The organism is Streptomyces sp. NPDC055099, from assembly GCF_053607685.1.
Genome location: NZ_JBSGUA010000026.1, coordinates 1 through 57,671 on the forward strand (window position 1 = coordinate 1; position 57,671 = coordinate 57,671).

The following is a 57,671-nucleotide window of genomic DNA, read 5'->3' on the forward strand; positions in this document are numbered from 1 at the left end:
CCCCTGCTCAGCAGGGGCCCCGGCCTTCGTGTGCGGTGTTGTTCAGTTCGCCGTCAGGCGGACTTGCGGCTGTCCCGCGGATGCACCGCGATGTTCATGGCTCCTGACCGGAGAACCGCGAGGCGCTCCTCCAGGACCTCCTCGAGTTCCTCTCGAGTACGGCGCTCCATGAGCATGTCCCAGTGCGTACGCGCAGGCTTCCCCTTCTTCTCTTCAGGTCCGTCGCCGTCTACGAGGAGTGCCTGGGCCCCGCAGACCTTGCACTCCCACTCCGGCGGGATCTCCGCCTCGACCGAGAACGGCATCTCGAAACGATGTCCGTTCTGGCATGCGTACTCCACGGCCTGGCGCGGAGCCAGGTCGATGCCGCGGTCGGTCTCGTAGCTTGTCACCACGAGGCGCGTGCCGCGAAGAGCTCGCTCACTCATGAATCGTGCCTCCCGGGCTTGTCGCCCACAGGACAGGTGTCGCTGTCGTCGTCATCCGGTCAACGTCCGGTCGGCGGTAAAGATTCCCGTTAAGGGTCATGCGTCGCCGTCGTATGCCGCCCCTTGTTGTACCCACCAGCGCCCGGTATGTCACATCTGACAGAGGATGTCACCCTGCGTTTCTGAATCTCCAGCGCGCAGTAACGGTCCGCCTGGTAAGCCAAACGCGTACACTACCGCCCTTTGGCTTCAGTTGCTAAATCCTGTCGGGTACGGGATTTCCCGCGTCGCGGATCGCGCGCCGTACGGGTACCCGCGCGAGCAGGACGAAACCGATCACGAAGAAGGCCACGAGCGAGACGATCGCGTCCCGGTAGCTCCCGGTGAGCTGATAGGTCAGGCCGAAGATCAGCGGCCCCAGCCAGGCCATCCCGCGATCGCTGATCTCGTACGCGGAGAAGTACTCGGCCTCCTTGCCCGCGGGCACGAGATGCGAGAACAGGGACCGCGAGAGCGCCTGCGAACCCCCGAGCACCAGACCGATCCCCGCCGCGAGCACGAAGAACCACACGGGCGCGCCCGCGGGCAGGAAGAACCCCGCCCCGATCGTCGCCGTCCACGCGACGAGTGAACCGAGGATGGTCCGTTTGGCGCCGTACTTCCGTGCGAGGCGTCCCATCGCGAGCGCCCCGGCGACGGCGAGCACCTGGACGAGGAGAACGGCCACGATCAGCGTGGACTGGCCGAGCCCGAGCTCTTCGGAGCCGTAGACGGACGCCTGGGAGATCACCGTCTGCACGCCGTCGTTGTAGACGAGGTAGGCGAGCAGGAAGGACAGGGTGTGCGGATGGCGGCGCATGTCGCGCACGGTCGACGCGAGCTGCCGCCACCCGCGTGCCGACGCCGTGGCGGGCGGCACCGCGCGGTCACGCAGCCGCCGCAGCGGTACGAGGGTGAAGGCGCCCCACCACACGCCCGCCGAGGCCAGACAGATGCGCACGGCGGTCGACTCCGAGACGCCGAAGGAGTCATGGGCCAGGAACAGGACCAGGTTCGCCACCAGGACGAGCGCGCCCGACGCGTAACCGAACGCCCAGCCGCGCGAGGAGACCGCGTCACGTTCCTCGGGCGGGGCGATCTGCGGCAGATAGGAGTTGTAGAGCACCATCGAGACGGCGAGCGAGGCGTTGGCGACGATCAGCAGGAAGCCGCCGAGCAGATAGCGGTCGCCGTCCAGGAAGAACATGCCCGCCGTCGCCGCGGCCCCCAGATAGGCGGCCACCGCGAGGAGCGGCTTCTTGCGGCCCGTACGGTCGGCGGCGGCGCCCGCCATCGGCATGACCACGACGGACAGGATCACCGACGCCGACACCGCGTACGCGAAGAAGGACCCGGCGCTGACCGGGATGCCCAGCGGGTGGACGTAGCCGTCGCCGTCAGCGGCCGACTTGGCGATCTCCGTCAGATACGGGCCGAGGAACACCGTCAGGACGCTGGTCGAGTAGACCGAGCAGGCCCAGTCGTAGAAGTACCAGCCGCGCTGCTCCCGCCGGCGGTCGGCGGCGCTCTCGTCGGCCGGTGGCGTTGCCCGCACGGTGTCGGTGCCCACCCGTGCCCCCTCGCTGGTCCCCGTGGTCCGCTGCCGCCCCGAAGGCGGTCAGGCCCAGGCTCCCCGGTCCTTCAGCACTTCGCGCAGCGTCTCGATGTGATCAGAGATGATGCCATCTACACCGAGATCGAGAAGAGCGGCCATGCGTCCGGCGTCGTTCACCGTCCAGACGTGCACCTGCAGCCCGCGCGCGTGGGCTGCGCGGACGAAGCGGTGGTCCACCACCCGTATCCCGCCGTGCGTCTCGGGCACCTGCGCGCAGACCGCGGAGCGGCGCACGCCGGCCGGGACGCCGAACGAGCTCATGCGCAGGGCAGCCACGCCCCTGGTGCCGTACGAGGTGGCCAGGCGCGGGCCCGCGAGCCGCTGGGCGCGGGCCACGCGGGCCTCGGAGAACGAGCCGACGCACACGCGGTCCCAGGCGTCGGTGCGGCGCAGCAGCTCAAGGAGAGGGAGCAGGGCGGGCTCGGCCTTCACGTCCACGTTCCAGCGGACGTCGGGGAAGGACTCCAGGAGCTCTTCGAAGAGGGGCACCGGCTCGCTGCCCGCCACGCGCGCGTGGCGCACGGCGCTCCAGGGGAGATCGGCGATCAGCCCGCCCGTGTCCGTCACCCGGTCGAGCGTCGCGTCGTGGAAGGCCACGAGGCGACCGTCCGCCGTGGCGTGCACATCCGTCTCGATGTAGCGGTACCCCAGGCCGACCGCGCGCCGGAACGCGGCGGCGGTGTTCTCCAGGCCGTCCGCCGCCCCGCCCCGGTGGGCGAAGGCGAGCGGGCCGGGATGGTCGAGATAGGGATGGCGTACGCGCGGGGTCACCGCTGCAGTATCGCCTGCTCCGGTGGCCCGCCGGCAGCCACCACGCCTCCCCCGGATGGAGCGGGGGCGGCGAAGAAGCGCAGGAAGAACTGGGCCAGCGGACCGATCGCCAGCGCGTAGAGCACCGTGCCGACGCCCACCGTGCCCCCGAAGGCGAAACCGGTGGCGACCACGGCCACCTCGACCAGCGTCCGCATCAGCCGGATCGAGCGGCCCGTGCGCTGATGCAGCCCCGTCATCAGGCCGTCCCGGGGGCCGGGCCCGAACTTCGCGGCGATGTAGAGCCCGGTCGCCACGCCGTTCAGGACGATCCCCGCCACGAGCAGCGGGATGCGGGCGCCGAGCGCGTGCGCGTCCGGCATCAGCGCGAGCGTGCCGTCCATCGCGAGGCCCACGACGAAGACGTTGGAGACCGTGCCGAGCCCGGGGCGCTGGCGCAGCGGGATCCACAGGAGCAGCACCGCCGCGCCGATGAAGATCGAGACGACACCGATGGACATCCCCGTCAGCTCGGCGAGGCCCTGATGCAGCACGTTCCACGGTTCGAGGCCGAGTCCGGCCACCACCAGGAGCCCGGAGCTCGCGCCGTAGAGCGCCAGGCCGACGTACAGCTGGATCAGCCGTCGTGCGAGATGTGGCTTGGTCGTGGACAAGAGGTGCCCCCCTGCTGGTGGTGGTGGCCTGACACATGACACTCTGTGGCTCGTAAAGGGATACCAACCATGGCCAATTCCGGGAAGGTGGACTGGGAATCATGGCTCAGTGGACTTCGGCGGTGGGCGCCACGCAGCTCGCCCGGCTGCTCACCTCTCAGCAGACGCGCCCCGCGGGCCCCGGCTCGCGCCGTCCGCCCGCCTACCGCGCCCTGGCCGACGGCGTGCGCATGCTCGTCCTCGAAGGACGTGTCCCGGTCGCCGCGCGGCTGCCCGCCGAGCGTGAACTCGCCGTGTCCCTCGCCGTCAGCCGGACCACGGTCGCCGCCGCGTACGAGGCGCTGCGCACCGAAGGCTTCCTGGAATCCCGCAGGGGAGCGGGCAGTTGGACCGCGGTCCCGGCCGGCAACCCCCTGCCCGCACGCGGCCTCGAACCCCTCCCGCCCGAGGCGCTCGGCTCCATGATCGACCTCGGCTGCGCCGCGCTGCCCGCCCCTGAGCCCTGGCTCACCCGCGCCGTGCAGGGCGCCCTGGAGGAACTCCCTCCGTACGCGCACACGCACGGCGACTTCCCCGCCGGCCTTCCCGCGCTGCGTCAGATGCTCGCCGAGCGCTACACCGCGCGCGGCATCCCGACCATGCCCGAACAGATCATGGTCACGACCGGCGCGATGGGCGCCATCGACGCCATCTGCCATCTGTTCGCGCCGCGTGGCGAACGCATCGCCGTCGAGTCCCCCTCGTACGCCAACATCCTTCAGCTGATGCGTGAGACGGGCGCCCGTCTCGTTCCCGTCGCCATGTCCGAGGGGCTGGAAGGCTGGGACATGGACCGCTGGCGCCAGGTGCTGCGGGACGCGGCGCCCCGGCTCGCCTACGTGGTCGCGGACTTCCACAACCCCACGGGCGCCCTCGCCTCCGAGGACCAGCGGCGCAAGCTGGTCGACGCCGCGCGCTCCGCGGGCACGGTCCTCGTCGTCGACGAGACCATGATCGAGCTGCAGCTCGACGACGACCTGACGATGCCGCGCCCCGTCTGCGGCTTCGACCCGGCGGGCTCGACCGTCATCACCGTCGGCTCGGCGAGCAAGGCCTTCTGGGCGGGCATGCGCATCGGCTGGGTGCGCGCCGCCCCCGACGTCATCCGCAGCCTCGTCTCGGCACGCGCGTACGCCGACCTGGGGACCCCGGTCCTGGAACAACTGGCGGTGAACTGGCTCCTGAGCACCGGCGGCTGGGAATCGGCCGTGCAGGTGCGCAGGGCCCAGGCCCGCGAGAACCGCGACGCCCTGGTGGCCGCCGTCCGCCGCGAACTGCCCGCATGGGAGTTCGCGGTACCGGCGGGCGGTCTCACCCTGTGGGCGCGCTCGGGCGGCCTCTCCGGCTCCCGTATCGCCGAGGTGGGCGAGCGGGTCGGGGTCAGGGTCCCGTCAGGGCCGCGCTTCGGGGTGGACGGAGCCTTCGAGGGGTATGTGCGGCTGCCGTTCACCGTGGGCGGCGCGGTGGCCGAGGAAGCGGCGGTACGGCTGGCCGCGGCCGCGCGTCTGGTGGAGACAGGGGCGGGCGGGGGCGTCGAGGCGTCGCGGGCCTTCGTGGCCTGACGCCTCGGGCCTTGGGCCCCGGAGAGGCGTCAGCCCTCGGCGGGTACGGGCTCCGGTTGCGCGCCCGGCTTCGCCGCCGCCGTGTCGGCATCGGCATCGGCGACGACTTCGGTACCCGTCTCGGCTGACGGCGTCCCGGCCGCGCCCGTCCCGGCGTCCGCGGGGGCGCTCCGCGCGGGCAGCAGCTCCACCACCGCCTGCCGGTGGGCCTCGCTCGTCGCGTCGTCGTACGGGTCGGGCGTCGCGGGCACCTGGAGCCGGTGCACCTGGCCCGTGCCGAGCCGGGCGTACCCGCGGCCGGGCGGGATGTCGCAGGTGGGCGTCGTGCGCGGCGGCACCCCGAGGATGTCCTCGACCTGGTCGGGCGTCGTGGGGCCGAGGACCACGCGCGCGCGGGTGTGCTGGCGCACCGGGTCGCTCAGGGAGTCGATGCTGTCGAACTGGTCGGCCACGACGACCGTGACATTGGCCGCCCTGCCGTGCCGCAGGGGCACCTGGAGCAGGGACTGCGGGTCCTTGCGCCCGTCGGCCGCCGCGAGGTGACCGAGCACGCTGGGGCGGTCCATGAGAATCCACAGCGGGCGCTTGGTGTCCTCCGGGGCGGGGTGGCCCGCCTGGCGGGCCCGGTTGGCGGAGATGAGGCGGCGCTCCGTCTCGTGCGCCGCCCACTCCAGGCTCGCCAGGGCGCCGGCGAGCCCGCACTCGATGGCCAGGACGCCGTCGCGCCCGGTCAGGCACGCGTAGTCGCCGATGCCGCTGCCTTCGACGATCAGGACGTCGCCGTGCTGCAGGGCCTGCAGCGCGACGGAGCGGAGCAGGGTCGTGGTGCCGCTGCCGGGCTCGCCGATCACCAGGAGGTGCGGCTCGGTGGAGCGGGGGCCGGTGCGCCAGACGACGGGGGGTACGTCGCGCTGGGTGTCGCCGTCCGTCACGGGGAGGGTGCGCTGGACCCCGGTGGGGTCGGTGAAGCCGAGGACGGTCTCGCCGGGGGCGGTGACGAACCGCTGGGCGGCGATGTCGGTCGGCAGCGGGGGCAGCACGTTCACCGTGAGCTGATTGCCCTCCTCGTCCCACTCGAAGTGGTACTCGCGGCCACGGCCCGCCTTGGCGTGCAGGAGCTGCTCGATGCGGGTGCGGGACTCGGTCTCGCCGTCCGTGAAGTACGCGGGGTAGCGCACCACCAGATGGGAGACACGTCCGTCGTCGTCGAACTCGTACGACGTGAGGGCCTTGTCCCACTCGCCGCCGTGCGCGAAGAGCGGTGCCGGGTCCTCGGGGACCGAGAAGTACGGCACGAGCGCTTCGTAGAGGGACTGCAGCCGCTGGGTCTGCGCCTCGTCGGGGCCGGTGGGGGCGGGCTCCGTGCGTTCCCGGCCGGTCCACGCGGCGGCCGCCATCAGGCAGATGGCGGCGAGCAGCGGACCGTACGGCATGAGGGTCACGACCAGGATCACGGAGGCCACGAGGAACAGCAGCGGTCCGCGCCGGTCCTTGGGGGTGTCGGCCCACTTGCGCCGCCCGGCCCCTGCCAGCCGGCGCAGTCCACGAGTGATCGTGATCAGCGGGTGGAGGACATCGGTGGCGCTGTCGGCGGCCGACCGTGCGAACTCCCGGCTGCGGGCGATCGAGGCGGTGCCGTTGCTCAGGATGCGGGGGAGGGGGCGCCGGGCCACGTCAGTCTCCAGATGGTGCGAACGAAGTGCTGCAGGGGGCAGGAGGCGTCAGAACTTGATCCCGCCGAGGAGGCTCGCCAGGCTCGCGCTGCCGGCCTTGATGCTCGGGGCGATGGCGGTGCCCGCCATGAAGAAGCCGAAGAGCGCGCAGACCACGGCGTGGGACGCCTTGAGTCCGTCCTTGCGGAAGAACAGGAAGACGATGATGCCGAGCAGCACGACGCCCGAGATGGAAAGGATCATGACGGTTCTCCTGGTTGGTGGGGACAGTCACCATGAGTTGTTCCAGGTTCACAGCATGTATCCATACGATAAAAGGTGCAAATGGGGGAATTTTCGCGGATTTCCCTCGAATGGCGGAGGTCTGTTGGGCCTCCTGAGCGCGCCTTCGGGAGGCGTCCGGGTGCCTTCGTGATCTTTGCCGCGGGCGCGCCCCGTCATGTGCCCGGACGGGCAGTACCCTGTCGATTCACTCGTACGGCTGCATCGGGCGCCCGTACGCACCCTGAAGTCACCCCGCAGTCGAAAGGCGGTCTGGTCCATGAGTGAAGCCCCCGACCCGGAAGTCGTGGAGCTCGCGACCAAGATCTTCGATCTGGCGCGCCAGGGCGACACCGCGGCCCTCGCCGCGTACGTGGACGCAGGCGTTCCGGCGAACCTCACCAACGACAGCGGCGACTCGCTCGTGATGCTCGCCGCCTACCACGGCCACGCGGACGCGGTCCGGGCGCTCCTGGAGCGGGGCGGTGACGCCAACCGTGCCAACGACCGGGGGCAGACGCCGCTCGCCGGCGCCGTCTTCAAGGGCGAGGACGCGGTGATCCGGGCGCTGCTCGACGGAGGGGCGGATCCGGCCGCGGGCACGCCGTCGGCGGTGGACACCGCCCGGATGTTCGCCAAGACGGAGCTGCTCGAGCTGTTCGGGGCGGCCTGAGCGGGGTACCTGACCAGCAACAACGGGGGCGCTGGAAATGTGGTCGCGGCGGTGTGAACCGCTGGGTCATCATGACGACGTGATTCACGGACGCGACGGCGGGGCAGGAGATGCCGCACCGCGTGGACCGTGAGCGGCCCGCCCCCGGACCTCCGTCCGGGATCCCTACGGGCCACCGACGAGAGGCAGAGGAAGATGGTCTACAGCAAGCAAAAGACGGCGGGCGGCCCGACGTGTTGGCGCACGGCCAGGTAATTCACGATTCCCGGTTGCGTCGACGCTTGATGTGAGGCTGTTTCCCATGTTCGATCCGGTCATAGCGCCCAGCGGTACGCTGCTCGGCCTGCTGCAGCGGGGCCGCGGCGACGGCACCTTGCACGCACTCACCGCACCCCGGTCCGAGGCGCTCGCCGCCCTGGAGACCTGCGTGCTCCACGACCCGCGCCACGACTGGCAGGTCGAGAACCGCTCCCTCTACTACGCCAGGCTCTACCTCGATCTCCGTGGCGGGATCGAGGAGATCGAGCGGCATCTGTTCGACCCCGAGGACGTCCTGAACACGGACGACTCACGCACCGGCCTGGCGCTCGCCGTCCTGGGGCACCTCGCCTCGTACGGCAGGCATGACGCCCTCGAACTGCTGCGCCGGTACGCGGCCTTCGGCACCAACTGGGCCTGGGCCCTGGACGAACTGGCGCTGCGTGACGACGACGCTGGCCTGCGCGCCCTCGCCGTGCCCGTGCTCGCCAGATTCCCCTCGGACGCGGAGGGCGAGGCCGAACTGGCCGCCGTCGTGCGCGACGCCTACGAACCCCGGCCCTGGCGGCTGTGGGAGGAGGACCCCCGTCAGGCCGTCGGCGCCCGCGTGCGCGCCGCACGGGAACAGGGCTCCTTCGACCGCTGGCAGCGACAGATGCGCCCCTCGGGGCCACGCCCCGGCTGGAGCGTCCAGGCCGTCTTCGACTGGGCGCAGGAAGGGCTCGAACGCGGCGCCGTCCTGCATGTGCCCGCCGCCCGCTGCCTGAGCGCGGTCGCCGGGCCCGAGGATCGCGCCGAGATCCTTGAAGCCGCCCGCAACGGCTCCGACGGGGCGCGCGGCACGGCTCTGCGCTACCTCGCCGACGCCCATGATCCCGCTGTGTTCGACCTCATCGAGTCCGCGGTGGAGAGCCCGTCCCGGGCCGTCGTGGACGCCGCGGCCGAGGCCTTCGAGCGGATGCGCAGCGTCGCCGCCGTCGAGCGGGCCCGCCGCGGGGCCCAGCGGCCCGACGCGCTCGGCGCCGCCGCGGGACGGGTCCTCGCCTGCAGGGGCGGCGCCCAGGACAGCAAGCTCGTGCTCGCCGCGCTCCGCGAGGCCGTCCGCGGCGAAGGCCCCGACGCGCCGACCCTCTGGACACTCGTCGACGGCGCGGGACGGCTCGGCATCGCCTGCGCGGCCCCCGTCCTTCGCCACGTCTACCGCGAGACCGCCTCCTCCCACCTGCGGGGCCGCGCGGCCCGCGCGCTCGCCGCCACCGACCCCTCCTTCGCCGCCGGATTCGCCGTCGAGTGCCTGTGGGACTGCGAGGAGTCCACCCGCGAGGTCGCCGCACGGCACGCCGAGACCGGCGACGCCCGCGTGGTCACCCAGCTCAGAAGGCTCGCCGCGGACCCCGCCGAGGAGGACGAGGTACAGACCGCGGTGCGCAGCAGGATCGACCCCGACGCGGCCGAGGTGTGACCGGCGCGCCCCGGGGCGGGGCGCGCGCGGAGGGCAACGCTCATGGGACGTTCCTCGCCAGGAAAGATCCACGTTGACGTGACCACGCCCCGCGGGACGACAACACGGGTATGCGTGTCGTCATCGTCACCGAATCCTTCCCTCCCGACGTCAACGGCGTGGCGCACTGCGCCCTGCAGACCGCCCGGCAGCTCGCCGCGCGCGGCCACGACCCCCTCGTCATCGCCCCGGCCCCCGCGGCCGGGGCGGACGCCGCAGCCGACGCGAGTGCGCCCTGCCCCGTCATCCGTGTCCCCTCCCTCCCCCTTCCCGGATATCCGCAGGTCAGGGTCGCGCTGCCCAGCCGACGCCTGTCGGCGGCGCTGAGCGCGCACCGGGCCCAACTCGTCCACCTGGCCAGCCCGTTCGTCCTCGGCGCGCGCGGCATGGCGTCCGCCGCGCGCCTGGGCATACCCACCGTCGCCGTCTACCAGACGGATCTGGGCGGCTACGCGCGTACGTACATGGGAATGGGCGAGTCCACCGCCTGGCGCCGCATCCGTGCCGTGCACGCCGCGGCCGACCGCACCCTCGCCCCGTCGTCCGCCGCCCTGCGTGACCTCGTGACGCACGGGGTGCCGCGGGTGCGGCTGTGGCCACGGGGCGTGGACACGGCCCGGTTCAGCCCCGGTCTTCGGGACGAGGCCGTACGCCGGGAACTCGCGCCGAACGGTGAGCTGATCGTCGGCTACGTGGGGCGTCTCGCCCCCGAGAAGCAGGTCGAGCTGCTCGCCGGTGTGGGCTCCCTGGAGGGCGTGCGCCTGGTCGTCGTCGGCGACGGACCCAGCGAGGGTTCCGTGCGGGTGGCGCTGCCCGGCGCGCTCATGCTCGGGCGCCGCACCGGAGGCGAACTCGCGCGGATCTTCGCCTCGTTGGACCTCTTCGTGCACACGGGGCCCTACGAGACGTTCTGCCAGACCGTGCAGGAAGCCATGGCCAGTGGTGTGCCGGTGATCGCGCCCGCCGCTGGGGGACCGCTCGACCTCGTCGTCCCCGGCCGCACCGGAGTCCTGGTGCCGCCGCGTGACGCCCTCGCGGTACGGGACGCGGTCTGGGCGCTCGCGGCCGATCCGGGGCTGCGCGCGGCGTACGGAAGGGCCGGGCGTGCGGCCGTCGAGGGGCGGACCTGGGACGCGGTGGGCGAGCAGCTCGTCGACCACTACTCCCAGGTGCTCGCCGCGCGGACGGCGGTGGCGGCATGAGGGCGGCCTTGTACCGGGAGGCGGCTTGGCGTGCTGCGGCCGCGGCTCGGGGTGGCGGGCGACCCGCCGGCTCGCTGCGCATCGTGCGGCTCGCGAACTTCGTGGCCCCCTCGTCGGGCGGACTGCGGACCGCGCTGCGGGAGTTGGGGCGCGGCTACCGCGCGGCCGGGCACGAGCCCGTGCTGATCGTGCCCGGCGAGCGGGCCGCTGTCCGCGACACCGACCAGGGCCGGGTCGTGACCCTGCCGGGCACGCTGCTGCCCGGCACCGGCGGCTACCGCGTCCTCACGGACCGGCGAAGGGTGGCCCGGGTCCTCGAACGCCTCGCCCCCGACCGCATCGAGGTCTCCGACCGTACGACCCTGCGCTGGACCGGCGCTTGGGCCAGGCACCGCAGGATTCCGGCCGTGATGGTCTCCCACGAGACGGCCCATGGTGTCCTCAGCACCTGGGGCATGCCGGAGGAAGCCGCCCTGCGCGCCGCCGACGCCCTCAACTCCCGTACGGCGCACGCCTACGCGCGGGTCGTGTGCACCACGGAGTGGGCCGAGCGCGAGTTCGTCCGCATCGGGGCGCGCAACGTCGTCCGCGCGCCCCTCGGTGTCGACCTGGTGGGCAGCCGTCCGGAGCTGCGTGATCCACGCGTGCGTGCCCGTTACGCGCGCGGGGGCGAGGTACTCCTTGTGCTCTGCTCACGGCTTTCCGTGGAGAAGCGGCCGGGCATGGCGCTCGACGCCCTGGAGGCGCTCCGTGGCCGGGGAGTGCCGGCGGTCCTCGTGGTGGCCGGGGACGGGCCGCTGCGCGCCCGCCTCGAACTGCGGGCGCGTGAGCGGCGGTTGCCGGTGACGTTCCTGGGGCACGTCGCGGACCGCGCGGCTCTGGGAGCGCTGCAGGCCACGGCTGACGTCTGCCTCGCGCCAGGCCCCTGCGAGACGTTCGGGCTCGCGGCCCTGGAGGCGCTGGCCTGCGGCACGCCCGTGGTGGCCAGCGCGTCGTCGGCGCTGCCGGAGATCGTGGGCGGCGCGGGTGCGGTGGCGAAGGACAACGGAGAGGCGTTCGCCACCGCCGTCCAGGCTCTCCTCACCCGCCCGGAGGGACCCCGAAGGGAGGCGGCACGCGCGCGTGCGGAGTGCTTCGGGTGGGAGAAGGCGGTTGCCGCGTTCTTGGGGGCGCATGAGGCGGGGCTGGGGGTCGGGGCCGCCGGTGGGGGGCTTGGTGCGCGTGAGGGGGGTGCGTGGTGAGGGTGCTGTGTTCGCGGGGGCGGAGGGGTGTGTTGGTCGTCTGGCTTGTGGTGCGTCAGGCGGGGGCGAGGGCCGGAGGTGGCGCGGGGGCTCGGCTCGGGGCCTACGGTGTCGGGCTTTGTTCGCGTACGGGGTGTGCGTCGTGAAGCCGCTGTGTTTTGTTGCCCTGGGGGATTCTCTTACCGAGGGTGTGGGTGATCCGGTGGGGCGCGGTCTGCGGGGGTGGGCGGCGTTGCTGGCCGGAGGGCTCGCGGTGGGTGAGGGGGAGGTGCGGTTCCATAATCTCGCCGTCAGCGGGGCGCAGACCTCGGACGTGCTGCGCCACCAGCTCCCCGCGGCGCTGGAGCTGCGGCCAGGCCTGGCGTCCGTGATCGTCGGCGTCAACGACACCCTCCGCTGCACGTTCGACATCCGGGGCGTGGCCACGCGGCTCGACGAGATCTACGGGGCCTGCGCTCGGCAAGGCATCCCGTTGCTCACGGCCTGCCTCCCCGACCCGGGGGCCATGCTCGGGCTGCCCGGCGCGCTGGCCCGCCCGCTGGCCCGGCGGCAACGCACCGTCAACGCCGTCGTGCACGCGCTGTCCGAGCGGTACGGCGCCGTCCATCTGCACCTCGCCGAGGACGCGTGGGTCGCCGACCGCACCCTGTGGAGCGCGGACCGGCTGCACCCCGGCGAGCGAGGCCACCGCCTGGTCGCCGCCCGCTTCCACGCCCTGCTCGCCGCGCGGGGCCTCGCGGCGGGCAGCCCGCCCTCGTGCGAGCCCCAACTGCCCTCGCCCACCCGGTCGGCGAACCTGCTGTGGCTGGCCACCGCGGGCACCGGCTGGGTGGCGCGCAGATGCACCGACCTGCTGCCCCAGCTGCTCGCCCTCGCGGCCGAGGAGGTACGCCATCAGGTGCGGGGCAGCAGCGCTCGGCTGGATCTGAGCGCCGCCCACGCGGTGACGGCGGCCCTCGCCGCGTTGGCTGTGGTCGAGCAGCCGGAGGCGGCGTAGAGGGGGCGCGGAGGGGATGCCTCAGCGTCGTGCCGCCGGGACGAAACGGATCGGTGTCCCGGCACCGGCTGGGTGGCGCGCAGATGCACCGACCTGCTGCCCCAGCTGCTCACCCTCGCCGCCGAGGAGGTACGCCACCAGGTGCGGGGCAGCAGCGCCCGGCTGGATCTGAGCGCCGCCCACGCGGTGACGGCGGCCCTCGCCGCGTTGGCTGTGGTTGAGCAGCCGGAGGCGGCGTAGAGGGGGCGCGGAGGGGATGCCTTTGCGTCGTGTTGCCGGGACGAATCGGTTCGGCGTTCCGGCGCCGGCTGGGTGGCGCGCAGATGCACGGATCTGCTGCCTCAGCTGCTCGCCCTCGCCGCCGAGGAGGTACGCCACCAGGTGCGGGGCAGCAGCGCCCGGCTGGATCTGAGCGCCGCTCACGCGGTGACGGCGGCCCTCGCCGCGTTGGCTGTGGTTAAGCAGCCGGAGGCGGCGTAGAGGGGGCGCGGAGGGGATGCCTCAGCGTCGTGTTGCCGGGACGAATCGGATCGGTGTCCCCGGTACCGCCTGCGCCGCACCGGCCAGATCGGCCTCCCTGACCACCGCGATCACCGGATAGCCCCCGGTCGTCGGGTGGTCGGCGAGGAAGACCACGGGCCGGCCGTCCGGCGGCACCTGGACGGCGCCGAGGACCATGCCCTCGCTGGGGAGTTCACCGGTGAACTCCCGCTCCAGCGAAGGCCCTTCGGTGCGCAGGCCGATGCGGTTGCTCGCCGAGGACACCCGGTACGCGCGCGTGGTCAGCGAGCGCAGGGCCGCGGGAGTGAACCAGTCGGCGCGTGGACCCGGCGTCACCCTCAGGATCAGCTCGCGGGGCGGCGCGGGGTGCGGCACGGCGTCCACGCGCGCGTGGGGCCCGGCGGGCACGCCCAGCGGGATGACGGCGCCGTCCGCGAGCGGGGGAGGGCCGAGCCCGGAGAGCAGGTCGGTGGAGCGGCTGGCGAGGACCGGTTCGACGGCCACTCCGCCACTGAACGCGACGTAGCAACGTACTCCGGAGACGGCCGCCGAGACGTCGAGCAGCGCACCGGCCGGTACCCGCACGGGCGCGCCCCACGCCACGGGGCGGCCGTCGATCGTCACCGGGCAGGGCGCCCCCACGACCGCCACCGTCACCGCGCAACGCGGCCGTACGGAGCAGCCGTTGAGCGTGGTCTCCAGGGCGGCGGCGTCGGACGGGTTGCCGACCAGGCGGTTGGCGAGGCGGGCAGCGCCCGGATCGAGGGCCCCGGAGCGCGGCACCCCGAGGTGCGCGTGCCCGGGGCGGCCCTGATCCTGCACGGTGGTCAGCGCCCCTGCCCGCACCACGGCGAAAGCACGGTCGGTCATCGTGCCCCCGGGCCCTGGACGAGGGGGCTGGGCACGAAGCGCACCCGGACCCCGGGGGCGAGCAGCGCGGCGGGCACGCGCGCGTGGTCCCACAGCACGGCGTCGGTCGTGCCGATCAACTGCCAGCCGCCCGGCGAGGAGCGCGGATACACCCCTGTGTACGGCCCGGCGAGGGCGACGCTGCCGGCCGGGACGCTCGTACGCGGCGTGGCCCGGCGAGGCACGTCGTAGCGCTCCGGAAGTCCGGTGAGGTAGCCGAAGCCGGGCGCGAACCCGCAGAAGGCGACCCGGAACTCGGTCGCCGCGTGGATGCGCGCCACCTCCGCCACCGGCACCCCCCAGTGCGCCGCCACATCGGCCAGATCGGGCCCGTCGTAGCGGACCGGGATCTCCCGTACGTCCTCCTCGCGCGCCGACAGCGGCGGTACCTCCAGGGCGGCGAGCTCCGCGCCGACGCGCACGGGGTCGTCGAGGCCGTCCAGGAGCACCGTGCGGGCCGCGGGCACGATCTCGCGTACGCGGAGCAGGCCCGCGGCCCTCCGGCGCAGCAGCTCGGCGTGCAGCGCCTGCGCCTCGTCGCCGTCGGCGAGTTCCACGAGCAGCGCGAGATCGCCGACCGGGAGCACCCTCACGCGAAGGCCTCCACCCGCACGCCCGCCGCTTCGAGGCGCGCCCGCACCTCCCGGGCGAGGGCCACCGCACCCGGGGTGTCGCCGTGCAGGCACAGCGAGCGCGCGCGGACGCCGATCCGCCGGCCGTCCAGAGCGGTGACGGACCCGGATTGGGCCATGCCCACGGAGCGTTCGACGACCACGTCCGCCTCCGTGATGACGGCGCCCTCGGTCCCGCGCGGCACGAGCGTCCCCTCCGGGGTGTACGCGCGGTCCGCGAACGCCTCGGTGACGACCGGCAGTCCGGCCTTGTCGGCCACCTCCAGGAAGCGCGATCCGGGCAGCCCGAGGACGGGCAGCGTGTCATCCGCGAGGAGGACCCCGTCGACGACGGCGCGGGCCTGGTCCTCGTCGTGGACGACGCGGTTGTAGAGCGCGCCGTGCGGCTTCACGTACGACACGCGCGTGCCCGCCGCCCGCGCGAAGACCTCCAGGGCGCCGATCTGGTACGCCACTTCGGCCGCCAGTTCGTCGGCCGGTACGTCCATGGAGCGGCGCCCGAAGCCCGCCAGGTCGCGGTAGGAGACCTGGGCGCCGATCCGTACGCCGCGCGCGGCGGCCTGTTCGCACACGCGGCGCATGGTGGCCGCGTCCCCGGCGTGGAAGCCGCAGGCCACATTGGCGCTGGTGACGACGGAGAGCAGCTCCTCGTCGTCGGTCAGGCGCCAGCGGCCGAAGCCCTCACCGAGGTCGGCGTTGAGATCGATCACGGCGTCGATCGAGGCTTCCGTCATCTACGTAGGTCTCCTGTTTCCGTTCGGCGGCCGCTCAGGCCACCCGGTACTGCTCGTCGCGGGCGTCGGTGACGAACATCTGGCCCGGCGCGTGCGTGATCGCGAACGGCGGACGCGAGGCCATCACCGCCGCCTGCGGCGTCACTCCGCATGCCCAGAACACCGGGATGTCACCGGGTTCGGCGTCCACCGGATCACCGAAGTCGGGCCGGGTCAGGTCGTCGATGCCGAGCCCCGCGGGGTCCCCGCAGTGCACCGGGCCGCCGTGCACCGCGGGCAGCAGCGAGGTCTCCCTGATCGCCGCCGAGAGGTGCTCGGGCGGGACGTGGCGCATCGACACCACCATGGGTCCGTGCAGACGGCCCGCCGGGCGGCAGGGGCGTGCGGTCACGTACATGGAGACGTTGCGGCCCTGCTCGACGTGGCGCATCGGGACGCCGGACTCCGTCAGCGCCCACTCGAAGGTGAAGCTGCAGCCGATGAGGAACGACACCAGGTCGTCCCGCCAGTGCTCCACCACGTCCGTGGGTTCGTCGGCCAACTCGCCGTCCCGCCACACCCGGTAGCGCGGCAGATCCGTCCGCAGATCGGCGCCGGGCGCGAGCGGCGTGGTCCAGGAGCCCGCGTCCGTGACGTCGAGCACGGGGCAGGGCTTCGGGTTGCGCTGGCAGAACAGGAGCATGTCGTAGGCCCAGTCGGCGGGCACGGCGATCAGATTGGCCTGGGTGTGGCCGGCCGCCCAGCCCGCCGTCGGGCCGCTCGTGCCCGCGCGAAAGAGAGCGCGGGCCTCGGCGGGGCTGTGCGACGCGGTGACCGAGGGGCTCATACGAGTTCCTTCCCGCGCGTCTCGGGCAGGCCGAACAGCGCGAGCACGGCGATGGCGTAGCCCAGCGCGCCGAAGACCAGCGCACCGCCCACACCCCAGCTGTCGGCCATGAAACCGACCATGGTGGGGAAGACGGCGCCCACGGCGCGTCCGGTGTTGTACGTGAAGCCCTGCCCCGTGCCGCGCACGGCCGCCGGATAGAGCTCGCTGAGGAACGAACCGAAGCCGCTGAAAATGGCCGACATGCAGAAGCCGAGCGGGAAACCGAGCACAAGGAGAAGGCCGTTGGCCCCGTCCGGGATGTTCGTGTAGGCCAGGATGCTCGCCGCGGAGAGGAACGCGAACAGCGTGATGTTGCGTTTGCGGCCGAGGATGTCGGTGAGATAGCCGCCGGCCAGATAACCGACGAAGGCACCGGAGATCAGGAACGCGAGATACCCGCCCGTGCCGACCACCGTGAGTCCGCGCTCGGTCTTCAGGTACGTGGGCACCCAGGTGGCGAGCGTGTAGTAGCCGCCCTGTACGCCGGTGGAGAGCAGGACCGCGAAGAGCGTGATGCGCAGAAGGCCCGGCTTGAAGATCGCCGTGAACGACCCCTTGTGCGCGCTCTTCTTGCGCTCCTCGGCCGCCTCCGGGGCGTCGTGCACGTTGCGGCGCACGTAGACGACGAGGAGGGCGGGCAGCGCGCCGGTCCAGAACATCACGCGCCAGGCGATGTCCTCGTCGAGGAACTGGAACACCACGGTGTAGACGATCACCGCGAGCGCCCAGCCGACCGCCCAGGAGCTCTGGATCGCGCCGAGCGTACGGCCGCGGTTCTTGGCGGTGGCGTACTCGGCGACCAGGATCGCGCCGACCGCCCACTCGCCGCCGAAACCGAGGCCCTGGAGGGCGCGGAAGACGAGCAGCGTCTCGTAGTTGGGCGCGAAGCCGCAGGCGACGGTGAAGACGGCGTACGTGATGACCGTGATCATCAGCGCCTTGACCCGGCCGATCCGGTCCGCGACCACCCCGGCGATCGCGCCGCCGATGGCGGAGACGACCAGGGTGACCGTGGTGAGCAGGCCCGTCTGGCCGCTGTCCAGGCCGTAGTACGCGGCGATCGCGACCATGCTCAGCGGCAGCGTGAAGTAGTCGTAGGAGTCGAGGGCGTAGCCGCCGAAGGCGCCCGCGAAGGCGCGGCGGCCGCGCGGTCCGAGTGCGCGCAGCCAGCCGAACGCGCCGCTGTCGTCGGAGGGTTCGCCTTCTGCGGGGCGGGTGTCGGTCGGCAGGGTCTGGGGCGTCGATGGTGTGCTCATGGGCACCTCACGGGAGGGGGGACTGTGCCGTGCCCGCCAAGGTAGAGGATCGTTGAACGATCCCTCAATACCCATGTTGTCTCGTTCTTGTATCTGCGATTGAATCCGGGCATGGCTGAGGGAATGGCTGACCCGAGCGGACTGGCCGACGACCGTGCGCTCCTGGGGCGCACCAGTACCGCGGAGCGGGTGTCGGACATCCTCCGGAGCCGCATCGCCGAGGGGTACTTCCCGCCGGGGGTGCGCCTGTCGGAGGACAGCATCGGCGGCGCGCTCGGCGTCTCGCGCAACACGCTGCGCGAGGCCTTCCGTCTCCTGACGCATGAACGACTGCTGGTCCACCAGCTCAACCGCGGGGTATTTGTCCGAGTTCTCACCGTGGAGGACGTAGAGGACATTTACCGCACCCGACGCCTCGTGGAATGCGCGGTCGTCCGCGGTCTCGGCGATCCGCCCTTCGTCCTCGACGGTCTCGCGAGCGCCGTCGCGGACGGCACGAAGGCGGCCCGCGAGCGCAAGTGGAAGGGCGTCTCCACCGCCAACATCCACTTCCACCGGGAGCTGGTCGCCCTCGCCGGAAGCGCCCGCACCGACGAGGTGATGCGCAGCGTCTTCGCCGAACTCCGCCTGGCCTTCCACGTGGTGGACGACCCGCGCCGGCTGCACGAGCCCTACCTCGCGCGCAACCGGCAGATACTGCACACCCTGCGGGAGGGCGACGCCGCGGAGGCCGAGCGGCTGCTCGCGGTCTACCTGGACGACTCGCTGCGCGGCCTCGTCGAGGTCTACGGCAGCCGCGTCGCGGAGGGCGAGCGGACGAGCGGCTGAGCCCCGGGCCGGCCGCCGAAGGGCGTTGCCAGATCTGCGCCGTTTCGACCGTTGTCAGACCGAGGATCTAGTCTGTGCAGCGTGACTTCGCCTGCCGTTACGGACACCGCTCCGCCCCAGCTCAGCGCGGGGCCGAGGCCCGCTCTGGGCCCGGCCGCCGACGAGGGCCTGGCGCGGCGGCTCCGCGCGCTCGCCTGCACGGCGCCGCTGCATGACCTGGACGTGCGCAAGGCCAACCTCGCGGGCGAGTACTCGGTGTACGCGATGGCGGAGGTGGCCCTCTCCGCCATCGACCTCGTCACCCTGAACATGGACTTCGACACCGGCGCCGATCATGAGCAGATCGTGGCCAGGCTGCTGCCGCGCGTCGGGGCCCAGGCCCCCCGCCGTCCCGTGGCCGAGCACGAGCGCGTGGCCCGCTGGGTCCTGGAGAACCTGATCAACGTCGGCAGCGTCGACCGCGGCTTCCGCGCCGTGTACGGCACCTTCGCCCCCGACGGCACCTATGTGCGCAGGGACTACGACTTCAAGCTGATCGAAGAGGTGCCCGGGTACGGGGGCGGGGTCTATCTCCGCACGACGGACGAAGCGGTCAACGTCCTGGTGGGTGCCCTCGACACGGACGTCACCAGCGCCCAGATCGCCGCCGAGGTGAAGCTCGAGGTGCTCATCAGCCGCGGCCGCCTCGCCGACGCCCAGCTCGCCGCCGAGCAGGCCCGCTATCGGACCGTGCAGTACTCCGAGACGCTCCGCAGGGCCCTGGACGCCACCCGGCGCAACGTCCGCGCGGTCGACTGGCTCCGGGCCGTCCCCGACATGATCGCGGAGGCGCTCGACCACGTCGCCGACCGCTATCGCCACGAGAACGCGATCCTGACGAACATCCGCAAGGCACGCGACGAGTCCGAGGACCCCGAGCACAAGCGCCGCGCCGCCGAGCTCGTCGACATCGTCAAGGACTGCATCCGCCGTCACACCCAGCTCCAGTCCCGGCTCCTCGAAGCGGGCCCGCTGTTCCGCGCCGAGCAGGACCGCCAGGCCTTCGCGGCGCCCACCGCCCGCACCGGCCTCGATCTGTACGGCCAGCTCGTCGCTCCCCTCCTGCCCCTCCCGGTCGAGCAGGCGAGCCGCGTGACGGGCGCGTTCTTCGCGCGCGGCACGGGGCTGCGCACACCCGTGTCCGTCCGCGTCGGCGACCTGGTCGACATACTGCTCACGCCGCCGCAGGAGCGGGAGCACCTGGGCATGGAGATGCCCGAGCCCGACCTCATCGCCACCCCCGACGACAGCCGCTTCAGCGAGGAACAGCTCGCCGACGCCATGGAGCTGCTCGACCTGCCCGCCGACGCGCCGAGGCGCCTGTCCGGACTGCTCGCCGACGCCCGCCGGCGCGACACCGAACTGCCCTATCTGGTCGCCCTCCTCGCCGTCCACGCGGCCAGCCCGCCGGTCGGCACCGCCTACCGCCAGGGCGAGGAGAAGCTCCTGTTCGCCGTGGACGACGGTGTCCAGCTCGACGACCCCGAGTTCGGCGGCGCCGACCTCATCGTGGGCACGGCGCTGCTCGACGCCGCCGGCATGGCGGCCGGCCGGACGGAGGGCGCGTGAGCAATCCCGAGCCGCTCGTGAGCACCCCTGAATCGCTCGTGAGCACACCCGACCCCCACCCCCTTCTCCCGTACGACCGCCGCAAGGAGCACAAGCCGTGACCGAGCACCCCGCAGAGCACGCCGCGTGGGGCGAGCCGGACGCGACGGCGCCGCCCGCGGCGACCGCCCCCATCACCCCGGCCGACGCCGCCGACGCCGCACGCCTGGTCGCCTTCGGCCTGCAGCCCAAGCTCCAGCCCGCCCGCGACCAGGAGTACGCCGAACTGCTGCGCAGGTACCGCGAGGACCCGCCCTTCGCGCGGCTCGCCGACGCCGTCGCCGCCGGGCTCGGGCTCGTCGTCCTTGAGGTGTCCCCGCGCGCGGGGATGGCGGTGACGGCCGCCGAGGACTCCGTGTTCGCCGTCCGCATGGGCGACTACGCACGCCGTACGGCGGCCGACTCCACCGACCGCTTCCTGCACGGTCTGGCCCATCTCGCCGTCGCCGCACTGGCGTTCCCGCGCCCCGAGGACCTCGCCGACGACGGCTACATCGGCCGCGTCACGGTCAACGGCGTGGACGCCTTCGTACGGCAGGCCTGCCACCGCCTGGAGGAGCGCGCCGAGGAACAGGGCGAGAACTCCGACCCGGCCACCGACGCCCCCGGTCTGGAGGCGGCCTGGCGGATCTGGGCACGGCGCAGCTCGACGGGCGCCACCAAGGACGCCCGGCGGCTCGCCGGGTCGACCACCGGGATCATCGGCAAGGCCGTCGCGTTCCTCACCGACTCCGGGTTCCTGCAGCGCACCGGCGACGACTCCGGGGGCACCTACCGCACCACGGCCCGCTATCAGCTGCAGGTGCGCGACATGGCGGGCGGCGCCGCCATGGCCGAACTCCTGGAACTGGGCATCGTGCCCGTCACGGACGGGTCCGCGACCCTGCTGCCCCCCGAAGACTCCGACGATCTGGAGCTGGCCGCCGACGCGGGGCTGCCCTTCCACTCCTGACGTCTCTCGCCCCGCCCCCACCTTCCCGCTGTTCCCCACGACTTACGACGAGAGTCCGCCGCCATGTACGAGCTGTCCCGGGTCCGCCTCTACTCCATCGGCCCAGCCGGTGCGCGCTACGCCGACACCGTGCTTGACCTGCGCGGCGTCGGCGCGGAGGTGCCCGACCCCGCGCCCGCCCAGGCGGAGTTCTTCGAGGACGAGCCGGTCGGCCCCCCGCGCCGCCCCGCGCCCGCGGGCGTGCTCTTCCTGGAGAACGGCGGCGGCAAGTCCGTCCTGCTCAAGCTGATCTTCTCGGTGATGCTGCCGGGGCACCGGAACACGCTGGGCGGCGCGAGCTCCGGAGTGCTGCGCAAGTTCCTGCTCGCCGACGACTGCGGGCACGTCGCCCTGGAGTGGCAGCACACCCTGACCGGCGAGTGCGTCGTCGTCGGCAAGGTCAGCGAGTGGCGCGGACGGCAGGTCTCCAACGACCCGCGGAAGTTCGCCGAGGCGTGGTACTCCTTCCGGCCGGGCCCCGGCATGAGCCTGGACTCGCTGCCGGTCGCCGAGTCCACCGCCGTACGCCCCCTTGTGGAAGGCGCGTCGGGCGCCCAGGGGCGGCGGCGCACCATGAAGGGCTTCCGTGACGCGCTGACCGAGGCGGGCAAGGCGTACCCCCACCTCGAGGTGCACTGGGAGGAGATCCACGACCGCTGGAACGAACACCTCGGCGACCTGGGCCTGGACCCCGAACTCTTCCGCTACCAGCGCGAGATGAACGCCGACGAGGGCGAGGCCGCCGGCCTCTTCGCCGTCAAGAAGGACTCCGACTTCACCGACCTGCTGCTGCGCGCCGTCACGGACACCCGCGACACGGACGGCCTCGCCGACCTCGTGCACGGCTTCGGCAACAAGCTGGGCCGCCGCTCCGAACTCATCGCCGAGCGGGACTTCACCGCGGGCTCCGTCGACCTGCTCGGCCGCATCGTCGACGCCGCCGACGCACGCTCACGCGCGCGTGACGTGCACGCGGGAGCCGAGCGGCGCACCCGTACGCTCGCCCGCCGCTTCTCCGCGCGCGCCGTCGCCGAGCGGAACAAGGCGGGAGAACTCGCCGAGCGGGTCACCGCCGCCGCGCAGACCGTCACCACGGCGGAGGAAGCACGCGGCAGGTCCGCCCTGATCTCCGCCGAACTCGCCTTCCGGCACGCCTCCTTGGCGCTCACCGTCGCGGAGAAGGCCGCCGCCGCCCAGCGCCGCGAGCTGGCCGACGCGCGTCAACTGCATGCCGCCTGGCAGGCGGCCGAGGCCGTCCTGCGTCACCGTGCTGCCGCCGACCGCTCCGCGCGCGTGGCCTCCGCGATCCTGGAGGCCGAAAGGGACGCGGCGCCTGCACTCGCCGCCCGCTCCAAGGCGGCGGCCGACCTCGTCCGTGTCCTGCACACCGCGGCCGAGGGCGCCGAGTCGCTCGCGAACGAGGAGGAGGAGCGTTCGGCCGCGCTCCAGGAGACCGGCGAGGCCGCCCACCGCGACGCGACCATCGCCGCGACCGAGGCGCAGCGCGCCCGCAGCGAGGCAGGACACCTGCGTCAGCGCCTCTCCGAGGTTGAGCAGGAGACCGCGGAGGCCGTCCGCGCGGGTTGGCTCGACGACACCGCGCCGGACGCCGACCCGGCGCGCGCCGCGCTGGCCGCCAGCGACGCCGAGAAGACCGCGGCGGCCGCCTGGGACACCGCCCGCGAGACCTCCCTGCGCGCCGCCGAGCACGCCAAGGAGGCAGCCGCGGCCGAGGCCCGCGCCGAACTCACCGCGGCCCGCGCGTCGGACGCCGCGGACGCGGCCGAGCACGCGTACGACGCGGAGCGCCGGGCGGCGGAGTCGATCGCCGGGGACGAGCGCCTCGCCGAACTGCTCGGCCTTCCCGGGGCGAGCCCCCAGGGAGGTGTGCCGCAGCCTCGTCAGGGCGCCGCGGACACGGGCAACAGCGGCGACCGGGAGGACGAGGCCGCCGCCCCCGGCACCCGCACCCCGATCGATGGCGCGCTCTCCCTCACCGAACTGGACCGCAGCGCCGACGACCTCCGCACCCTCCTGGAGGACGGGGTCGCATCCGCCGAGCGGCAGCTCTTCGAGCTGCGGACCGCCGCCGCGGACGACTCCCGCATCCTGGGCGCACTCGGCGACGGCGGCCTCCTTCCGCCGGGGCCCGACGTCCTGGCCACCGTCGAGTTCCTCGGCGAGCACGGCATCCCCGCGCTGCCCGGCTGGCGCTATCTCGCGCAGGCCGTCGACCCCGCCGACCACGCGCGCGTGCTCGCCGCCCGGCCCGAACTGGTCGACGGCGTCGTCATCACCGACCCCGCCACGCACGCACGGGCCCGCGAGGCGCTCGCCGGCGCCGCCCTGCTGCCCCGCTCCGCCGTCGCCGTCGGCACCGCGGCAGCCCTCCTCGCGCCGACCCCCGGCGAGGACGCGCAGGGCGGGGACGTCTTCCTCGTGCCGCCGAACCCCGCCATGCACGACGAACACGCCGCCGACGAGGAGCGGCAGGCGCTCCGCACCCGGGCGGCGCGGCGCGACGAGGAGATCCGCACACTCGCCGCGCGCCTCACCAAGGACCGCGAGCTCGCCGCGCGGCTTGCCTCCTGGCGCGCCGGCTGCCCCGCAGGACGCATCGAAGAGCTCGCCGCCGCCGCACGCAGCGCCCGCGCCTTCGCCGAAGAAGCCGAGGCCGAACTCGCCGAGGCCCGCACGGTCCGGGCCGAGGCCGACGAGACGGCGGCCGAAGCGGCACGCGCGCGTGACGAGCGCCAGGAGGCCGCCCAGCGCGCGCGGCGCGTCGCCGACGCACTCGCGGGCCTCGCGTTCCGCCTGCGCGAGCGCGCGGGCTGGCAGACCAAGCTGCGTGAACTGGCCGATGACGCCGTGGAGTCCGAGGCCCGCGCCCAGACCTGTCTGGACCGCGCCCGCGCCGCCGACGAGGACCGGCGCGCCGCCCAGCGCGCCGCCGACGACGCCCGCCGCACCGCCCGCGCCCTGCGGGCCGAGCGCGCCGAGATCGCGGGCGCCCCCGAGGACGTGCCGGAGGACCCCAAGGACACCGCGGCCCCCAAGTCGTCGCTGCCCGCCCTCCGCGAGGCCTACCGCGCCGCCTCCCAGCTCTACGAGAAGGTCGGCGTCGGCGCCGACCTGCGCGCCGAACAGGCCCGCGCCGAAAGCGACGAGAGCGGCGCCCTCGCCGAGCTCGACCGGCTCAGCAACAAGGTCCGCACCCGCGCCGCCCTGCTCCTGGAAGGCACGGACGGCTCCGACGGCCCCTCCCGGCAGGCCGCGTCCGCGCGCGCCGAGGCCCAGGTCCAGCTCATCGAGACCCGCGCCTCCGCCGCGAGCGAGCAGCTCGGCAGGCTCCGCGGCGAGGCCGAGCGACTCGCCCCGCAGGACGACGCCGAAGCGCACACCGAGCTCCCCGAGGACCTGGTCCCCGCCGACGCCGAGCACGCACAGGCCCTCCTGCGCACCGCCACCGCCGAACTGGCCGCCCACACCGAGGCGTTGAGCCAGGCCAAGGACGCGCACGCCACCCTCCTGCACGCCCACCGCGCCACCGAGGACGCCGCCGGCGGCTTCGACGAGACCGCGGCGCTCCTGCGGGACCTCCTGCGCGAGCAGCATCACGAGGAGGAGGCCGCCGAAGAGCCCGAGCCCTACCCCGGCTCCCTCGAAGAGGCCCGCCAGTCCGCGTCGGAGGCCCGGCGCTCCCTGCGCGGCTGCGCCGCCGACCTCTCCACTGCCGAGGCCGCCGTCCGCGAGGCCAGCGACATCCTCGTACGGCACGCCAACTCCACGCGCTACGAGCAGGTGCGCACCCCCGCCCGCCAGCAGATCCGCGAACTGCCCGCCTCCGCGCTGCCGGAGCATGCCAAGAAGTGGGCCGACGCCTTCGCGCCCCGGCTGCGTGTGCTCACCGACGAGCTGGAGCAGTTGGAGCGCAACCGCGACAGCATCGTGGACCGCCTGCGTGGCCTCGTGGAGTCCTCGCTCGCCACGCTGCGTTCCGCGCAGCGCCTCTCCCAGCTGCCCGAGGGCCTCGGGGAGTGGTCGGGCCAGGAGTTCCTGCGCGTCCGCTTCGAGGAGCCCGACCAGGCGACGCTGACCGAGCGCCTCGGCGAGGTCATCGACGAGGCCACGCGGGCCGCGGTCAAGAAGAACTCCGACATGCGGCGGGACGGCATGTCCCTGCTCCTTCGCGGAGTTCAGGCCGCTCTTGAGCCGCGTGGCATCGCCGTCGAGATCCTCAAGCCGGACGCCGTGCTGCGCGCCGAGCGGGTGCCGGTCGGTCAGATGGGCGACGTCTTCTCCGGTGGTCAGCTGCTCACCGCGGCCATCGCCCTGTACTGCACGATGGCCGCCCTGCGCAGCAACGACCGGGGCCGCGACAAGCACCGGCACGCCGGCACGCTCTTCCTCGACAACCCCATCGGCCGCGCCAACGCCACGTACCTCCTGGAACTCCAGCGGGCCGTCTCGGACGCGCTCGGAGTGCAGCTCCTCTACACCACCGGCCTGTTCGACACGACGGCGCTCGCGGAGTTCCCGCTGGTCATCCGGTTGCGGAACGACGCGGACCTGCGCGCAGGGCTGAAGTACATCAGCGTCGAGGAGCACCTGCGGCCGGGTCTGCCGCAGCAGGACCCGGCCGAGGAGACCGTGCACGGGGAGATCACGGCGACGCGCATGTACAAGCGGCCCGCCGCCTCGGCTCCGTAAGCCTCAGGCCAGCCGGTCGGCCAGCCACTCGTGGAACAGGCCGATGTGGTGCTCGGTCGGCACGAGCACGCCGCCCTCGCGATAGGCGCGTGACGCCATCGCGGGCTGGGTGCGCTCGCAGGCCTCGAAGTCCTGTTCGTTGACCCGGTGGAAGAGCTCCACGGACCTGGTGAGGTCGACACCGGACGCGACGACCTCCGGTGCGTACAGCCAGTCGCACTCGACGACCGTGCGGTCCTCGGCCAGCGGGAACATGCGGTGCAGGATCACATGGTCGGGGACGAGGTTGATGAAGACGGTCGGCTTGATCGTGATCGCGTAGTAGCGGCGGTCCTGGTCCTCGGCGACCTCGGGCAGCCGGCCGAAGCCGGGGCCGCCGTCGACGGTGAACCCGCTGACCTCCTCGCCGAACGAGGCGCCGTGCCCGACGTAGTACTGGGCGGCGAACCCGTCCGCGAACTCCGGCAGGACATCGGTCAGTTCGGGGTGGATGGTCGCGCAGTGATAGCACTCCATGAAGTTCTCGACGATCAGCTTCCAGTTGGCCCGTACGTCATACGTGACGCGTTTGCCGAGGGCCAGCGATTCGGTCCCGTAACGCTCTATGGACGCCGCGTCGCCCAGACGTTCCACCGCCGCGCCGATGACGGTCTCCTCGAAGGACGGCGGTTCGTCGGCCAGGCACACCCAGACGTAGCCGAGCCACTCCCGCAGCGCGACCTTGACCAGGCCGTACGCCGTGCGGTCGACGTCGGGCATCTTCACCAGGTTCGGCGCGGCGATCAGCTTGCCGTCGAGGTCGTACGTCCACGCGTGGTACGGGCACTGGAGCGCGCGGCGCACCTCGCCCGCCTCCTGGGTGCAGAGCCGGGCGCCGCGGTGCCGGCAGATGTTGAGGAACGCGCGCAGCTCCCCGGAGCGGGAGCGGGTGATCAGTACGCTCTCGCGGCCGACCTGGACGGTGCGGAAGGCGCCGGGTTTGCCGAGGTCGGCGGCGCGCACCGCGCAGAACCAGAGCGACTCGAAGACGCGTTCCTGCTCCTGCCGGAAGATCTCGGGATCGGTGTAGAAGTGGCCCGGCAGCGTGGTCATCAGGCTGGCGGCGGACGGGGCCTCGGGGGTCGTCGTCACGGTGGCGTTCTCCTAAGGCGGGCGCGGCACACCTCAAGCGGGCGCGGCGGCCAGGCGGCTGGGGTCGAAGAGCTCGATGGGGTGATCGGTGGTGCCCCGCAGCGCCAGATCGGCGACGATCTCGCCGACGACCGGCACGAACTTGAAGCCGTGCCCGGAGAACCCGGCGGCCACGGTGACCGATTCCGGGTGGGCCGGGTGGCGGGAGATGACGAAGTGTTCGTCGGGCGAGTTGGAGTACATGCAGGTCGCGGCCTTGAGGAAGCGCCCGGGCAGGGAGGGGATGTGGCCCGCCATGTGCTCCGCCATCGCGGTGACCTCGTGCTCATGGACGGTGCGCTCGATGTTCTCCGGTGTGCAGGGCGTGCCCTTGCGGAAGAAGGCGACCTTGGCGCCGAGGTCAGGTCCGTCGATGGCCGGGAAGCCGTAGACCTGTACGTCGTTCGCGTCCTCCCAGATGTAGATCGGGTGGTTCTGCGGCAGGAAGGGCCGCACACCGCCCGACGGCTGGAACCAGTACATGACCTGGCGCTCGATGGTGAACGGCACCCCGATGTCGCTCAGGAGCCGCGGCGCCCAGGCCCCCGGGCAGATGACCAACTGACCGGCGGTGTAGGTGTCTTCGGGAGTGTGCACCCGGACGCCGCCCCGATACGGCTCCCAGCGCGTCATCGGCTCCTCGAAGTGCAGGTCGGCGCCCTGCCGCGTGGCGAGCTGCAGATGGGCGGCGACGGTGTTCTCGGGGCGGACGAGCCCGGCGCGCGACTCGTACAGCGCGACCTCGTCGTCACCTGGGGCGAGTGTCGGGAATCGGCGGCGTATCTCGGTGGCGTCGAGCATCTCGTGGGGCAGGTCCCACTGCCGCGCCGAGAGCAGTGAACCGGAGACGGTGCGGCTCTCGGGCCGGCCGATCATCACGCCGCCGCACAGGGTGGCGATCTCGCGGCCGGTGTCGCGCTCAAGGCGTGCGTACAGCTCGTACGAGCGAAGGAGCAGCGGTACGTACGCGGGGTCCTCGAAGTAGGACTGCCGGGTGATGCGTGAACCGCCGTGACTGGAGCCGCGGTGGTGGACGGGACCGAATTTCTCCAGGCCGAGGACGCGGGCGCCGCGCGCGGACAGGTGGTGGGCGGCGGCGCTGCCCATGCCGCCGAGGCCGATCACGATCACGTCGTAGGTGGGGGACACAGAGCTTCCTCCAGAACAGCGGAACAGCCGATGGGTCTGTGGCGGGGTGCCCTCTAGCGGCGGATGCGGGTCATCTTCGGGTCGAACAGCGGCTCTTCGGCGACCGTCGCGGGCACCTTCTCGCCGAAGTACTCGACGTGCACGCCCGTGCCCGCCTCCAGCGGCGGCAGCCACGCGTAGGCGACGCACCGGCCCAGCGTGTAGCCGTACGAGGCGCTGGTGACGTAGCCGGCCGGCGCCCCGTCGACGTGGGCCGGTTCCTTGCCGAGGACCACGGCGGCCGGATCGTCGAGCAGCAGGGCGGTCAGCCTGCGCGTGGGGGCGTCGAGTTGTTCGAGTGCGGCCCGGCCCACGAAGTCGCCGCGGTCCATGCGGACGGCGAAGCCGACACCCGCCTCGTACGGGTTGTGTTCGGTGGTCATGTCATGGCCCCACGCGCGATAGCCCTTCTCCAGGCGCAGGCTGTTGAACGCCGATCGCCCGGCCGCGATCACCCCGTGCTCCCGCCCCGCCTCCCAGAGGGTGTCCCAGAGGCGGAGCCCCGTGTCGGCGCTCGTGTAGAGCTCCCAGCCCAGCTCGCCGACGTACGACAGGCGCATCGCCGTGACCGGGACATGCCCGATGTACGTCTCCTTGGCCCGGAAGTAGCCGAACGCCTCGTGCGAGAAGTCGTCGCGGGTGAGCGGCTGGACGAGGTCGCGGGCGAGCGGGCCCCAGACTCCGACGCAGCAGGTGCCCGACGTGATGTCCCGCAGGTGGACGTCGTCGGGCGCGTGGCGCAGGAGCCAGTCGAGATCGGCCGGACTGTTGGCGCCGACCTGGAAGCGGTCCGGGGCGAGCCGCGCCACCGTGAGGTCGGAGCGGATACCGCCCGCCTCGTCCAGGAGGAGGGTGTACGTCACCGCGCCGGGCTTCTTGGCCAGGTTGTTCGAGGTCATGCGCTGCAGAAAGGCGAGCGCACCGCGGCCCGAGACCTCCAGACGGCGCAGGGGGGTCATGTCATAGAGGGCGACTTTCTCGCGGGTCGCCTTCGCCTCCGCGGCCGCGATCGGCGACCAGTGGCGGGCCGACCAGGCATCACGCTCGGGGACCTGGACGTCCGCGAGGAGTGGGGCGTTCGCCTCGTACCAGTGCGGACGCTCCCAGCCGCCGCCCTCAAGGAAGACCGCGCCCAGCTCCTGCTGACGGGCGTAGAAGGGGCTCACCCGCAGGGGGCGCGGCTGCTCCATGGGCTGCAGCGGATGCAGGACGTCGTACACCTCCACGAACTGCTGGGCGCCGCGGTCGGTGACGTACGCGGGGGAGCGCTGGGCGTCCTCGAAGCGGGTGAGGTCGCAGTCGTGTACGTCGACGGAGGGCCGCCCGTCGGTCATCCACTCGGCGACCGCCTTGGCCACGCCCGCGGAGTGCGTCACCCACACCGCCTCGGCCAGCCAGAATCCGCGCAGGGCACGGGACTCACCGAGGACCGGCATGCCGTCCGGGGTGAAGGAGAAGACGCCGTTGAAGCCCTCCGCGACCTCGGTGCCGCGCAGGGAAGGCAGCAGCCACCCGCAGTTCTCCCAACTCGGCGCGAAATCCTCCTCGGTGAAGGGGTACGAGGACGGCATGTCCGCCGCGTCGTCGTACGCCGGGACGGTGAAGGCGTCCACGGGCAGGGGCCGGTGGGCGTAGGAACCGATGCCGATGCGGTCGGTGTGCTCACGGAAGTACAGGTCGCGGTCCTGGAAGCGGAGGATCGGCTTCGATGCCTCCGTGCGCGGGTCGTTGACGCCCGCGAGCTCGGGGAGCGGGGCTGTCTTGGCGTACTGGTGGGCGAGCGGCAGGAGGGGGATGTCGACGCCTGCCATGCGCGCGATCACCGGGCCCCAGAAACCTGCCGCCGACACGACGTGATCGGCGGGGAAGGTCCCCCGGTCGGTCACGACGGCGGTGACGCGTCCTTCCTCCTGCTCCACGCCGGTCACGGTGTGCCGGTCGAGGAATCGCGCGCCACGCGCGCGTGCCCGGTCGATCTGCGCGCGGCAGGCGAGCACGGCACGGGCGAGCCCGTCGTCAGGGGTGTGCAGTCCGCCGAGGACCTTGCTCTCGTCGATGAGCGGCCACATCTCCTTGCACCGGGCCGGGCCGACGAGCTGCGCGCGCACGCCCCAGGATGCGGCGTAACCGGCCTTGCGGTGCAGGTCGGCCCAGCGCTCGGGCGTGGTGGCGATTTCCAGGCCGCCGACCGGGTTGAAGCAGGGCAGACCGTCCACCTCAAGGGCCCGGAACTTCTCGACCGTGTACGTCGCGAAGGCGGTCAGGGTCTTGGACGGACCTGTCTGGAAGACGAGACCGGGGGCATGCGAGGTCGATCCGCCGGGGGCGGGCAGCGGGCCCTGTTCGAGGACCGTGACGTCGGTCCAGCCGCGGGCGGTCAGCTCGTCGGCGAGCGAGCACCCGACGATGCCCGCGCCGATGACGACGACACGGGGCGTCGCGGAACGCCCGCTCACGGGATCACGGCTGCTCACAGGACCACCACCGAACGCAGTACCTCGCCGCGGTGCATCCTGCCGAACGCCTCCTCGACCTGGTCGAGCGTGATGGTCTCCGAGACGAAGCCGCCGAGGTCGAGGCGGCGGGTGAGGTACTGGTCGACGAGGATCGGGAAGTCCCGGGTCGGCAGGCAGTCGCCGTACCAGGAGGACTTGAGAGCGCCACCGCGTGAGAACAGGTCGATCAGTGGCAGATCGATCCGCATCTCCGGGTCGGGCACCCCGACCTGCACGAGGACACCCGCGTGATCGCGCATGTAGAACGCCTGCTTGTACGTCGACGGGGTGCCGACCGCGTCGATCGCGACGTCGACCCCGAAACCGCCGGTGAGTTCGCGGACCGCGTCGACCGGGTCCGTGCCGCGGGAGTTGACGGTGTGCGTGGCGCCGAACCGGGTCGCCCCGTCGAGCTTGGCCTCGTCGATGTCAACGGCGATGACGCGGCGCGCCCCCGCCAGCGAGGCACCGGCGATGGCGGCGTTGCCGACGCCGCCGCAGCCTATGACGGCCACGGTGTCGCCGCGGCCCACCTGGCCGGTGTTCACGGCGGCTCCGTACCCCGCCATCACCCCGCAGCCGATGAGCCCGGCGGCCTCGGGGCGGGCCGCCGGGTCGACCTTCACGGCCTGCCCTGCGGCGACCAGGGTCTTCTCGGCGAAGGCGCCGATGCCGAGGGCGGGGCTCAGGGGAGTGCCGTCCAGGAGGGTCATGGGTTGAGCGGCGTTGCGGGAGTCGAAGCAGTACCAGGGACGGCCGCGCAGGCAGGAACGGCAGGCTCCGCAGGGTGCCCGCCAGGCGAGGACCACATAGTCGCCGGGCGCCAGATCGGCGACGTCGGCACCGATCGCCTCGATGGTGCCTGCGGCCTCGTGGCCGAGCAGGAACGGGAAGTCGTCGTTGATCGCGCCTTCCCGGTAGTGCAGATCCGTGTGGCAGACCCCGCAGGCCTGCACGGAGACAAGTACCTCTCCCGGTCCGGGATCTGGCACGACGATCGTCTGCACCTCGACGGGTGCGCCCTTCTTCATGGCGACGGCGGCACGGACCTCGTGTGGCACGACCAGACTCCTCTGCTGTTGCGCACTGCACGTCGGGTTGCGCTATGAGAGACATAGTGGGAACGCCATCAAGAGGCCGTCAAGGGGTGGGAGTTAACCCTTGGCAAATCAGCAGCGCACAGCGAAACGCCCCCGAGACAGGGCGAGGGCGGAACCGGATGTACCGGTTCCGCCCTCGTTCGCTGCCCTGGTTCTCGGCTTTCGTTCGCGGGCCTGATTCGCGGGCCTGGTTCTCGGCCCTCGTTCTCCGCCCGCGTCCCGGCTAGTGGTGACCGTCGCTCAGAAGCCGTACCCCATCCGCCGCGACAGCTCCACGGCCGCGGCGACCGTGCGCTTGGCGAGCTCGGTCAGGCGGTCCTCGGTCAGGCGGTACACGGGCCCGGACGCGCTGAGCGCCCCGATCACCTTGCCGTCGTGCGCGCGCACCGGCGCGGCGACGGCCGCCAGGCCCACCTCGAGCTCCTCCACGGCGATGGCGAACCCTTGGTCGACGACGGCCTCCAACTCCCCGCGCAGCGCCACCGTCCCGGTCACCGTGTGCTCGGTCAGGCGCGGCAGCGTCCGGGCGATCAGCCCCTCGCGCAGCGTCGTCGGCAGATGGGCGAGCAGTATCTTGCCGCTGGAGGTGGCGTGCAGCGGTGTGCGCCTGCCCAGCCAGTTCTGCGCGGTCACGGACGCGGGGCCGCGGGCCTGCATGATGTTGACCGCGGCGTCGTCGTCCAGGATCGCGATGTTGACCGTCTCGCCCAGCTCGTCGGCGAGCTCGCGGCAGACCGGGCCGCCCTCCTGGGAGATGTCCAGGCGCACTGCCGCCGCCCCCGCGAGGCGCAGTACGCCGGCCCCCAGGAAGTACTTCCCGCGGTCCTTGGCCTGGCCCACGAGGCCACGGTTCTCCAGGACCCCGAGCAGCCGGAAGGCCGTCGACTTGTGCACCCCCAACTCGTCGGCGATCTCCGTGACCCCGGCCTCGCCGAGCCGGGCGAGTATCTCCAGGACGCTGACCGCGCGGTCCACGGACTGGACGGAGGCCGGCGCGGCCTTCGGCTGCTTCTCGCGGGACCCGGGCACGTTCTCGGGGCGATCCTCGTGCGGCTCCTCGTTCTGATCAGGCTGTTTCCGGGTGCCGGTCATATCTCAACTCTCACCACCTCGCGGCCCGTTGAAGCCGCATCTGCGGGAAGCCCTTGACGCGGTGGGCTTCCCGGCCGGAGTCTGTTGCGCATAGCGCTCCCTCGTGCGCCATGCGAAACATCATGTTACCGAAGGGTCCTGGGCCGAAAAGGTGTCGGGACCGGCCGAGAGAGATCAAGAGGGGGGCCCATGATTCCCGTCTGCCGCCTAGAAGACCTCCCCGCGGGCGAATCCGTCCGTGTCGACACCACACCTCCCGTCGCGGTGTTCAACGCCGACGGCGAGATCTACGCCATCGACGACACCTGCACCCACCAGGACGCCTCTCTTTCCGAGGGATGGCTTGAGGGCTGCCTGGTCGAATGCCCGCTCCACGCCGCCTCGTTCGACCTGCGCACCGGTCGGCCGACCTGTCTGCCCGCCCGCCGCGCCGTGCGCACCCACCGGGTGAGCGTCGACGACGGCACCATCCATGTCCACCTCGTGGCCGAGGAGGGTTCCGCCGCATGAGAACCATCACCGTGGTGGGTGCCTCGCTCGCCGGGCTCTACGCGGCGCGCGAACTGCGCGCCCAGGGATACGACGGACGGCTCGTGATCATCGGCGACGAGCCGCATCAACCGTACGACAGGCCGCCGCTCTCCAAGGACTTCCTCCTCGGCCGGGCCGACGAGGCCCAACTCGCCCTGTCCGACGCCGAGGAGGCCGGGGAACTCGCCGCCGAGTGGCTGCTCGGGGGGCGCGCCCGGGGCCTCGACTCACGCGGCCGCACCGTGCTCCTGGAGGATGGCAGGACCATCGCGAGTGACGGGGTCGTCATCGCGACCGGCGCCTCCGCGCGCCGTCTGCCGGGGCCCTCCCTGTCGGGGGTGCACACGCTGCGCACCCTGGACGACGCCCGCGCGTTGCGTGCGCGGCTGACCGAGGGGCCGCAGCGGGTCGTCGTGATCGGCGGCGGCTTCATCGGCGCGGAGACCGCGTCCTCGTGCGTGGCGCTCGGGCACGAGGTGACGGTCGTCGAGGCGGCCCCGCTGCCGCTTCTCCCGCAACTGGGCGCGGACATGGCGGCGTTCTGTGCCGGACTGCACGCGCGCGGGGGAGCGGAACTCGTGACGGGCACCGGTGTCGCCGCCTTGCACGGCGAGAGTGCCGTACGCGCGGTGGAGCTTGCCGATGGCCGTCTGCTGCCCGCCGACGTGATCGTCGTGGGCATCGGGGCCGTCCCCAACACCGGCTGGCTCGCGGGCTCGACCGTCGCCGTCGGCGACGGAGTGCTCTGCGACGACGGCTGCGTCACCGGGCTGCCGCACGTGGTCGCGGTGGGCGATGTCGCCCGCGTGGGCGGCACACGGGCCGAGCACTGGACGAGCGCCACGGAGCAACCCCGTGTCGCTGTACGGAACCTGCTGGCCGGGCACACGGCCGAGACGGTGCGTCCACTGCCGTACTTCTGGTCCGATCAGTACGGCTCCCGCATCCAGTTCGCCGGGCGGCGGCGCGCCGACGACACCGTGCGCCTCCTCGAAGGGGCGCCGGAGGAGGGCAGCTTCCTCGCCGCGTACGAGCGGGAGGGGCACACCACCGCGGTCCTCGCGGTGGACCGGCCACGCCCGTTCATGCGCATGCGACGCGGCCTGCTCGCGGAGCTGCCCGTCGCGGCCTAGGCGACCCGGGCGCCGCGGCCTAGGAGTGCGACAACTGTCCCGCTCCGCCGCGCCTGCGTATGCGTCCGTCGCCGCGCGCCGCCGTCCGGGCCTGTCGGCGGGCCCGGCGCCGCTCGCGCCGCAGCTGACGTGCCGTGCTGCTCGGCACCGACACCACGCCGTTGCGCTGGTTCCAGACCTGGCGCGTCACCCATACGTCCAGGACGCCCCAGGTGGCGACGACGGTGCTGGCCACGCTGCTGAGCACCATCGGGAAGGACAGCCAGGATCCGGCCATCGTGCACAGGAACGCCGTCATCGCCTGCATGAGCGTCAGCGCCACTATGATCACGGCTCGCACCGCGGCCGTACGCACCGGATCGGGCAGGCGCCGTCTGCGCGCCGGTTCCTCGACCCACAACTCCCTGCGCTCCTCGCCGGATTGCTGTCCGGTCGCCTCGCGCCGCTCCCCGCGCCCGGATGCCTCGTGTTCATCCGCGGTCGTCCTCTGGCGCTCTGCCGTGCCCATCAAAATCGTCACTCCCCCGATGCTCTCGGGCTGTTCGCTGAGATGTCGGCGGACCCGACTCTCCACTGGCTGCCCGGTATACGCAGCTTTACGCCGCCTGATGGCGGCATGCGCTCCCCTGGCGCCGCTGTCCCCGTTTCCCTTACTCAAGGACGAACGGGAGCTCCGGAAGATTCCCGCCCGGTTCAAAAAAGCGAAGAGTTCCGGCCAACTGGGTTGATCGGCAAGGGTGACTGTGTCGAGTGGCATGTGCCACACGCGGGATGCAATCTCCCGAATTGGAGGGACAACTGAGGACGTCCTTTTTGCGTCACGGCTGAAATCCGTCCGGACATGCCTTCGAGTTACTCCTGCGTCAGTAGTAGGCTCACGCCGTTTGTTGACGCACATGTGTGCCCCTGGCCATAGCGCGGCCGCAGGGGGTCGATCTGGGGGAGGCCATGCGCTTTCGCGGGAAGTCCATCCGCCGGAAGATCGTGGCATTGCTGCTGGTGCCGCTCATTTCCCTGACCGCGATGTGGGGATTCGCCACTTACCTCACCGGCCAGTCGGCCAAGGACCTCATCGACGTCGCCAATGTCGTCGACAAGATCGGCTACCCGATCGAGGACACCGCCCGGGTCATCCAGCAGGAACGTCGCCAGACCCTCGTCTATCTCGCCGACCCCCGCGCCTCGGACGCGCTCGCCGCGCTGCGCCGCAGCCAGACGGCCACCGACGAGATGATCACCAAGGTCGTGGACAACGCCGAACACGCGGACGTGCGGGACGAGGTCACCGGACAGTCCAAGGATCGGCTCGCGTCGCTCCTCGACTCCTTCGAGGGCATCGAGTCGCTGCGCCGCACGGTCGAGGAAGGCACGATCACCCGCGCCGGCGCGCTGAAGATGTACACGAAGCTGATCGACCCCTGCTACGGCTTCCTGATGACCCTGCACGGCCTCGACGACGTGAAGGTGGACCAACAGGGCCGGGCCCTGGTCGGAGTGGCACGCGCGCGTGAACTGCTGTCCCGCGAGGACGCGCTGCTCGGCTCCGCCCTGGTCGCGCGCAGGCTCACCAAGACCGAGATCCGCGAGATATCCGACCTCAGGGCCCAGCGCACGCTGTTGTACGAGGTCAACCTCGCCCAGCTCCCGGAGGACGAGCGCGCCGGCTACGAGCGGTACTGGAACGGCGCCGAGACGACCCAGCTCAGGTCCGCCGAGAAGGCCGTCGTCGAATCCTCGCCCGGCACCCCTCGCGCCGTCACGTCGGCACGCTGGGACGCCGCTTCGGGCAAGGCCCTGAAGGACCTCGCCGAGCGCGACAAGGCGGCCGGCGACCGCTTCCAGGAGCGCGTCGAGCCGGTGGCCGTCGGCGTGATCGTGCGCGTCGTCGTCGCGGGCGTGTTCGGTCTGCTCGCCCTCCTGTTCTCGGTCTTCATGTCCGTGCGCATCGGCAGCAGCCTCATCCGTGACCTGCGCCGACTGCGCCTGGAGGCCCATGAGGCCTCCGGCGTCCGGCTGCCCGGCGTACTGCGCCGCCTGGCGGCGGGCGAACAGGTCGACGTGGAGACCGAGGCACCGCGCCTGACGTACGAGAAGGACGAGGTCGGCCAGGTCGGCCAGGCCCTCAACACCCTGCAGCGCGCGGCGGTCGAGGCCACCGTCAAACAGGCCGACCTGCGCCGCGGCGTCTCCGAGGTCTTCGTCAACCTCGCCCGCCGCAGCCAGGTGCTCCTGCACAAGCAGCTCACCCTGCTCGACACCATGGAGCGCAGGACCGAGGACACCGACGAACTCGCCGACCTCTTCCGCCTCGACCACCTCACCACGCGCATGCGCCGGCACGCCGAGGGCCTCGTCATCCTCTCCGGCGCCGCCCCGTCCCGGCAGTGGCGCAAGCCCGTCCAGCTCATGGACGTCGTGCGCGCGGCCGTCGCCGAGGTCGAGGACTACGAACGCATCGAGGTGCGCCGCCTGCCGAGGATCGCCGTCACCGGGCCCGCGGTCGCCGACCTCACCCACCTGATGGCCGAACTCCTGGAGAACGCCACGGTGTTCTCGCCCCCGCACACCGCGGTGCAGGTCCTCGGCGAGCACGTCGCGAACGGCTTCACCCTGGAGATCCACGACCGGGGCCTCGGCATGGCGGCCGACGCCCTCCTCGACGCCAACCTCCGCCTCGCGGAGACACCGGAGTTCGAGCTCTCCGACACCGACCGGCTCGGCCTCTTCGTGGTCAGCCGCCTCGCCCAGCGCCAGCGCGTACGCGTCTCCCTGCAGCCCTCCCCGTACGGCGGGACCACCGCCGTCGTGTTCATCCCGGAGACGCTGCTCACCGACGACGTGCCGGACACGAACGGCGTCGGGTTCCGACTCGACCGGCCGCAACCCAAGGACGCCCTGGGCCGCGACGCCGCGGGCGACAAGCAGGCGGCGCTCGGCCAGGTGCCCGTACAGCTGCCGGGGCTGCCCGCGTCCGTCCTCGACGGCCCCGTCGAGCTGGAGGCGCCGGTCGGCATGGCGGACCTCGACCCCTTCCCGGGCGCGCTCGGCGACCTCGGCGACGCCGACAGCGAGCGCGGCGGTCTCTTCCGCCCGCGCCGCCGCGCGACCGGTGTCCCGGGCGACGAGCAGCACCAACAGGCGCGCGACGAGCGGGAGACGGGCGAACGCGGGCCCACCCACCCCGACGATCTGCCCGGACGCGGCAAGGGCAACGGTTTCGGCGCCTCCGACGACGACATGGACGCGGCCCCCGCGGACCCCGTACAGCTGCCTCGCCGCAGGACCCCGAAGCTGGTCTCCTCCCACGGGCGCCCCGTGACGCACAACAGGCCCCGTGGCGCACCGGAGGGCGACGAGGCGGCACCGGAGCGCCCCGAGCGTCCCGAGCGCACTCAGGCCCCCGTGGGACGCCCCCAGGGCGGTGCGGTGGACCGGGACCGCGGCATCCGTCCCGCGGCCGAGCCCATCGATCTGCCGCGCCGCCCCGAGCCGCAGTCCGCCTGGCCCGACCTCTCCCCGCCGCACCGCGACGTGACCGCGGCCGACGCCCCGCCGGACCTCCCGAGGCGCAGCCGCCGCACGGAGTCCCCGCGTACGGAGCCTCAGGCGCCCACGCCCGCCGCCGCACCCGGCGGACTGCCCCGGCGTGTGCGCCAGGCCAACCTCGCCCCACAATTGAAGGACGGACCGGACCACCGCACGGAGCGCGACCCGGCCCCGGCCACGACCAGGCCGGAGGAGCGCGACGCCGACGAGGTACGCAGCCGGATGGCCTCGCTCCAGCGCGGCTGGCAGCGTGGCCGTGAAGAGAACGCCGCGGGCGAAGACGCCTTCGACGGCACAGCACCAGGAACGACATCTGAGGGGGACGGTCGATGACCGCACCGAAGGCCGACGCACGCATCGCCAATCCCGGGGCGGCGAGGGAGCTGAACTGGCTCCTCGACGACCTGGTGCAGCGGGTCGCCAGCATCCGCAAGGCGCTCGTGCTCTCCGGCGACGGCCTGCCCACCGGCGTATCGCAGGATCTGACCAGGGAGGACAGCGAGCACCTCGCCGCTGTCGCCTCCGGCTTCCACAGCCTCGCCAAGGGCGTCGGACGCCACTTCGAGGCGGGCCGGGTACGCCAGACGGTGGTCGAGCTCGACGACGCGTTCCTCTTCGTCACGGCCGCGGGTGACGGCAGCTGCCTCGCCGTCCTCGCGGACGCGGACTCCGACGTAGGTCTGGTGGCGTACGAGATGACGCTGCTGGTCAAGAGGGTGGGTGTGCATCTGGGTACGGCGCCGCGCACCGACCTGCCCACGGGAGGGTAGCGGGAGGGTATGAGCGAAGACGGCACAGGGACACAAGGGACGCCTCGCTGGTTCGACGACGACGCCGGGCCCGTGGTGCGGCCGTACGCCATGACGCGCGGCCGGACCACGAGTCCGGCCCAGCATCGCCTCGATCTGATCGCGGTCGTCATCGCGGAGGCCCGTGCCGGTGACCCGGAGGCGGACAGGAGGCTGTCTCCGGAGCACGTGGACATCGTCGGGCTCTGCCGTGACAGCCCCCAGTCTGTCGCCGAACTGGCGGCCGAACTGGACCTTCCCATCGGCGTGATCCGGGTCCTCATCGGCGATCTCGTCGATGACGAACTGGTGCACGTGACACGTCCCGTACCCCCGGCGGAACTGCCGGACGAGAGTATTCTGCGCGACGTGATCAACGGCCTCCGGGCGCTCTGAACAGCGCGGAAGCGGGAGTGGGACGTGACTGGCTGGCAGTTCTGGGTCGACAGGGGCGGCACCTTCACGGACATCGTCGCGCGGCGCCCCGACGGGCGGCTGCTCACGCACAAACTCCTGTCGGACAACCCGTCCCGCTACGCCGACGCGGCCGTCGCCGGCATCCGTGCATTACTGGATTCCGCTCCCGGTGCCGCCGACGCCTCCGACGGCACCGCGGACGTGCGGATCGACGCCGTCCGGATGGGCACCACCGTCGCCACCAACGCCCTCCTGGAGCGCAAGGGCGAGCCCACCGCCCTGGTGATCACCCGCGGCTTCGGCGACGCCCTGCGCATCGCCTACCAGAACCGTCCCCACATCTTCGCCCGCGAGATCGTCCTCCCGGAACTGCCGTACGACCGGGTCATCGAGGCCGACGAGCGGGTCACCGCCGAGGGTGAGGTCCTGCGGGCCCCCGACCTCGAACAGCTCGCCGAGCCGCTGCGCCAGGCGCACGAGGACGGCATCCGGGCCGTCGCGGTGGTCTGCATGCACAGCCACCTGTACCCCGCCCACGAGCGGGCCATCGCCGAACTGGCCGTCCGCACGGGCTTCGCGCAGGTCTCACTCTCCAGCGAGGTCAGCCCGCTGATGAAGCTGGTCCCGCGCGGCGACACGGCGGTCGTCGACGCCTATCTGTCGCCCGTCCTTGACCGCTACGTCCAGCACGTGGCCGACGAACTCGACGGCGTACGCCTGATGTTCATGCAGTCGAACGGCGGTCTCACCGAAGCGGGCCAGTTCCGCGGCAAGGACGCGATCCTGTCCGGGCCCGCGGGCGGCATCGTCGGCATGGCCCGCATGTCGCAGCGCGCGGGCTTCGACCGCGTCATCGGCTTCGACATGGGCGGCACGTCCACGGACGTGTCGCACTACGCGGGCGAGTACGAGCGGGTCTTCACCACGCAGATCGCGGGCGTACGACTGCGCGCGCCGATGCTCGACATCCACACCGTCGCGGCGGGCGGCGGCTCCGTGCTGCACTTCGACGGCAGCCGCTACCGCGTGGGCCCCGACTCGGCGGGCGCGTCCCCGGGCCCGGCGTGCTACCGCAACGGCGGCCCGCTCACCGTCACCGACGCCAACGTCGCCCTCGGGCGCGTCCAGGCCGCCCACTTCCCGAAGGTGTTCGGGCCGGACGGCGACCAGCCGCTCGACGAGGCGCTCGTGCGCGACCGCTTCAGCGCACTGGCCCGCGACATCAGGGAACACACCGGCGACGACCGCACCCCGGAGCAGGTCGCCGAGGGATATCTGCAGATCGCCGTCGCCAACATCGCGGCCGCCGTCAAGCGCATCTCGGTCCAGAAGGGCCACGACGTCACCCGCTACGCCCTGACCACGTTCGGTGGCGCGGGCGGCCAGCACGCCTGCATGGTCGCCGACTCGCTGGGCATCCGCACCGTCCTCGTACCCCCCATGGCGGGAGTGCTCTCCGCGCTCGGCATCGGACTCGCCGACACCACCGCGATGCGCGAACAGTCCGTGGAGGCCCGCCTCGAACCGTCGGCGATGCCGCGGGTCCTGAAGACCGCCGACGACCTGGAGGAAGCGGCCCGCGCCGAACTCCTCGCCGAGGACGTGCCCGAGGACCGCGTCCGCGTCACCCGCCGCGCCCAACTGCGCTACGACGGCACCGACACCACCCTCACCGTGGAGCTCACCGAGCCGGACAGCATGATCCGTGTCTTCGAGGAACGCCACCGCACCACCTACTCCTTCACCCTGGACCGCCCCGTCGTCGTCGAGGCGCTCTCCGTGGAGGCCACCGGCCTGACCGAGCAGCCAGACCTCTCCGTGCTCGCCGGTGACACACGCCGAGGCGCAGCGCGGACCGTCAGCCTGCACACGGGCGGCACCTGGCGCGACGTGCCCCTGCACCGCCGCGAGGAACTGCCGTACGGCGAGACCGTCGACGGACCCGCGATCATCACCGAGGCCAGCTCCACGACGGTCGTGGACGACGGCTGGCAGGCGGCCATGTCACACGAGGGTCACCTGGTCATGGAACGTGTGGCGGTGCCCGAGGGTTCCGCCGCGAGCACCGAGGCCGACCCCGTCCTCCTCGAGGTCTTCAACAACCTCTTCATGTCGATCGCCGAACAGATGGGCGCCCGGCTGGAGTCCACGGCACAGTCGGTCAACATCAAGGAGCGGCTCGACTTCTCCTGCGCGCTCTTCGACCCGGACGGCAACCTCGTCGCCAACGCCCCTCACATCCCGGTCCACCTGGGCTCGATGGGCACCAGCGTGAAGGAGGTGATCCAGCGCCGAGGCAGCAACATGCGCCCCGGGGACACCTACGCGGTCAACGACCCCTACCACGGCGGAACCCACCTCCCGGACGTCACCGTCATCACGCCCGTCTTCGACACCCCGGGGGAACGTGAGACCCCGGGGGAGCGGGTCCTCTTCTACGTGGCGTCGCGCGGGCACCACGCGGAGATCGGCGGCATCGCCCCCGGTTCCATGCCGGCCAACAGCCGCACCATCGAGGAAGAGGGCGTCCTCTTCGACAACTGGCTCCTCGTGGAGGGCGGCCGCCTCCGCGAGACCGAGACCCTGAGCCTGCTCACCGACGCCCCGTACCCCTCCCGCAACCCGGCCATCAACCTCGCCGACCTGCGCGCCCAGATCGCCGCCAACCAGAAGGGCGTCGACGAAGTCGGCCGCATGATCGAGAACTTCGGGCTCGACGTCGTCCAGGCGTACATGCGGCACGTACAGGACAACGCCGAAGAAGCGGTACGCCGAGTCATCGACGCACTAGAAGAGGGCGAGTTCGCCTATCCGACGGACTCGGGGGCAGTCATCCGCGTCCGTGTCTCCGTGGACCGCGAAGCCCGCACGGCGACCATCGACTTCACCGGCACGTCGGGCCAGCTCGCGACGAACTTCAACGCGCCCTTCGCGGTGGTCAACGCCGCGGTCCTGTACGTCTTCCGCACCCTGGTGGCCGAGGACATCCCGCTCAACGACGGCTGCCTGCGCCCCCTGCGCATCGTCGTGCCCCCGGGCTCCCTGCTGGCCCCCGAGCCGCCGGCGGCCGTCGTCGCCGGAAACGTCGAGACGTCACAGGCGATCACCGGCGCCCTCTACGGAGCCCTGGGCGTCCAGGCCGAGGGCTCCGGGACGATGAACAACGTCACCTTCGGCAACGACCGCCACCAGTACTACGAGACCGTGGCCTCGGGCTCCGGGGCGGGCGACGGCTTCGACGGGGCGTCCGTCGTCCAGACCCACATGACCAACTCCCGGCTCACCGACCCCGAGGTCCTCGAGTGGCGCCTGCCCGTGCTCCTGGAGGAGTTCGCCGTACGCCGGGGCAGCGGCGGCACCGGCAGATGGCGCGGCGGGGACGGAGCCGTGCGCCGCATCCGCTTCCGCGAACCGATGACGGTCTCCACGCTCTCGCAGCACCGCAGAGTGGCGCCGTACGGCATGGCGGGCGGCAGCCCCGGAGCGCTCGGTGCGGGCCGCGTGGAGCGCGCCGACGGCGGCGTCCAGGAGCTGGACGGCAGTGACTTCGCGGACGCCGGCCCCGGCGACGTACTCGTGATCGAAACCCCAGGCGGCGGCGGATACGGTCCGGCCCCGCGCGACAGCGGTGCGACAAGCGCACCCCCCGAAGCAACTGACACTGATCCAGGAGAAGCGAGCGATGATCTTCAAGCGTGCTGAGCGCGGCAAGGCCCCCGTCGAGCCGGTGACGCTGAAGATCCTGGTGGCGGGCGGCTTCGGCGTCGGCAAGACGACCCTCGTCGGCGCCGTCAGCGAGATCAAACCGCTGCGCACCGAGGAGCTGCTCAGCGAGGCGGGCCGCCCGGTCGACGACACCAGCGGTGTCTCGGACAAGCACACCACCACCGTCGCCATGGACTTCGGGCGCATCACGCTCCGCGAGGACCTGGTCCTCTACGTCTTCGGCACCCCGGGCCAGGACCGCTTCTGGTTCCTCTGGGACGAGCTGGCCACCGGGGCGCTGGGTGCCGTGGTCCTCGCGGACACCCGCCGCCTGGAGGACTGCTTCGCGGCCGTCGACTACTTCGAGCGCCGCTCCATACCCTTCGTCGTGGGCGTCAACTGCTTCGAGGGCGCGTCGCGTTACCCCGCCGAGGCCGTGCGGCAGGCGCTGGACCTCGACCCCGATGTTCCCGTGCTGATGTGCGACGCGCGCGAGCGGCAGTCCGTCAAGGAAGTCCTCATCGGGGTGGTCCAGCACGCGATGGCGGTCGCCGCCGCGGCCAGGGAGCCCGCGACCACCTGAGCCGGTGAGCGCATACACAGCCGCGGCCCGTACCCCCGCCGAACGGGGTACGGGCCGCGGTCATCCTCGGCTCAGCTCGCGCCGTCCTCGTGCCAGCCGAAGCTCCGCTCCACCGCCTTGTGCCAGTTGTGGTACTCGCGCTCGCGGGCCTCGGTGTCCATCACCGGCGTCCACTCGACGTCCTGCTGCCAGTGCGCCTTCAGCTCGTCGAGGTCGTTCCACACACCGGTCGCCAGACCGGCGGCGTACGCGGCGCCCAGACACGTCGTCTCGGAGACCTTCGGCCGGATCACCGGCACCCCGAGCACGTCCGCCTGGTGCTGCATCAGCAGATTGTTCTTGGTCATGCCGCCGTCCACCTTCAGGGTCCGCAGCTGCACCCCGGAGTCCTGGTACATCGCGTCGACGACCTCACGGGTCTGCCAGCTGGTCGCCTCCAGGACGGCGCGCGCCAGATGCGCCTTGGTCACGTACCGGGTGAGTCCGGTGACGACACCGCGTGCGTCGGAGCGCCAGTAGGGCGCGAAGAGGCCGGAGAAGGCGGGCACGATGTACGCGCCGCCGTTGTCCTCCACGCTCGCGGCGAGCGTCTCGATCTCGTCCGCGCTGCGGATGATGCCGAGCTGGTCGCGGAACCACTGCACCAGGGCGCCGGTGATCGCGATCGCCCCTTCGAGGCAGTAGACGGGCGCCTCGGAGCCGATCTTGTAGCCCATGGTGGTGAGCAGCCCGTTCTTCGAGGGGACGGGCCGGTTACCGGTGTTGAGCAGCAGGAAGCTTCCGGTTCCGTACGTGTTCTTCGCCGTCCCCGTGTCGTAGCACGCCTGCCCGAAGATGGCCGCCTGCTGGTCGCCGAGCGCCGAGGCGACCGGCACACCGGAGAGCTGCCCGACCGCCGTGCCGTAGACCTCCGCCGACGACCTGATCTCCGGGAGGACCGCCTCGGGGACGTTCATCGCGGCCAGGATCGACTGGTCCCACTCCAGGGTCGCCAGGTTCATCAGCATGGTGCGCCCGGCGTTGGTGACGTCCGTGACGTGCACGCCGCCGTCCGTGCCGCCGGTGAGATTCCAGATCAGCCAGGAGTCGATGGTGCCGAACGCGATCTCGCCGCGCTCGGCGCGGGCCCGCAGACCCGGCACGTTGTCGAGCAGCCAGGCCGCCTTCGGCCCGGAGAAGTAGCTCGCGAGCGGCAGCCCGGTCTGCTCCCGGAACCGGTCCTGGCCGTCGGCGCCGCCCAGCTCGGTGCAGAGCGCCGACGTCCGGGTGTCCTGCCAGACGATCGCGTTGTGCACGGGCTTGCCGGTCGCGCGGTCCCACAGGACCGTCGTCTCGCGCTGGTTGGTGATGCCGAGGGCGCTGATCTGGTCGGTACGGAGCCCGGCCTTGGCGATCGCTCCCGCGACCACGGCCTGCACCTTGGACCAGATCTCGGTGGCGTCGTGCTCGACCCACCCCGGCTTGGGGAAGATCTGGCGGTGTTCCCGCTGGTCGACGGCGACGATCTCGCCCGCGTGGTTGAAGATGATGCAGCGGCTGGAGGTGGTGCCCTGGTCGATGGCGGCGACGAACTTCTCGGAGTTGTCCGGCATGGCTACCCCTAGCGTCAGAAGGCTACGTTGTAGATGAGACCTGCGAGCGCTCCGCCGATCAGCGGCCCGGCCACCGGGACCCAGGCGTAACTCCAGTCGGACGTGCCCTTGTTCGGGATCGGCAGGAACGTGTGCACGATGCGCGGGCCCAGGTCACGGGCCGGGTTGATGGCGTAGCCGGTGGGCCCGCCGAGCGAGAGGCCGATGCCGACGACCAGGAACGCCACGATCAGCGTCTGCGTGCCGGATTCGCCGAGCCCCTTGGTGAGCCCGAAGGCGAGGATGGGCAGCACCAGGGCGATGGTCGCGATGATCTCCGTGACGAGGTTGGCGACCGGGTTCCGGATTTCCGGGATGGTCGAGAAGATGCCGAGGGTCGGCGTGGGCTCGTGCGCGCTCGTCACCTTGTCCTTGAGGTTCCCGGAGACGTTGGCGTTGAACTGCGCGTAGTACACGAGGTACGCGAGGACGGCGCCGAGCATCGCGCCGATCATCTGTCCGAGCAGATAGATCCAGACCTTGCCCCACTCCTCGGTGTCGATCGCGATGCCGAGTGTGACGGCGGGGTTGAGATGACCACCGGACAGGGGCCCCGCGGTGTACGCGCCCGCGAGCACGCCGAAGCCCCATCCGAAGGCGATGACGACCCATCCGGAGGCTTTCGCCTTCGAGTGGCTCAAGGTGACGGCGGCACATACGCCGGCGCCCAAAAGAATCAGGATCGCGGTGCCGATGATCTCACCGACGAAGATATCCCCATTCGAGTACATGGCGGCTCCTAGGCCCTCGCCCGGGGCGGTGGCCCCGGTACTCCGTGCTGGGTGCGTTCCACGACTACTGCCTGGCTTTGCCCGGTGACTTCAGCCGAAGGCAGGGGTGTCCCGCGCCCCGCCCGGCTTCCATGGCGAGCGTGCCGTCGCAGTCGAATCGCCCAGAGGGGGATGACCCGCTGAACAGGTCCTTCGTGCGGACCCTTCGCGCGTACAGGGGCCCTGAATGGCGCGGAGCCGAAGTGCGGCGATGCCGACTGACACCGGAAGTGTTCACCGGTGGTGATGGAGCGTCAAGGTCGCGGACGGCAACGGTTAACCGGCGTACGCCCTTCCTCTGCGAGGCGCCCGTGGTCTTGCCCGCGGTGAGCGCGGGAGGGACGGTGACAGCGGTCAGTGCACCGCGACGACCGCGGAGCCATGCCCGAACAGCCCTTGATTCGCGGTGATCCCCGCGCGCGCCCCTGTGACCTGCCGCGCCCCGGCAGTCCCTCGCAACTGCCATGTCAGTTCGCATACTTGGGCGATGGCCTGCGCCGGAACGGCCTCTCCGAAGGAGGCGAGTCCACCGCTGGGGTTGACCGGTATGCGTCCGCCCGGGGCGGTCGCTCCCTCCCGCAGCAGCTTGGCTCCCTCTCCCTCGCCGCAGAGCCCCAGGTCCTCGTACCATTGCAGTTCGAGCGCGGTGGAGAGGTCGTAAACCTCCGCCAGGGAGAGCTCGTCGGGCCCGATGCCCGCCTCTTCGTACGCGGCGTGCGCGATGGAGGCGCGGAAGGTCCCGTCGGCGGGCGGCACGACGGCCGCGGAGTCCGTCGCGATGTCCGGCAGGTCCAGGACGGTGGTCGGGTACGTCGGCGTCACCGTGGACACGGCCCGGATCCGCACCGGGTTGCCCACGCCGTGCCGTCGGGCGAACTTCATGCTGGAGAGCACGAGCGCCGCCGCTCCGTCGGAGGTCGCGCAGATGTCGAGCAGCCGCAAGGGGTCGGCGACGACAGCCGAGGCGGCCACCTCGTCGGCGGTGACGGTCTTGCGGTAGCGCGCGCTCGGATTGAGCGCCCCCGACGCCGCGTTCTTCACCTTGACCTGGGCGAAGTCCTCCAGGGTGTCGCCGTGGACCGCCATCCTCCGGCGTGCGTAGAGGCCGAAGTACGTGGGGTTGGTGGCACCGAGGAGGCGGAACCGCAGCCAGTCCGGGTCGTCGTGCCGGTTCCCTCCGGCGGGCCGGAAGAACCCCTTGGGCGCGGCGTCCGCCCCGACCACGAGGACGACGTCGGCGAGGCCGGCGAGGATCTGCGTACGCGCGGTGTTGATCGCCTGGGCCCCGGACGCGCACGCCGCGTACACGCTGGCGACCCGCGCGCCCTGCCAGCCGAGCGCCTTCGCGAACGTCGCCCCCGCCACATACCCGGGATAGCCGCCGCGGACCGTGTCCGCCCCCACGACGGACCCCACGTCACGCCAGTCCACTCCGGCGTCGGCGAGCGCCGCGCGGGCCGCCGCCGTGCCGTACTCGACGAAGCTCCTGCCCCACTTGCCCCATGGGTGCATGCCCGCACCGAGGACCGCCACCTCGCTGGTCATGCGCCCACCCCCACCGGCCGCCAGTACCACGTCGTCGCCGAGCCCTCGTCGGCGTCACCCTGCCCGTCCTGCCCGTCCTCCCCGTACTCGTCGGCCAGCACCCCGGCGACGACCTCCACCTCCATGCCGACCTCCAGATCGGCGACGGTGACCCCGGGAGCCGCCTGGCCGAGCACCACCATCCGCTCCGCTTCCAGCTCTACAGCGATCAACGCGTAGGGCTGCCAGGGAAGTTCCGGGTCGGAGACATAGGGTGCGGGCGGGCGGTAGCGGCTGTCCGTGTACGACCAGACGCGCCCTCGCCGGGAGAGCGGCACCTCTTCGAGGTCGCCGCCCGCGCATCCGGGATTGCGGCAGAAGCCGTCCTCGCGGGGGAAGAAGACGCAGGCGCAGGCCGAGCAGCGCGTGCCCAGTAGGCGGAAGTTGTCTCCCTCCCCGGCGAACCATCCGGTCACCACGGGAGTACGCGTACGCGACAAGGCTCCTCCACGACACTGGATCTGACGGAACGTCAGAAGTGTGCCACGGGCAACCGGACCCCGTCAGTAGCGCGGCACCCGCTACTTCCCCTGCAGCGAGCGTCGTGCCACGGGGAAGTCGAAGTAGGTGTCAGGGAAGAGCTCGGGCTTGTACGTGAAGTGCCACCACTCCTCCGGAAGGTTGACGAAACCGACCTTGGTCAGCGTGCCCCGCAGCAGATCGCGGTTGGCCCGCTGCTTGCCGGTGATCCGGGGATCGTCCGTGTGGGAGAGGGTGTCGAAGCAGTCGAACCCCGTGCCCATGTCCAGGGAGTTGTCGGGGAACCGCTCGTCCTGGGGCCCGTAGCAGGGCGTGAGGGGCTCTCCGGGGACGTACGGCCGCGTGGGCAGGGCGGGCAGCTTCACGACCGTCAGATCGAGCGTAGAGCCACGGCTGTGCCCGGACTTCGCCGCGATGTAGCCGTCCTCGAACAACCGCGACTTGTCGACATGGGGATAGAACTCCGCCTTCATGCGTACGTCACCGAGATCCTCGGCCCAGCGCACGAACTGGTCGACCGCCCGCTGCGGCCGGTAACAGTCGTACACCTTCAGGGAGTAGCCCTTGCGCAGCAGCGTGCGCTGGGCCTTGTGCAGCGCCTTCGCCGCGGGCTCGGTGAGGATGCACATCGGCTTCTTGTAGCCGTCGATGGGCTCGCCCACGAAGTTGTGCGGCGTGAGGTACCGCATCTCCTGGATGATCGTCGGATCGACGTCCCGCAAGGCCACGAACTCATCGGGCGCCTTGGGTTCGGGCTTGGCCTGGGCGGGCGCGGAGACGGCGGCCACGGCGACGAGAGCGGTGGCGGTGACGGCGATTTTCCGCAGTGCGGGGGCGATTCCTGTCATGAACCCTGCATCTATCAGGATCTGGTCCCGGAGCGAAAGACCGGCACCGGAGTATCGGACAGAGATCGGATACAGTCCGCGGCGTGTCCGCATCCCAGCACCGCGCCGCACCCGCCCCGGGCTCCCACTGTTCGAGCTGCGGGTCCCCTTACGGGGAGCGTCGTTCCGCCTGGCCCCGCACCTGCGCGGCCTGCGGCACGGTGGCCTACCGCAACCCGCTGCCCGTAGCGGTCGCCCTGCAGCCCGTGTACGACACCAAAGGCACCGCCCTTGTCGTAGTGACCCGCACCATCGCCCCCGCGCGCGGGGGAGTGGCCCTGCCCGGAGGGTTCATCGACGACCGGGAGGACTGGCGGGACGCCGTCGTCCGCGAACTCAGGGAAGAGACCGGCATCGGCGCACAGAGCCGCGACGTCCGCCTCGCGGACGCGCTCAGCGCCCCCGCCGGCTACCTGCTGCTCTTCGGCCTCCTGCCCGAGCGCCCGGCAGCCGACCTGCCGGACCCCGCGCCCACGGGGGAGACCGAGGGCTGGCACCTGCTGCACCGCCCGGCCGAACTCGCCTTCCCCCTGCACACACTGGCGGTGCGCGCCTGGTTCGAGGGCCGCTACATCTGACGCCGCGAGCTCCCCCGCACCGTCACCGGCAGCCCCACGTCGCCCGCCTCCGCGCCGTCCCGCTCGACCACCACCCGCTCCCCGGCCCAGCGTGCGACGAACCGCTCGATCTCCGGCTCCTCCCAGCCGTCACCCGCGTCCCTGACCACCAGGCCGCCTCCCGTACGCCCCGGCGCCGGAGCCCACACCTCCAGCTCAAGACCACCGTCGGCGCCCCGCACCGGCAGCACCGCACCCGCCCGCGCCAGCACCGGGATGCGGGACAGCGGAGCCTCCAGCAGCACCCGGGCCGGGCCCTCGTACGCCTGGCCGGTCGCCGTGTCGTACCAGCGACCGGGCGGCAGCCGGACCGTGCGGCGGACCGCCCCCGGCTCGAACACCGGCGCCACCAGCAGACAGTCGCCGAGCAAGAACGCGTCCTCGCAGTCACGCAGCTCCCGGTCCTCCGGACTGCCCCACCACAGGGGCCGCACATACGGCGTGCCCGTACGCCGGGCCAGATGCGCGAGCGTCACGAAGTACGGCAGCAGCCGCCGGCGTTCGCCGAGCGCCACGCGCGCGTGCTCAAGCACTTCGGGACCGAACTCCCAGGGCTCCCTGCGCCCGGCCCGCAACGCGGCGTGCGTACGGAACAGCGGCAGACACGAGCCGAGCTGAAACCACCGCAGATACAGCTCGGGTGACGGACTGCCGTCGAACCCGCCCACATCGGGGCCCGAGTACGGCACGCCGCACAGCCCCAGACCGAGCACCAGCGACAAAGACGCCCGCAACCCGGGCCACCCCGTGGCCACATCCCCGGACCACGTCCCTCCGTAGCGCTGCATCCCCGCCCACCCGGAGCGCGAGAACAGGAACGGCCGCTCCTGGGGGTGCAGTTCGCGCAGCCCCTCGTACCCGGCGCGCGCCATGCAGAGGCCGTACACGTTGTGCGCCTCACGGTGGTCACCACCGCGGCCCTCCAAGGCGTGCCGGGCCGAACGGGGCAGCGTCGGCTCCCCGAAGGCGGCGAAGGACACCGGCTCGTTCATGTCGTGCCAGAAACCCGCGAACCCCTGGGCGAGCCGCTCCTTGTAGAGACCGCCCCACCACGCCCGCACCCGCGCGTCCGTGAAGTCGGGATACACCGCCTGGCCAGGCCAGACGACCCCGTGCACCGTCCGCCCCGCGGCATCCCGCACAAAGGCGTCCGTCGCGCTGCCGCTGTCGTAGACCTCGTTGCCCGGCTCGGCCTTCACCGCCGGGTCGACGATCGACACCAGACGCACACCCTCCTTGAGCAAGTCGTCGGCCAACTGCGGCACATGGGGATAGGTCTCCTTGTCGACGGTGAACACTTGATGCGCTTCGTAGTGATCGATGTCCAGATGGACGGCATCCAGCGGCAGCCCCCGATCCCGGTATCCGGCCACGATCCGCCGCACCTCGCGCTCACTGCCGAAACCCCACCGCGCGTGATGGTGACCGAGCGCCCACGCGGGCGGCAGCGCGGGCGGTCCGGTGAGCGAGGCCCAGGCGTGCAGCACGCGCGCGGGGGTGCCCACCATCACCCAGCACCGCAGCGGCCCGCCATCCATGCGCACCTCGCACGAACCCGCCCTGTCATGCCCCGACCCCGCGCCCTCCTCACCCTCGCGCACCGACACGGTGCCGTCCCACGTGTTGTCGTGGAACACCAGATGACAGCCGGCGTCGGCCACGACGAACTGCACCGGCATGGTGATGTACAAGGGGCCGTCTCCCGGCCCGAACGACCCACCGGGATCGGTGTTCCACAGCCGGTACGACCCGTTCCGCAGCCGCGGCCCCCGCGCGCGGCCCCCGAGCCCGAAGAACCGCGCGTCCGCCGCCACCTGCGAACGCTGCAGCCAGCGCGTGGCACCCCCGGCCGACTCCCACCAGCGGGGCGGCAGATCGCGGCGCAGCACCAGACCGCCGGGCGTCCGCAGTTCCACGGCGCCAAGACGCGAGACGATCACGGTCGCCCGCTCCGACACGACCCGCCAGCCGCCCTCCTTGTCCGGCTCGAGCACGGCTCGCGGGTCCGCCTCGGGACTCCCGCTGACAAGCGCGTACGAGGGGTCGGGCTCCGCACCGTCCCAGCCCCAGAAGATCGCCCCGCCCGTCGTGACCCGCACCCGCAACTCAGAACGGGCGAACCGCACCACCCCGCCCCCGGGCCCCGGCTCCACCCCCGTCACCGGACCGGGCACCCGCGCGCGCTCGACACCCCGGGGGGCGAGCGCGGCGGCGTCCGCCCGCTGCCTGCGCCAAGAGGACCGCACCGCACGCAACCCCTGCGCCGTACCGACCAAGCTGACCGCCTTCATCGAACGCACCAGGTCACGACCGTTCATGCTGCTCACCCTGCCACCGAAGAAGCCGCCCGTGTGGATCGTTCAACTGCCGTTCACCTGGGGTGACGGCACATAGTCGCCTCGCCGACTGTGTGAGGCACACCCTGGTGTCGAAATCGATCACGTGGCATCGTCCCTGTCAGCCGTGTCGCGCGCACAACCAGCACGCGCGCACCACACACGCATACGACGCTTAGAGCCCGGGAGCCGACCCATGTCCTCAGCGAACCCCTCACCGCTCTGGCAGCCCGACCAGGAACGGATCGCCGCCGCGCAGATCACGCGATTCCAGGCATGGGCCGCCGAACGCCACGGAGCGCCCGCCGACGGCGGCTACGCGGCCCTGCACCGCTGGTCCGTGGACGAACTGGACACGTTCTGGAAAGCGGTCACCGACTGGTTCGGCGTGCGCTTCTCGACGCCCTACGCGCGCGTACTCGGCGACCGCTCGATGCCGGGCGCGCAGTGGTTCCCCGGAGCTACGCTCAACTACGCCGAACACGCACTGCGCGCCGCAGAGGACCCCGCGCGCGCGGGCGAGCCGGCCCTCCTCCATGTGGACGAGACACACGAGCCGACCGCCACCACCTGGAGCGAGCTGCGCCGCCAGGTCGGCTCCCTGGCGGCAGAGCTGCGCACACTCGGCGTACGCCCCGGAGACCGCGTCAGCGGATACGTCCCGAACATCCCGCAGGCCGTCGTCGCCCTCCTGGCCACCGCGGCCGTCGGCGCCGTCTGGACCTCCTGCGCGCCGGACTTCGGCGCACGCAGCGTCCTTGACCGCTTCCAGCAGGTCGAACCGGTCGTCCTGTTCACCGTCGACGGCTACCGCTACGGCGGCAAGGAGCACGACCGCCGCGACACCGTCGCCGAACTGCGCCGCGAACTGCCCACCCTGCGCGCCGTCGTCCACATCCCGCTGCTCGGCACCGAGGCCCCCGAAGGCGCCCTGGAATGGGCCGCCCTCACCGCCTCGGACACGGCCCCGGTCTTCGAACCGGTCCCGTTCGACCACCCCTTGTGGGTGCTCTACTCCTCCGGCACCACCGGCCTGCCCAAGGCCATCGTCCAGTCCCAGGGCGGCATCCTCGTCGAACACCTCAAGCAGCTCGGCCTGCACTGCGACCTCGGGCCTGGCGACCGCTTCTTCTGGTACACGTCCACCGGCTGGATGATGTGGAACTTCCTCGTCTCCGGCCTCCTCACCGGCACCACGATCGTCCTCTACGACGGCAGCCCCGGCTATCCCGACACCGGCGCCCAGTGGCGCATCGCCGAACGCACGAAGGCCACGCTCTTCGGCACATCGGCGGCGTACGTCATGGCCTGCCGCAAGGCGGACGTGCACCCGGCCCGCGACTTCGACCTCTCCACCGTCAAGTGCGTCGCCACCACCGGCTCCCCGCTCCCGCCCGACGGATTCCGCTGGCTGCACGACGAGTTCGAGGACACCCCCGGCGGCCTGTGGATGGCCTCGGTCAGCGGCGGCACGGACGTCTGCTCCTGCTTCGCCGGCGCCGTCCCCACCCTGCCCGTCCACATCGGCGAGCTCCAGGCCCCCGGCCTCGGCACCGACCTCCAGGCCTGGGACCCCCAGGGCAAGCCGCTCGTCGACGAGGTCGGCGAACTCGTGGTCACCAACCCGATGCCCTCCATGCCGATCCACTTCTGGAACGACACGGACGGCAGCCGCTACCACGACAGCTACTTCGACACCTATCCCGGCGTCTGGCGCCACGGCGACTGGATCACCGTGACCTCGCACGGCTCGGTCGTCATCCACGGCCGCTCCGACTCCACGCTCAACCGCCAGGGCGTACGCATGGGATCGGCCGACATCTACGAAGTCGTCGAACGCCTCCCGGAGATCCGCGAATCCCTCGTCATCGGCGCCGAACAGCCGGACGGCGGCTACTGGATGCCTCTCTTCGTCCATCTGGCCCCCGGCGCCGTCCTCGACGACACCCTCCGCGACCGCATCAAGCAGGCGATCCGCGCCCAGCTCTCCCCGCGCCACGTCCCCGACGAGGTCATCGAGGTCCCCGGCATCCCGCACACCCTCACCGGCAAGCGCATCGAGGTCCCGGTCAAGCGACTGCTCCAGGGCACCGCGCTGGACAAGGCGGTCAACCCCGGCTCGGTGGACAACCTCGACCTGCTCCGCTTCTACGAGGAACTGGCCCGCAAGCGCTCCTGAACTCCCCGCCCCACCACCGTTGTCAGTGCCCACGATTACTCTGAGTGAGCATTGATCGACGTGACGCCAGGGGGAATCATGACGCGCACCCAGCACACCACGATGCGGCGGGCGCTACGCCGCGAAGTCGCCGGCACCATCGGCCTGTTGGCCGACGAGGAGGACTTCGCGGCGATGCGCCGCTATCGCACCTTCACCTTCGACGACCACACGACCTACCTCCGCCAGGCCGAAGGCCTCCTCAGATCACTCGCCTCCGACGGCGGACACACGGCCATCGCGCTCTTCGACCCCGAGGAGTACGCGGAGTACTGCGCCGAGGAAGGTCTCGTCCCCGACGCCCCGGCCAGCCGCACCCGCTTCACCGCCGAACTCGCCGCCACAGGGCCCACCGTGCCGTACGACGGCCGACCCCTCGCCGATCTCCTCCCCGACCTCGTCGACGAAGCGGTCCGCAAGGCCACCTGGGAGTACGCGACCACACTCCTGGCCCGCCTCGGCGCCTGCGCGGTCTGCGGCGAGGACATCGGCCGCGCAGCCTTCGACCGGGCATCGGACCTCGTCGTCCAACTCCTCGAGACCCCCGGCCCCGGCACCCGCCACCTCGTCTGCAGCGTGCCCGCGGTCTCCGAGACACTCCTCGCCACGCTGCACGCAGCGGAGGACACCCAAGGCAACACGCAGCTCGACGAGTCCGAAGCCCTGGAGTTCACCACGGTCCTCGCGGTCGGCATCGCCACCCACAGCGCCGCGGGCCTGGTGATGCGCACCATCGCCGACGGCAAACGCGACCGCGTCCAGGGCTGGCGCCTGCACGGCGAACGCCTGGCGCCCCTCACCGCGGCCGAGGTCTTCGACGCGTACTGCACCGACGCGGTGTCAGGAGACCTCGTCGCCCCGGAATCCGGCGTCGACTACTGCGCCGCACCCACCATCGGGGACACGGAGCCCGACGGACGACACCACCACTGAACGCCGAGGGGCGCCCCACCCATGACGGATGGAGCGCCCCTCACACACCTGGTTCCGGCTACTCGCCGGACAGAACGGCCTGCACGGCCTTCCGGGCTTCCTCGGCACTGTCCGCGGCACGCGCGGCAGCCGCCGCACGCTCACACTGCGCCAGCGTGTACTTGGCCAGCGTCGCCCGCACGTAGGGAATCGACGCCGCACCCATCGACAGGGAGGTGACACCGAGACCGGTCAGCACACAAGCGAGCAGCGGATCGGAAGCCGCCTCGCCACACACGCCACAGCTCTTGCCCTCGGCCCTGGCCGCCTCGGCGGACAGCGCGACCAGGTCGAGCAGCGCGGGCTGCCACGGGTCCTGGAGCCGGGACACGGCACCCACCTGACGGTCGGCGGCAAACGCGTACTGCGCGAGGTCGTTGGTGCCCAGGGAGAGGAACTCGACCTCCTGGAGAATCGAGCGCGCCCGCAGAGCGGCCGACGGAATCTCCACCATGGCACCGAACTTGGCCTGCAGCCCGGCCTCACGGCACGCGTCGGCGAACGCCTTGGCGTCGATGCGGTCGGCGACCATCGGCGCCATGACCTCGAGGTAGACCGGCAGCCCCTCGACGGCCTTGGCCAGCGCGGTCAGCTGCGTACGCAGCACGTCGGGGTGCTCGAGCAGCGACCGCAGCCCACGCACACCCAGCGCCGGGTTCGGCTCGTCGGTGGGCGTCAGGAAGTCGAGCGGCTTGTCGGCCCCGGCGTCCAGCACACGCACGACGACTCGACCCTCGGGGAAGGCCTCGAGCACCTTGCGGTACGCCTCGACCTGCTTCTCCTCCGACGGCGCCTTGGTGCTGTCGTCAAGGAAGAGGAACTCGGTACGGAAGAGACCGACACCCTCGGCCCCTGCCTCCACCGCCGCCGGCACATCCGCGGGTCCACCGACGTTGGCGAGCAACGGAACCTTGTGCCCGTCGGACGTCGCACCCGGACCGGTCGACGCGGCAAGAGCAGCCTTGCGCTCGGCGGCCGAAGCCTCGAGCTGACCCCTCTTCTCCGCACTCGGCTCGACGAAGATCTCACCGGTGCTGCCGTCCACGGCAACAACGGTGCCCTCGGCCAGCTCACCCGCACCCGGCAGCGCGACGATCGCGGGCACACCGAGCGCACGCGCCAAAATCGCGCTGTGACTGGTCGGCCCGCCCTCCTCGGTGACGAAACCGAGCACCAGCGTGGGGTCGAGCAACGCCGTGTCCGCCGGCGCGAGGTCGCGCGCGATCAGGATGTAGGGCTCGTCGCTGTCCGGAACACCGGGCATCGGAACGCCCAGCAGACGGGCGACGATACGATTCCGCACGTCATCGAGGTCGGCCACGCGACCGGCCATGTACTCACCGGCGCCCGCGAGCAGCTCGCGGTAGTGCGAGAACGCGTCGTAGATCGCGCGCTCCGCCGAGCTGCCGACGGTCACCCGCCGGTCGACGTCCGCCATGAGCTCGGGGTCCTGAGCGATCATGGCCTGCGCCTCGAGAACCGCCTGCGCCTCACCACCGGCCAGGTTGCCGCGCGCATTCAGGTCGGCCGCCACAGCTTCCACCGCCTGGCGAGCGCGCCCCTGTTCGCGCTCGGCTTCCTCAGCGGGAATCTGCTTGGCAGGCGGCTCAAGGACCGCCGTCCCCATGTGCCGAACCTCGCCGATCGCCACACCGTGGCTCACGCCGACGCCTCGCAGCGTTGTCTCCATCTCACCGTCTCCGATAGAGCGACGGGCCCAGCCGCCGCGGTGTATGTCGTGCCCGCCGTCAGGGACGGCGTGACGTCACTTCCAGCTGAAGAGAACGTCCCCAGCCTTTACGTCGCCATCCTCCCTGAGACCGGAGAGGGACTCGGCAGTGGCCTCGAGCGCCACGATCGGGCAGATCGGAGACTTGCCGGCGGCCTCGACGCCCGCGGGGTCCCAGCGCACGATGGACTGACCGCGCTGCACGGTGTCACCCTTGTTGACGAGCAGCTCGAAGCCCTCGCCGTTGAGCTGGACGGTGTCGATGCCCAGGTGCGTCAGCACACCGTGACCTTCGTCGTCCACGACGACGAAGGCATGGGGGTGGAGCGAGACGACGATGCCGTCGACGGGCGCGACAGCCTCGGAGGGCTCGCGCGCGGGATCGATGGCCGTGCCGGGCCCGACCATCGCGCCGGAGAAGACGGGGTCCGGTACTGCAGAGAGCCCGATGGCGCGTCCGGCAAGCGGGGACGTCACGCTGGTCATGGCAAGCCTCCCAGGGGGTGGAGATACGTAGCCGCCGTCACTACCTGTCCGGGACGACGCACTGTTCAGAAGAGTAAGTCATAAAAAGTCCCGGTTCCGCGCGAGAGGTCCCGGATGACTGAGTAGGGGCACTGCACAAACGATTTGCGCCCGCCCCAACCGCCGATGTACAGTCGGACTCCTGCCTGAGGCGAGTGACGCGGTCAAGCGTCCGGACTCGGCGG

Annotated in this window: 47 protein-coding genes; 22 read left to right on the forward strand and 25 right to left on the reverse strand. The window is 71.9% G+C overall.

From position 1 onward, the window contains the following. Positions 1–53: 53 nt before the first annotated feature. From ACWFRU_RS38370 to yczE, 4 genes are all read right to left on the reverse strand, one after another. The gene (locus ACWFRU_RS38370) at positions 54–428 is read right to left on the reverse strand and encodes an RNA polymerase-binding protein RbpA (protein ID WP_030360404.1); all 375 of its coding nucleotides are present in this window, start codon (positions 426–428) and stop codon (positions 54–56) included. Between the two features lie 256 nt (positions 429–684). Further along, positions 685–2,037 carry an MFS transporter gene (locus ACWFRU_RS38375; RefSeq protein WP_453692812.1) on the reverse strand — a complete coding sequence of 451 codons (1,353 nt, stop codon included), beginning with the start codon at positions 2,035–2,037 and terminating at the stop codon, positions 685–687. 48 nt (positions 2,038–2,085) lie between these two features. Next, on the reverse strand, positions 2,086–2,853 hold the full coding sequence (locus ACWFRU_RS38380) for a glycerophosphodiester phosphodiesterase (protein WP_453692814.1): 768 nt from the start codon (positions 2,851–2,853) through the stop codon (positions 2,086–2,088). Further along, entirely contained in the window at positions 2,850–3,506 is a 657-nt protein-coding gene (gene yczE, locus ACWFRU_RS38385) for a membrane protein YczE (protein WP_453692816.1), read from the reverse strand. The genes ACWFRU_RS38380 and yczE overlap by 4 nt, the downstream gene beginning before the upstream one ends. 101 nt (positions 3,507–3,607) lie before the next feature. Here yczE and ACWFRU_RS38390 point away from each other — a divergent pair, with 101 nt between their 5' ends. Beyond that, on the forward strand, positions 3,608–5,107 hold the full coding sequence (locus ACWFRU_RS38390) for an SCO1417 family MocR-like transcription factor (RefSeq protein WP_453692818.1): 1,500 nt from the start codon (positions 3,608–3,610) through the stop codon (positions 5,105–5,107). A gap of 29 nt (positions 5,108–5,136) precedes the next feature. Here ACWFRU_RS38390 and ACWFRU_RS38395 read toward each other — a convergent pair whose 3' ends face one another. Together ACWFRU_RS38395 and ACWFRU_RS38400 are read right to left on the reverse strand one after the other, a co-directional pair. Continuing rightward, positions 5,137–6,780 (reverse strand): hypothetical protein, encoded by a 1,644-nt coding sequence (locus ACWFRU_RS38395; RefSeq protein ID WP_453692820.1) that lies wholly within the window; start codon positions 6,778–6,780, stop codon positions 5,137–5,139. Between the two features lie 48 nt (positions 6,781–6,828). Next, a complete protein-coding gene (locus ACWFRU_RS38400; RefSeq protein WP_160503705.1) occupies positions 6,829–7,023 on the reverse strand; it encodes a hypothetical protein in 195 nt (64 codons plus the stop codon). Between the two features lie 298 nt (positions 7,024–7,321). Between ACWFRU_RS38400 and ACWFRU_RS38405 the strand changes: the two genes are divergently transcribed. The 7 genes from ACWFRU_RS38405 (at position 7,322) to ACWFRU_RS38435 (ending at position 13,393) form a co-directional block, all read left to right on the forward strand. Next, positions 7,322–7,714: an ankyrin repeat domain-containing protein gene (locus tag ACWFRU_RS38405; RefSeq protein WP_160503704.1), complete on the forward strand. Its 393-nt coding sequence runs from the start codon at positions 7,322–7,324 to the stop codon at positions 7,712–7,714. 301 nt (positions 7,715–8,015) lie between these two features. Next, positions 8,016–9,434 (forward strand): HEAT repeat domain-containing protein, encoded by a 1,419-nt coding sequence (locus tag ACWFRU_RS38410; protein WP_453692823.1) that lies wholly within the window; start codon positions 8,016–8,018, stop codon positions 9,432–9,434. A gap of 110 nt (positions 9,435–9,544) precedes the next feature. Then, positions 9,545–10,675: a glycosyltransferase family 4 protein gene (locus ACWFRU_RS38415; RefSeq protein ID WP_453692825.1), complete on the forward strand. Its 1,131-nt coding sequence runs from the start codon at positions 9,545–9,547 to the stop codon at positions 10,673–10,675. Then, on the forward strand, positions 10,672–11,916 hold the full coding sequence (locus ACWFRU_RS38420) for a glycosyltransferase (RefSeq protein WP_453692827.1): 1,245 nt from the start codon (positions 10,672–10,674) through the stop codon (positions 11,914–11,916). The genes ACWFRU_RS38415 and ACWFRU_RS38420 overlap by 4 nt, the downstream gene beginning before the upstream one ends. Before the next feature lie 142 nt (positions 11,917–12,058). Then, positions 12,059–12,913, forward strand: coding sequence for an SGNH/GDSL hydrolase family protein (locus ACWFRU_RS38425; protein WP_453692889.1), 855 nt, complete (start codon positions 12,059–12,061; stop codon positions 12,911–12,913). 72 nt (positions 12,914–12,985) lie between these two features. Continuing rightward, a complete protein-coding gene (locus ACWFRU_RS38430) occupies positions 12,986–13,153 on the forward strand; it encodes a hypothetical protein (RefSeq protein ID WP_453692829.1) in 168 nt (55 codons plus the stop codon). Between the two features lie 72 nt (positions 13,154–13,225). Beyond that, positions 13,226–13,393, forward strand: a complete 168-nt coding sequence (locus ACWFRU_RS38435) for a hypothetical protein (RefSeq protein ID WP_453692830.1) — start codon at positions 13,226–13,228, stop codon at positions 13,391–13,393. A gap of 21 nt (positions 13,394–13,414) precedes the next feature. Here the strand turns inward: ACWFRU_RS38435 and ACWFRU_RS38440 are convergent, their stop codons facing one another. The 5 genes from ACWFRU_RS38440 to ACWFRU_RS38460 are packed head-to-tail and all read right to left on the reverse strand — an operon-like array spanning position 13,415 to position 17,813. Then, positions 13,415–14,284 carry a 5-oxoprolinase subunit C family protein gene (locus ACWFRU_RS38440; RefSeq protein WP_453692832.1) on the reverse strand — a complete coding sequence of 290 codons (870 nt, stop codon included), beginning with the start codon at positions 14,282–14,284 and terminating at the stop codon, positions 13,415–13,417. Beyond that, complete coding sequence (locus ACWFRU_RS38445; RefSeq protein WP_453692834.1) at positions 14,281–14,916, reverse strand: 5-oxoprolinase subunit B family protein; 636 nt, start codon at positions 14,914–14,916, stop codon at positions 14,281–14,283. The genes ACWFRU_RS38440 and ACWFRU_RS38445 overlap by 4 nt, the downstream gene beginning before the upstream one ends. Further along, positions 14,913–15,689, reverse strand: a complete 777-nt coding sequence (locus ACWFRU_RS38450) for a LamB/YcsF family protein (protein WP_453692836.1) — start codon at positions 15,687–15,689, stop codon at positions 14,913–14,915. Before ACWFRU_RS38450 ends, ACWFRU_RS38445 begins: the two co-directional genes overlap by 4 nt. Before the next feature lie 34 nt (positions 15,690–15,723). Further along, entirely contained in the window at positions 15,724–16,515 is a 792-nt protein-coding gene (locus tag ACWFRU_RS38455) for a putative hydro-lyase (RefSeq protein ID WP_453692838.1), read from the reverse strand. Further along, positions 16,512–17,813, reverse strand: coding sequence for an MFS transporter (locus ACWFRU_RS38460; protein ID WP_453692840.1), 1,302 nt, complete (start codon positions 17,811–17,813; stop codon positions 16,512–16,514). Before ACWFRU_RS38460 ends, ACWFRU_RS38455 begins: the two co-directional genes overlap by 4 nt. A gap of 123 nt (positions 17,814–17,936) precedes the next feature. On the opposite strand from ACWFRU_RS38460, the gene ACWFRU_RS38465 reads away from it, so the two are divergent. The 4 genes from ACWFRU_RS38465 (at position 17,937) to ACWFRU_RS38480 (ending at position 25,989) form a co-directional block, all read left to right on the forward strand. After that, entirely contained in the window at positions 17,937–18,641 is a 705-nt protein-coding gene (locus ACWFRU_RS38465) for a GntR family transcriptional regulator (protein WP_453692891.1), read from the forward strand. 81 nt (positions 18,642–18,722) lie between these two features. Next, the gene (locus ACWFRU_RS38470; protein WP_453692842.1) at positions 18,723–20,249 is read left to right on the forward strand and encodes a hypothetical protein; all 1,527 of its coding nucleotides are present in this window, start codon (positions 18,723–18,725) and stop codon (positions 20,247–20,249) included. Positions 20,250–20,346: 97 nt separating this feature from the next. Beyond that, on the forward strand, positions 20,347–21,240 hold the full coding sequence (locus ACWFRU_RS38475; RefSeq protein ID WP_453692844.1) for a hypothetical protein: 894 nt from the start codon (positions 20,347–20,349) through the stop codon (positions 21,238–21,240). A 63-nt stretch (positions 21,241–21,303) separates the two neighbouring features. Then, complete coding sequence (locus tag ACWFRU_RS38480; protein WP_453692846.1) at positions 21,304–25,989, forward strand: hypothetical protein; 4,686 nt, start codon at positions 21,304–21,306, stop codon at positions 25,987–25,989. 3 nt (positions 25,990–25,992) lie between these two features. Here the strand turns inward: ACWFRU_RS38480 and ACWFRU_RS38485 are convergent, their stop codons facing one another. The 5 genes from ACWFRU_RS38485 to ACWFRU_RS38505 all read right to left on the reverse strand — a co-directional run bounded on the left by ACWFRU_RS38485 (position 25,993) and on the right by ACWFRU_RS38505 (position 33,034). Next, the gene (locus ACWFRU_RS38485; protein WP_453692848.1) at positions 25,993–27,120 is read right to left on the reverse strand and encodes an aromatic ring-hydroxylating oxygenase subunit alpha; all 1,128 of its coding nucleotides are present in this window, start codon (positions 27,118–27,120) and stop codon (positions 25,993–25,995) included. A 33-nt stretch (positions 27,121–27,153) separates the two neighbouring features. Beyond that, the gene (solA, locus tag ACWFRU_RS38490) at positions 27,154–28,308 is read right to left on the reverse strand and encodes an N-methyl-L-tryptophan oxidase (protein ID WP_453692850.1); all 1,155 of its coding nucleotides are present in this window, start codon (positions 28,306–28,308) and stop codon (positions 27,154–27,156) included. 53 nt (positions 28,309–28,361) lie between these two features. Continuing rightward, positions 28,362–30,803, reverse strand: a complete 2,442-nt coding sequence (locus tag ACWFRU_RS38495; RefSeq protein WP_453692852.1) for a GcvT family protein — start codon at positions 30,801–30,803, stop codon at positions 28,362–28,364. A 14-nt stretch (positions 30,804–30,817) separates the two neighbouring features. After that, positions 30,818–31,903, reverse strand: a complete 1,086-nt coding sequence (locus ACWFRU_RS38500; RefSeq protein ID WP_453692854.1) for an S-(hydroxymethyl)mycothiol dehydrogenase — start codon at positions 31,901–31,903, stop codon at positions 30,818–30,820. Positions 31,904–32,182: 279 nt separating this feature from the next. Continuing rightward, positions 32,183–33,034, reverse strand: a complete 852-nt coding sequence (locus ACWFRU_RS38505; RefSeq protein WP_453692856.1) for an IclR family transcriptional regulator — start codon at positions 33,032–33,034, stop codon at positions 32,183–32,185. A 189-nt stretch (positions 33,035–33,223) separates the two neighbouring features. Here ACWFRU_RS38505 and ACWFRU_RS38510 point away from each other — a divergent pair, with 189 nt between their 5' ends. Further along, the gene (locus ACWFRU_RS38510) at positions 33,224–33,544 is read left to right on the forward strand and encodes a bifunctional 3-phenylpropionate/cinnamic acid dioxygenase ferredoxin subunit (protein ID WP_453692858.1); all 321 of its coding nucleotides are present in this window, start codon (positions 33,224–33,226) and stop codon (positions 33,542–33,544) included. Beyond that, positions 33,541–34,698: an NAD(P)/FAD-dependent oxidoreductase gene (locus ACWFRU_RS38515; protein WP_453692860.1), complete on the forward strand. Its 1,158-nt coding sequence runs from the start codon at positions 33,541–33,543 to the stop codon at positions 34,696–34,698. The genes ACWFRU_RS38510 and ACWFRU_RS38515 overlap by 4 nt, the downstream gene beginning before the upstream one ends. Before the next feature lie 19 nt (positions 34,699–34,717). Here ACWFRU_RS38515 and ACWFRU_RS38520 read toward each other — a convergent pair whose 3' ends face one another. Continuing rightward, a complete protein-coding gene (locus tag ACWFRU_RS38520) occupies positions 34,718–35,206 on the reverse strand; it encodes a hypothetical protein (RefSeq protein ID WP_453692893.1) in 489 nt (162 codons plus the stop codon). Positions 35,207–35,646: 440 nt separating this feature from the next. Between ACWFRU_RS38520 and ACWFRU_RS38525 the strand changes: the two genes are divergently transcribed. Genes ACWFRU_RS38525 through ACWFRU_RS38545 form a run of 5 tightly spaced genes read left to right on the forward strand, consistent with a single transcriptional unit; the run spans position 35,647 to position 43,737 of the window. Beyond that, a complete protein-coding gene (locus tag ACWFRU_RS38525) occupies positions 35,647–38,577 on the forward strand; it encodes a nitrate- and nitrite sensing domain-containing protein (protein WP_453692862.1) in 2,931 nt (976 codons plus the stop codon). Next, on the forward strand, positions 38,574–39,014 hold the full coding sequence (locus ACWFRU_RS38530; RefSeq protein ID WP_363211111.1) for a roadblock/LC7 domain-containing protein: 441 nt from the start codon (positions 38,574–38,576) through the stop codon (positions 39,012–39,014). Before ACWFRU_RS38525 ends, ACWFRU_RS38530 begins: the two co-directional genes overlap by 4 nt. A 9-nt stretch (positions 39,015–39,023) precedes the next feature. Beyond that, positions 39,024–39,428 carry a DUF742 domain-containing protein gene (locus ACWFRU_RS38535; protein WP_363211112.1) on the forward strand — a complete coding sequence of 135 codons (405 nt, stop codon included), beginning with the start codon at positions 39,024–39,026 and terminating at the stop codon, positions 39,426–39,428. Positions 39,429–39,452: 24 nt separating this feature from the next. After that, the gene (locus ACWFRU_RS38540) at positions 39,453–43,151 is read left to right on the forward strand and encodes a hydantoinase B/oxoprolinase family protein (RefSeq protein ID WP_453692865.1); all 3,699 of its coding nucleotides are present in this window, start codon (positions 39,453–39,455) and stop codon (positions 43,149–43,151) included. Then, positions 43,132–43,737, forward strand: a complete 606-nt coding sequence (locus tag ACWFRU_RS38545) for a GTP-binding protein (RefSeq protein WP_453692867.1) — start codon at positions 43,132–43,134, stop codon at positions 43,735–43,737. Before ACWFRU_RS38540 ends, ACWFRU_RS38545 begins: the two co-directional genes overlap by 20 nt. 71 nt (positions 43,738–43,808) lie before the next feature. Here the strand turns inward: ACWFRU_RS38545 and glpK are convergent, their stop codons facing one another. From glpK to ACWFRU_RS38570, 5 genes are all read right to left on the reverse strand, one after another. Next, positions 43,809–45,329 (reverse strand): glycerol kinase GlpK, encoded by a 1,521-nt coding sequence (gene glpK, locus ACWFRU_RS38550; protein ID WP_453692869.1) that lies wholly within the window; start codon positions 45,327–45,329, stop codon positions 43,809–43,811. Positions 45,330–45,343: 14 nt separating this feature from the next. After that, positions 45,344–46,099 (reverse strand): MIP/aquaporin family protein, encoded by a 756-nt coding sequence (locus tag ACWFRU_RS38555; RefSeq protein ID WP_453692871.1) that lies wholly within the window; start codon positions 46,097–46,099, stop codon positions 45,344–45,346. A 393-nt stretch (positions 46,100–46,492) separates the two neighbouring features. Beyond that, a complete protein-coding gene (locus ACWFRU_RS38560) occupies positions 46,493–47,683 on the reverse strand; it encodes a lipid-transfer protein (protein ID WP_453692873.1) in 1,191 nt (396 codons plus the stop codon). After that, entirely contained in the window at positions 47,680–48,141 is a 462-nt protein-coding gene (locus ACWFRU_RS38565) for a Zn-ribbon domain-containing OB-fold protein (RefSeq protein WP_453692895.1), read from the reverse strand. Before ACWFRU_RS38565 ends, ACWFRU_RS38560 begins: the two co-directional genes overlap by 4 nt. A gap of 102 nt (positions 48,142–48,243) precedes the next feature. Next, the gene (locus ACWFRU_RS38570) at positions 48,244–49,050 is read right to left on the reverse strand and encodes a M15 family metallopeptidase (protein WP_453692875.1); all 807 of its coding nucleotides are present in this window, start codon (positions 49,048–49,050) and stop codon (positions 48,244–48,246) included. Between the two features lie 83 nt (positions 49,051–49,133). On the opposite strand from ACWFRU_RS38570, the gene ACWFRU_RS38575 reads away from it, so the two are divergent. Further along, on the forward strand, positions 49,134–49,667 hold the full coding sequence (locus ACWFRU_RS38575) for an NUDIX domain-containing protein (RefSeq protein ID WP_453692877.1): 534 nt from the start codon (positions 49,134–49,136) through the stop codon (positions 49,665–49,667). Here ACWFRU_RS38575 and ACWFRU_RS38580 read toward each other — a convergent pair. Then, positions 49,658–52,024, reverse strand: coding sequence for a glycoside hydrolase family 31 protein (locus tag ACWFRU_RS38580; RefSeq protein WP_453692879.1), 2,367 nt, complete (start codon positions 52,022–52,024; stop codon positions 49,658–49,660). The genes ACWFRU_RS38575 and ACWFRU_RS38580 overlap by 10 nt on opposite strands. 214 nt (positions 52,025–52,238) lie before the next feature. Between ACWFRU_RS38580 and ACWFRU_RS38585 the strand changes: the two genes are divergently transcribed. Both ACWFRU_RS38585 and ACWFRU_RS38590 read left to right on the forward strand, forming a co-directional pair. Then, positions 52,239–54,221: an acetoacetate--CoA ligase gene (locus ACWFRU_RS38585; protein ID WP_453692881.1), complete on the forward strand. Its 1,983-nt coding sequence runs from the start codon at positions 52,239–52,241 to the stop codon at positions 54,219–54,221. 78 nt (positions 54,222–54,299) lie between these two features. Beyond that, a complete protein-coding gene (locus ACWFRU_RS38590; protein WP_453692883.1) occupies positions 54,300–55,193 on the forward strand; it encodes a hypothetical protein in 894 nt (297 codons plus the stop codon). Between the two features lie 58 nt (positions 55,194–55,251). Here ACWFRU_RS38590 and ptsP read toward each other — a convergent pair whose 3' ends face one another. Both ptsP and ACWFRU_RS38600 read right to left on the reverse strand, forming a co-directional pair. Further along, positions 55,252–56,922 (reverse strand): phosphoenolpyruvate--protein phosphotransferase, encoded by a 1,671-nt coding sequence (ptsP, locus tag ACWFRU_RS38595; protein ID WP_453692885.1) that lies wholly within the window; start codon positions 56,920–56,922, stop codon positions 55,252–55,254. Positions 56,923–56,997: 75 nt separating this feature from the next. After that, positions 56,998–57,447, reverse strand: a complete 450-nt coding sequence (locus ACWFRU_RS38600; RefSeq protein WP_453692887.1) for a PTS sugar transporter subunit IIA — start codon at positions 57,445–57,447, stop codon at positions 56,998–57,000. Positions 57,448–57,671: the final 224 nt, after the last annotated feature.

Bases quoted from the DNA above. Each gene is read 5' to 3' on its own strand.
- ACWFRU_RS38370 (WP_030360404.1), bottom strand. From the start codon at position 428: ATGAGTGAGCGAGCTCTTCGCGGCACGCGCCTCGTGGTGACAAGCTAC.
- ACWFRU_RS38390 (WP_453692818.1), top strand. From the start codon at position 3,608: ATGGCTCAGTGGACTTCGGCGGTGGGCGCCACGCAGCTCGCCCGGCTG.
- ACWFRU_RS38400 (WP_160503705.1), bottom strand. From the start codon at position 7,023: ATGATCCTTTCCATCTCGGGCGTCGTGCTGCTCGGCATCATCGTCTTC.
- ACWFRU_RS38405 (WP_160503704.1), top strand. From the start codon at position 7,322: ATGAGTGAAGCCCCCGACCCGGAAGTCGTGGAGCTCGCGACCAAGATC.
- ACWFRU_RS38410 (WP_453692823.1), top strand. From the start codon at position 8,016: ATGTTCGATCCGGTCATAGCGCCCAGCGGTACGCTGCTCGGCCTGCTG.
- ACWFRU_RS38415 (WP_453692825.1), top strand. From the start codon at position 9,545: ATGCGTGTCGTCATCGTCACCGAATCCTTCCCTCCCGACGTCAACGGC.
- ACWFRU_RS38420 (WP_453692827.1), top strand. From the start codon at position 10,672: ATGAGGGCGGCCTTGTACCGGGAGGCGGCTTGGCGTGCTGCGGCCGCG.
- ACWFRU_RS38440 (WP_453692832.1), bottom strand. From the start codon at position 14,284: ATGACCGACCGTGCTTTCGCCGTGGTGCGGGCAGGGGCGCTGACCACC.
- ACWFRU_RS38450 (WP_453692836.1), bottom strand. From the start codon at position 15,689: ATGACGGAAGCCTCGATCGACGCCGTGATCGATCTCAACGCCGACCTC.
- ACWFRU_RS38455 (WP_453692838.1), bottom strand. From the start codon at position 16,515: ATGAGCCCCTCGGTCACCGCGTCGCACAGCCCCGCCGAGGCCCGCGCT.
- ACWFRU_RS38460 (WP_453692840.1), bottom strand. From the start codon at position 17,813: ATGAGCACACCATCGACGCCCCAGACCCTGCCGACCGACACCCGCCCC.
- ACWFRU_RS38465 (WP_453692891.1), top strand. From the start codon at position 17,937: ATGGCTGACCCGAGCGGACTGGCCGACGACCGTGCGCTCCTGGGGCGC.
- ACWFRU_RS38480 (WP_453692846.1), top strand. From the start codon at position 21,304: ATGTACGAGCTGTCCCGGGTCCGCCTCTACTCCATCGGCCCAGCCGGT.
- ACWFRU_RS38505 (WP_453692856.1), bottom strand. From the start codon at position 33,034: ATGACCGGCACCCGGAAACAGCCTGATCAGAACGAGGAGCCGCACGAG.
- ACWFRU_RS38510 (WP_453692858.1), top strand. From the start codon at position 33,224: ATGATTCCCGTCTGCCGCCTAGAAGACCTCCCCGCGGGCGAATCCGTC.
- ACWFRU_RS38515 (WP_453692860.1), top strand. From the start codon at position 33,541: ATGAGAACCATCACCGTGGTGGGTGCCTCGCTCGCCGGGCTCTACGCG.
- ACWFRU_RS38520 (WP_453692893.1), bottom strand. From the start codon at position 35,206: ATGGGCACGGCAGAGCGCCAGAGGACGACCGCGGATGAACACGAGGCA.
- ACWFRU_RS38525 (WP_453692862.1), top strand. From the start codon at position 35,647: ATGCGCTTTCGCGGGAAGTCCATCCGCCGGAAGATCGTGGCATTGCTG.
- ACWFRU_RS38530 (WP_363211111.1), top strand. From the start codon at position 38,574: ATGACCGCACCGAAGGCCGACGCACGCATCGCCAATCCCGGGGCGGCG.
- ACWFRU_RS38535 (WP_363211112.1), top strand. From the start codon at position 39,024: ATGAGCGAAGACGGCACAGGGACACAAGGGACGCCTCGCTGGTTCGAC.
- ACWFRU_RS38545 (WP_453692867.1), top strand. From the start codon at position 43,132: ATGATCTTCAAGCGTGCTGAGCGCGGCAAGGCCCCCGTCGAGCCGGTG.
- glpK (WP_453692869.1), bottom strand. From the start codon at position 45,329: ATGCCGGACAACTCCGAGAAGTTCGTCGCCGCCATCGACCAGGGCACC.
- ACWFRU_RS38555 (WP_453692871.1), bottom strand. From the start codon at position 46,099: ATGTACTCGAATGGGGATATCTTCGTCGGTGAGATCATCGGCACCGCG.
- ACWFRU_RS38560 (WP_453692873.1), bottom strand. From the start codon at position 47,683: ATGACCAGCGAGGTGGCGGTCCTCGGTGCGGGCATGCACCCATGGGGC.
- ACWFRU_RS38570 (WP_453692875.1), bottom strand. From the start codon at position 49,050: ATGACAGGAATCGCCCCCGCACTGCGGAAAATCGCCGTCACCGCCACC.
- ACWFRU_RS38580 (WP_453692879.1), bottom strand. From the start codon at position 52,024: ATGAACGGTCGTGACCTGGTGCGTTCGATGAAGGCGGTCAGCTTGGTC.
- ACWFRU_RS38585 (WP_453692881.1), top strand. From the start codon at position 52,239: ATGTCCTCAGCGAACCCCTCACCGCTCTGGCAGCCCGACCAGGAACGG.
- ACWFRU_RS38590 (WP_453692883.1), top strand. From the start codon at position 54,300: ATGACGCGCACCCAGCACACCACGATGCGGCGGGCGCTACGCCGCGAA.
- ptsP (WP_453692885.1), bottom strand. From the start codon at position 56,922: ATGGAGACAACGCTGCGAGGCGTCGGCGTGAGCCACGGTGTGGCGATC.
- ACWFRU_RS38600 (WP_453692887.1), bottom strand. From the start codon at position 57,447: ATGACCAGCGTGACGTCCCCGCTTGCCGGACGCGCCATCGGGCTCTCT.